The organism is Ureibacillus chungkukjangi (assembly GCF_003217295.1).
In the GTDB taxonomy this organism is placed as follows: Bacteria; Bacillota; Bacilli; order Bacillales_A; family Planococcaceae; genus Ureibacillus; species Ureibacillus chungkukjangi.
In genome coordinates, this window is record NZ_QJTJ01000002.1 from 1 (window position 1) to 57,671 (window position 57,671).

Genomic DNA, 57,671 nt, shown 5'->3' on the forward strand with positions numbered 1-57,671 from the left:
AAAACGCCAAAAATCCCTACTTTTATATTGAAAGCAGGGATTTTACTCTGTATCCAATTAAAAATTTTTAAATTAAAGCACTACACTACATTGAATAACCAAAACTCTAAATACACAGCACTTTATAAACTTTGTTCTAAATGATTAATCTTCTTTATAAAACTACATGTATTTAGGGATTTAGTTAGTAATTTAATTATTGCTGTACGCTTTTTTAATATATAATAAATAAGTGATATTTTATTGACTGAATATGCAGTTTTACGAATATCATTAAGGGTACTATTGGTTGCACATGCAGCTTGTGGTACCCTTTCATTTTAATATAATTTCCTTATGAGCAACTCCTTCTTCTTTTGATTACATTGGTAGCAATATGTAGAAGCAAAGAAAAAACGGCTTGTAACTAGGCCGTTTTTGAGAAGATATATAATAAAAATTCAGCAAAAATATCTATTTTAGAAATTCAATATTTAACTTTTTATTGAACCCATTATTATTACTAACTTGAATTATATCATTGAAAAATATATTACTCATTACACTTATAGGCATCTCATAAGGTCTATTATAATTAGCTAATTCCCAATTTTGGGTAATAGCACGATTTGCAAATTGCTCACAATTAATACATATTTTTTCATCAAACTTTTCAAAGGTTACCTTATCTTTTAATCTTTCACCAGTAAATGAAATTGCTTTTGATATAATTCCCCAAATTTGAGCAATAGAAAACTGCCTCAATAAATATTTAAAAGTAGAATGATTAGTTGTTGTAATATAGGCTTTATATCCAATCTTTTTTAGACTAAAAAAATAATATTGAAATACTTCTTGCAAAGCTAATTCATGCCATAAACTCATCTTTTCAAATACATGAAAATCCTTTTGTTCCACTAAAAACTTTGAATAATTTAATAAACTGTAAAGTGAAGATTCATAATCATATTTAGGACTGAAAACCGATGATAATATATAACTCTGTTCATTGTTATATGAGTCTCCTCTTTCATCATCTTTTATTAAAATTCCCTTCATTTTCAATTCATTTATAATAAATTCTCCGTAACCTTTATTAGGAAAAATCTTCTCAATAAAGAACTCTAAATTATATATCCTCATTCTTTGGTAATCAAAACATAATTTCAAAATCGCAGACAAAGCCACAAAATCTCTTAATGTCAAAGGATTCTTCTCTTCTCCAATAATATCGTTCTGTAGTTCTTGTTTAGCTAGCATACTTATATCTAATTTTTCATCAATTAATGAGTATCGTTTATTTTTACATTTTGGACAGTTAAGCACATGACCTTGATGATTTGTTCGACTTTCCCAAATAACGGTATAAGGTATTTCACAATTAGTACATGAAATAGTTGATATTAATTCAGGAAGTTCTTTATTAAATTTTCCAACGATTTTTGTTATATCGTACGCCCTTTTAATATCTAATATTTTGAGGTTTGAATCGTAATATTTAATTATCAACTCTTTTAACTCTTTTTGTGATAAATGGGACATATTTTTATTTTTTATTTTAAGAACCTTTAAAATCTCAAATAATTGTTTGGTTGTTATCATTGTTATCACCTTAAATTTTTAATACTTTTAATCAAATATTAACATTTTTCACTTAAGATGACTATAGTCTGTCGAAAGAAGTTATCACCTCTTAGTTAATAAGACTAGAGGTGATTAAGATGAATGTAACAGATGCGTTTGGAGTCGTATTGAAAAAATATCGAAAATTAGCAAACTTATCACAAGAACAGTTAGCTTTACAGTGTAATCTAGACCGTACATATATTGGAATGCTTGAACGAGGACAAAGACAACCTACTATTACAACGTTGTTTACAATCGCCGACACATTAAGTATTGAACCTAATAAACTTGTTAAAGAAATAGAAGCATTATTATAAAGAAACAAAACTGAATAAACTTTTTTCTTATGCTATATTAAAAACATGTATTATGAGAGGATGTTTAATCTATGGCAAAAAGTTTAGTACTCGCCGAAAAACCTTCAGTAGCACGCGATATTGCAAACGTACTGAAGTGTCATAAAAAGGGAAATGGATTTTTAGAAGGCGACAAATATATCGTAACATGGGCATTGGGTCATTTAGTTACACTCGCTGACCCAGAGAGTTATGACGAAAAATATAAAAAATGGAACTTAGAAGATTTACCGATGCTACCGGAGCGTTTAAAGTTAACAACTATAAAACAAACAAGTAAGCAATATAACGCTGTAAAATCTCAGCTGACACGTAATGATGTGAATGAAATCATTATCGCAACAGATGCAGGTCGTGAAGGTGAACTCGTAGCACGTTGGATTATCGAGCGTGCGAAAGTGAATAAGCCAATTAAACGTTTATGGATTTCATCGGTTACTGATAAAGCTATTAAAGATGGCTTCAAAAGCTTAAAACCTGGTAAAGCGTATGAAAACCTATACCAAGCAGCGGTTGCACGTAGTGAGGCAGATTGGTTTTTGGGTTTGAATTCTAGTCGTGCCCTATCTACAAAGTATAATGCACAATTAAATACAGGTCGTGTTCAAACTCCTGTTGTAGCCATGGTCGCAGCACGGGAAGATGAAATTAAGCACTTCAAACCTCAAATGTATTATGGTATTGAAGCTCAAACAAAAGAACTAAAGCTTACATGGCAGGATTCAAATGGAAATTCACGTAGCTTTAATAAAGAAAAAATTGATAAGATTGTTAACGTATTAGGTAAACAGGATGCAAAGGTCATCGATATCGAACGTAAACCGAAGAAATCTTTTGCACCAGGACTATACGACTTGACAGAATTGCAACGAGATGCCAATAAGATGTTTGGCTACTCGGCTAAAGAAACTTTAAATATAATGCAAAAACTTTACGAATCACACAAAGTGTTAACATATCCTCGTACAGATTCAAGATATTTATCTTCTGACATCGTCAGCACCCTTCCAGAGCGTTTAAGAGCATGTGGTATAGGCGAATACCGTTCATTGGCGAATAAAGTGTTAACGAAGCAAATTAAGACCTCTAAATCGTTTGTAGATGACAGTAAGGTAAGTGATCACCATGCCATTATTCCGACTGAGGAATATGTAAACTTTGCTAACTTTACCGATAAAGAGCGAAAAATTTATGATTTAGTTGTAAAGCGTTTCTTAGCAGTTCTCTTCCCTCCTCATGAGTTTGAGCAATTAACTGTACGGGCAAATATCGGTAATGAAAAATTTGTGGCACATGGTAAAACAGTATTGAATCTAGGATGGAAAGAAGTTTATTCGAATAGTTTTGATGATGATGAGTCAAATGATGATGTGAAAGATCAACTACTTCCTCGTCTTGAAAAGGGTCAAATATTACAAACGAATTTAATCGTTCAAACGTCTGGTCAAACAAAGCCACCTGCACGCTTTACAGAGGCGACTTTGTTAACAGCAATGGAAAACCCTACAAAGTACATGGATACGCAAAATAAACAGCTTTCAGATACATTAAAATCGACTGGTGGACTTGGTACGGTTGCAACACGTGCAGATATCATCGATAAATTATTTAACTCATTCTTGATCGAAAAACGTGGTAAGGATATTCATATCACTTCCAAAGGGCGTCAGCTTTTAGATTTGGTACCAAATGAATTGAAATCCCCCATTACAACAGCCGAGTGGGAACAGAAATTAGAGCTAATCGCTAAAGGTAAACTGAAAAAAGAAGTATTTATTAATGAGATGAAGCAACATACGAAGAATATTGTTACAGATATTAAAAATAGTGATAAGAAATTTAAGCACGATAACATTTCAACAAAGACGTGCCCTGATTGTGGCAAACCAATGCTTGAAGTAAACGGAAAAAAAGGAAAAATGCTCGTGTGTCAGGACCGTGAATGTGGTCATCGTAAAAACGTCGCACGTTTGACAAATGCTCGCTGCCCACAATGTAAGAAAAAACTAGAGCTCCGTGGCGAAGGTGATGGCCAAATCTTCGTATGTAAATGCGGGTATCGCGAGAAGCTATCTGCTTTTGAAGCACGTCGCAAAAAAGAAGGTGGCGGTAAAATAGATAAACGTAGTGTACAGAAGTATATGAAACAACAAGAAAAAGAGGCTGAACCAATTAATAATGCGTTTGCAGAATTATTAAAAGGCATTAAATTGGATGATTAAGAATGGAAGAACCAACAGAATTAATCTGTTGGTTCTTGTTTGTCTTTTATACAGCTCTAAGTTTGGATATTTTTATACAGCCTGTATCCTTCCAGTACTCTTATAACCTTTTTTATTTAATCTACTCTAGATAAAATCTATGTGTACTAATAGGTAAATTATTATGGATTTTTGGAGGAGCATTTAAAGTTCTAAAAATCACATTATTTTTAATATCGTTTACTTCCTCCTCAGTTAATTCGGATATTTTATAATCCTTTTTATTCAATCCATTAAAAGAAGTTGTTAATTGTAATCCGATTCTATCCCCTATAATGTATCTATCATGCATGGGTGTAACACCATCCTTCGATGTAAGAATAGCAAAATTAATAAATGGTGGAGATTGATCACTAATATTTGTCCATGCATCTTTATACATTTGTTTAAGAGAAACCCTATCAATTTCAGTGTGGGAGCAAATGACTGTTATATTCTCCTTTAAGTGGATTTGTAAGAACATATCCATTTCATTGTACGAGAAATATGGGTCATAAATCATCAAAGATTCCCTAGCATATTCATTTATCCAATTAATTATATAACTTTTTGCTTTTTGTCCTTCTCCAGGAACAAAATTATCACTAAAATCATTATTGAAAAGAGAGTATAACTTCCTAACAGTCGGATTTGAATCACTGTTTTTAATCACAAAAGTATCTAAACCAAATATAAAGTCTATAACTTCTTGGACAAGATAAAACTGATTGTTTAGAGCAGAAGTTTTGGAATGCATTGTAGTACTTCTTGTTGAATTTTCTATATACCAATCTAGTCCTAAAAAAACTAGTTCTAAATCTAAAATACCCATTTTACCGATTGTTTCCATCACTAGATGTTCGGTTTGTATATGTCCTCTTCCAGCATTAAGGGCTTTCAATGTTTTTACATAAAAAGATTTTAAAGCATTCTTAGAAATTTTCTTAGATGACTCTTTAATTTTCGATGGTGTAGTAAAGTAATTCATTGCTTGTAAAGTTCTCTTTACTTCAATAGTCTCGTGAGGTGAATCTAAATTTTTACTTAGACTCTGAGCAAATTCAGGATTGATTTGATAAGCTAACTCAATAATATTGTCAAAGTTGTTACTAGAATTAATATTATTTGAGTTTTGAATTTTAATCATATCAAAGATTTTGTTAATAATATGTTGTGCTGCATTTTTGTTCCCTATCTTTAAATAGCTATCTGCAATTAATTCTGAGCGTTCAATTTTATCTACATAATTCGATATTTTTACCAATTCCTCTTGAGCATTATCTAATATGCTCTCAGCTAGTTGTAGATTTTCTTTGAAAGTATAATTAGCAATATAGCAGTATACAAATATCCTATCAGAAATGTTAATGATACTCTTAGCATTTTCGTATAGTTCTTCCGGAGAAGGTAGACCTCGAGTTACAGTTGAATTTTTTAATACTCTGAATTTACTAAACAAAGATTTACTTAATATTATATAACCTTCGTGTTGAATATTTATTGAGTCAGGAAGTATTTCATCTAAATACCGCAAAATATCCTTATAGAAATTCAATGCTTCTATTTCTCTAATTGAATATTCTCTTCTTACTATAGAATTTTCTAATACTTGTACAAATATTTTTAATGCTACGCTTACATTAGCATCAACTTTTAATAACTTTATCAAGTTAACTATTCTTTTAGCTCTTTCAAGATTAAAAATAAGCCCTAAGTTTTCTAGATCAATTAATTCTCCAACAGGTTTTTGCGTGGCTAGATAAGTAATAGTATTTAATATACAGTTTTCTTTAATTTCTCTATAATCCAACTTCTCAAGTAACTCAAAGTAATAATTTTCATTTTTTAAATATAGTAAGGTTCCACTATCCTTTAAAATCTCGCTTAAAATTGAAAAATTATCTTCAGATATATTAAATATCTCGATATATTTTGAAATAAAGTCATCAAGATAATGATTGTGATTAATTTCAATTAGTTTTAATCCAAGTTCATTATATAAACTTACTTGTTTAAGAATTGAATTACAACGAGCGACATTTGAACAGATTGTTTTAATATAAAATTGAAATTCACTGTTCTTTTTAACCTCTGGTAACATTTTTATTAATAAAGAAATTAAATGTACATGTATAGTATCCAATCGGTCATCTAATAAAGACCTTTGCTGTTCTTCATTTTTTATTAAGTTATAGATTTCATTAGCTAGGTCAGAATCTTTTTTACTGATATTTTGGATAGTATAGTATGCAATTTTCTTTTTATTCTCGTAGAGTCCAAGATCAGCTAGGTGTTGTTTAATTCTATCGTAGATGTCTATCGAAATATCGTTAATCTCATATGAGAGTTTAAATAAAAATGAATATGAAATAATTTTGGATTGAAGTGATTTAATTTGCATTATCGAAGATTTTAATCTCAACAATTCTTGTCCGTTTAGTAAATAATTGTTATCTGCTAAGAGATGTACTAACCTAAATATTAAATAATCTTTATAACCTTTATCACTAAACAATCTGAATGTTAAAGGGATTAAGTCAATAGAAAACTGGGTTGTTTCTATTCTTGCTTTCAATATTTGTTGGAAAATTCTAAATCTGTTCTTTTCTGTATTTATTTTATTAAAGAAAATCATAGCTAATTCAAATTCTACTTTTGCTAGTTCGAAAAATATATCTTGTGAAACTGCATAATGATCCGCCGATTCCAGTAAAAGTTTGTTAAACTGACTATTAAATTTTTGCTTCACTTCATCATAGTAATCCTCATAATCTTCTTTCATGATAGTCTTTACATCTTGAATTAAATAAATAAGACCTAAACATTTAATATCCAATTCATTTATTGAATCGATAAATATTAATAAGTCTAAAAATCTATTTTGTCCTAATTCTGGATTAATACTAGACTCCAGCTTAGCAATAGCTAATTCTAGTTTAATATATTCTTTCTTTAGTCCGAAGTTTAAACTTTCTTTAACTTTTTCTATTTTAATAATTAATTCATTAATCTTCTCATAGTCACTTCTTTTTTCTAATGTTTCTACAAGAAATCTTAAATCTCTTAAAGTAAGAGAATGATCTACGTTATTTGTGAAGATTTCCAATGTGTATTCTACTGCATCAAATAATTGCTTATGTGTTTCATGATTAATACACCAATTAATTAAATAAAACATTTTAGCAGAAGGATCATTTATTAAATCTAGTTTTTCTAAAACAATTGAAAAATCCTCAACATTTGTAGTAGTTGCTACATTAATAATGTCTTTTAATTCACTATCATCAATAGATGCTGTAATTTCCTCTATGCCACTATTTTCAGCACTTTCATCACCTAATTTTAAAAATAGTTTTAATAACATATAGTCCATTAATTTTTCTTTTGAGATATCAACAGAACTTTTCTCCACTATTTTCCTTATCATATCAAGGGCTAATTGCATGTCAGCAGAAAATATATTAGTACTAATTATTACTAGTTTATCTATTAACTCTTCACTTAAATCAGAAGAGATACTAGTTTTATCTACAAAGTTGTTAATATCTTCAGTAATAGATAATGGTATTGATTCACCGTTCTTAGCTAAAGCTCTACAAATAATGGAAAGTAAAAAAGCACGATCATCTTCTAATGAACACATGTAAGTTAGTTTAATTGCTTCTTCAAACTTCCTTAAAGTACATAATATTTTAATTTCACTTTCTAAAGCTGGGGGTGTTTGCTTAATTTCTAGTAATATTCCTCCTGTTAGTATTGATTTTTGATAAGTTGCCCAATCTTCTTCATAAAAGCTCATCTTTGAAAGTAGGTCCAAATTTTTCCTTATAGTTATTGTTTCATTTAATTGTTCTAAGTTTAAGTTGATAGTTTTTAATGACATCAACTCTCTAAGTTTAGAGTAGTTATTATTTTCCACATATAATTCCGATAAAAAGGTAACTGTTTTAGAATCAGTTAAACTTTGATTTTCATAGAGTTTAATTAGAAATTGTGTTGCATAAGTCTTTCTATGAGAAAGTTTTGTTTTTAGAAAATCTGTATATATTTGAGGAATAAAAATCTCATCGCTTTTATTTCTAATAAATTCATTATTTTTTATAGCATTTAAAATTTCATAAGGCTCCACATTAAAAGCATGCGCACATTCATTTAAATTAATTTTTTCAGGTGCATAAAGTAATACTGAAAGAACATCTATCTCGAAATTATCTCCTTTATTTAGTAATTGAGACCAAAGACTTTCTATGTATTTAGAATAATTTTCTGGCAGGGAGGTGAAAAACTCGCTATGGACTAAATCTGGATCTTCACTGATTTTAATGCTCAAATCATTTATATATGCTGGTAGGCCATTACAAAACTTATGAATATCACCTATAAGTTTTGTATCGTATACATTTTCTTGTAAAATGTATTGGGTTTCAGCTAGAGAAAAGTTAAATACATTAAGTGGAATATAATCATAATTTATCTCTAAATTAGATTTAGAATTTATGCTTAAAATTAAAAATACTCCGTTAGAATCTCCAGGGGGTAATAAGTTTAATATCTCGTTTGCTACATCTTCTTGGAGTTTATCAAGCCCGTCAAATATAATATAAAAAATCTTTTTGTCTCTTTTTGCCTGCGAACATAAATCGTGATAAATCTTCGAGAATACATCTAATATTCGTTCAGTATTTAAATCGTCTAAATCTTGCATATCTATTTTATTTCGTACTTTTAGAGAACACATTCTTAATAATTGTTTACAGATATCGCTAAATATGAAATCAATTCTGTCTTTATATCTATCACCTTGAACAAAATAGACTGCAGTATGAAAGTTATACTCTTGATAGAATTGCTTAAGTATTGTAGTTTTTCCTGTAAATTTGTCACCGAGTAGAACAACCATTTTGTTTTTTTCATTTAAATTAGATTTGATACTATTAATAACACTGTCTCGTTTAAATTCATTTTTAATTTCTCTTGGTAATGTTAATGGTTCATCAATTGTTAAATTTTCTAATACTAATACTTCAGATTGCAAATCTTTCACCCCATTTTACAAATTATTACTTTTAATTATAAATATAATTAATATAATATCCATAATTTTCTTCCAACACTCTATATTTTCCCAACAAAAAATGGGCGAAATTCATACAACCTAGATAGAATCTAGATTAACAAATTTCACCCATACTATTGACAGGATACAACATAACACGCCCACAATTTAGCTGTGCATTAAAACGTGTTGTTAATGCACGCGTTGCATTTAACCCGATATACCAGTCTGCTTCTGAACGGGCCACCGCAGCATGGTAGAGATTTTCATATTGCTTACCCGGCTTTAGATTTTGGAAGCCGTCCTTAATAGCCTTGTCCGTTACAGAGGAAATCCAAAGTCGTTTAACCGGCTTCTTCACTTTTGCTTTATCGATAATCCATCGAGCAACAAGCTCCCCTTCACGACCAGCATCTGTAGCAATAATAATTTCGTTGACATCCGCTCTGTTTAGTTGTGATTTTACTGTATTAAATTGCTTACCAGATTGTTTAATGACCGTTAGCTTTAAACGGTCCGGAAGCATCGGTAAATCTTCTAAATTCCATGTTTTATATTTCACATCATAGCTTTCTGGATCAGCAAGTGTTACCAGATGCCCTAAAGCCCAGGTCACAATATATTGAGAGCCCTCTAAAAAGCCATTTCCTTTTTTATCACACTTCAATACACGTGCTATATCACGTGCTACTGATGGTTTTTCGGCGAGAACCAAACTTTTTGCCATTTTTAAAAACATCCTTTCATTCAAATCCCTTTGTTTACTATAGCATATAGCGATTAGGTTCATCATTTTATTGGGCTCTGGGACATTGCGAATGCCGTTTTTGCGAAATGAGGTTATTGGATGCAGTTCATCTGAGTTATGAAGTGCAGTTCTTGGAAAATCTGATCCCCTTATGCAGTTCATCCACCCGATGAAATGCATCCCACTCCAAATTCAATCCACTTATGCAGTTCATCCCACCTATGAACTGCATCTCACTCCAAATCCACTCTCCTCATGCACTTCATCCTCCCGATGAACTGCACCACACTCCAATTTCAATCCCCTCATGCAGTTCATCTACTCTATGAACTTCATCCCACTCCATATCCTCTCCCCTCATGCACTTCATCCCACTTATGAATCACAACTCCCATCACCCGCACTCCCCACACCATATTCAAAAAGCCCGAAATCCACAATGGGATTTCGGGCCACACTCATTTATTTAATATACTCATCACTCACAAGAATGCTTTGAATGGCTTCGGTTGGTATGATAAACTCGACTGTTCCCATATAACCTGGTGCGACATCGAATTCGTTAAATGCAATTACTAATTTATGATCGGCATTTATATAGAAGTTTTGATGTTCAGCAATTGTTTTGAACCCATCAGATACTGGTGCGTCAGGCGAATCGATAAAATACATTTTAGATGGATCGTCGTTCATTTGCTGTTCCATTTGTTCGATTAGATTGCTATTAATTACTTCAATATAGCTATTGTCTTTAAATAGACTTGGTAACGTAATTAGCATCTCATTTTGCTTATCGATTGTATCGTAGTGAATCGTTGTCATCGAAGAGCCTGCAGTTTCCTCAATAAAACGACCTACTGACAATAATTGATCGGTATCAACTTTGATCTCGTAGCCGCTAGTAACGCTTAGATGACCATCTTCGTTAAAGGCCTGCTGCTGCTCCATTTCACTCATAAATTTTGTGTAAAGCTGCTGCCCTTCCTCTAAATACTTTGCATTCATCATTTGCTCCAAAGTTTTATTTTCTAACTCTTGAACTGCCGGAACAGCGATATCTGCTTGATAGTTTCCTTCATCAACCTTGTATTCTTTTATTGTAATTACGTCAACAACACTACCGATTACTGGCACACCCTCTAACGACTTAGCTAAGGCTGGACTCAAGTTTACACTTGTTGTGAAAATAACAGTTGCCGCCGCTACTCCCGCTATCCATTTCGTTGTTGTTCTCCTAGGCTTTTTGTTTACAATCAAAGCCTTTTCTACTATCTCATCTAGCTCCTGAGGAATCGGGATATCCTTATATTGCTCTACTAATTTATCCATTTTGTTATTATCCATTTTGTTTTGCCTCCTCAAAATTAAGGTCTTCCATTTGAATTCTTAATAATTTCAAGCCTTTATAAATTCTCGTTTTAATCGTACTAATATTTAGCTCGAGGATTTCTGCTACTTCCTCTATTTTCAAATCCTCAAAATATCTAAGAACAATGACACTTCGATAATCCGGAGACAGTTCATTTATGGCTCGGTGTAAATCAATATCTTCATAATAATCACTAACCCCTTGTGAGTGTAGCTGAAGGGTTGTGTCATCAACGACCGTTAGCTTTTTTCTTTTGCGCAGAAAATCTAAAGATGTATTGACAATGATTTTATAAAACCAACTCTTTATCGCTTTATCGTCTTTCAGGGTTTTAGATAGCATTGCTTTTTGTATTGAGTCTTGGACAATATCAAGTGCATCTTCCTGATTTTGGACATAGCTATAAGCAAGCCGGTAAAAATTCTCTTTGTTCTCCATAACATACTCTGCGATTTTTTGTTCCCACGTAGGCTCCCTTTTTAACACCAAACAACTCTCCTTAATTCTTCGGTAATAACGCGCGTTATTCATAAAATAGACGCGTCAGATATGTAAAAAAGTTTGAAGTCTAAAATAAATATTTAAAATGGCTGTTCAAAAGTCCTCTACTAGACTTTGAACAGCCATTTTGCGTTCTTTTATTGAGTTAACAGTTCAAGATACTGTATAACTGGTTTAATTAGCTCTGTTGCTGTTTTTCCAACCTTACGATGGTCTTCCACAACGGAAACGGCTAAGTATCCTGAATCATTCGCATCAAAAACAGTAACCAAGCTATTTTCTACTCCACGTTCTCCTTGAGCTTTCTTTAACTCAGCTGTTCCTGTTTTAGCAGCAATATCGCCTACACCATTTAGGTCATGTGCTGTCCCTTCAGTCGAAGTAACCACTTCTACTAACATCGGTTTAAGCGTATCGATAGTTTCTTTTTTAAATACTTCCTTGGTTTTAGTTTCTGAATCGGTTATAAGCTTTGGATATGTTAGTACGCCTTCATTAGCAAGAAGCGAAAAAGTTGTCGCCATTTGTATCGGTGACATTAATAACTGCCCCTGCCCATAAGACGTATCTGCCAATAAAATCTCTGAACCGAACGTTTCATCATTTGAAATTTGGGCTGGCTCCATCGTTAATGGTAAGCCATAATTTTCTCCAAAGGTAAGCTTATTTAAGCCCTCTGTGAAAGTCTCCTCTCCCATTTCTAAAGCTTCCTGGGCGAAATAAATATTATCGGACTTTACTAGAGCCGTTCTTAAATTTACACTTGCCGTTTCTGACACCCGTGAAATTCGATAATTCCCCCAAGTATCGTCCTTTTGCCATTGTAAGCCTGCGATCTGATGGACCTCATCTACAGTTGTAGCGCCCGATTCGAGTCCAATGGCAGCAGTAATCGGCTTGAAGGTTGAACCTGGTGCGTAACGCGTCGTAATTCGGCTAATGAAGGGTTTATCTTCATCATTACTGTAGGCATCATACTGACTTTGTGAAATTCCTACAACAAATTGATTTGGGTTATACGATGGTTTACTTACGAGAGCAAGTAAATTTCCTGTTTTAGGCTCCATTACAACAGTAGAACCTGCCGCGTTTTCGAGTGCATCAAAAGCGGTTTGCTGTAGGTTTGCATCAATGGTTACTTCGATTGTTTTTCCGTCCTGCTTTTCAATCTTTTGAATGGTCGCTCTTCTATCCCCATTTGCTGTTTCTATATAGATTTCTCCACCATTTTGTCCGCGTAATTCCTTCTCAAAGGCAAGCTCTAATCCAGTACGACCAATCACATCTCCAGCTTGTAAGGTTGGATCCTTCTCGATATCCTCTGCATTCACTTCACCAACATAGCCCGTTAAATGAGCAGCAGCCTCACGTAATGGGTAAGCGCGAGTGCCTACTTGCTGATACTGAACACCCTCAATTTTTGGTGTGTCTGCTCCGTAAGGCAATGTTTTTAAAGGAACAAAATGCTCGTCCTGTACCCAGCCCTGTCCCAATTGCCCTTCGATAAATTCAACTGTAATCCCGAGCTGCTTTGCAATATTGTCAAGCTTGGTTGTTCTTGCTTCCCCTTCACCTAAATCCTTTGGAACTACCCCAGCCTGATAAGTAATTGTATTCAATGCTAATTCTGTACCATTTCGATCCACGATTTCGCCTCGACTTGCTTCATCTACTGTATAGCGAATTTTATCGTCTGAAAGCATGCTAGGGAAAATTAGCTCTGCAGTCCAGCTCACTTTATATTCCTCGCCACTTTCAACCAGCTTCGTTTTATAATGGATATCTGATATCGTTCCTAAAACCGTATCAAAGGTAGCGATATATTCCAATGTGTCTTCTTCATCGATTTCATAGTCAATCTCCATATTAGAAACGCCAATACCACCGAAAATAGCCTTGTATTTCTCTACGATGGATTCCTTTGTATAGCCAGCTTTTTCTAAGGATTCTGCAGTCACAAGCTCCGCAATTTTATCAAAGCCCTGCTCCTTTAACGCTGTGACCCATTCCTTTGCAGCCAATTCTTTTCTTTCTTGGATTTTCGCTTCATTCCATTGCTGAAAGCCAAATACCGAACCCACAGCTACCAACAAAACCGCAACAGCAGCAATTATTATTATCGTTTTTTTCTTCATATGAACCTCCCCCTTTTCCAGTTTCCCTTATTATGTATTAATAGTATAGATCAGTATGGCCATAATAAAAAAGAATTGAGTTTCTTTTAGAGTGACTCAATTACAAAATTTAATAACTTTATTTTCTACAAGGAAGCAATGAAAAAGGCAATCCAGATATACCACTCTCTGAATTGCCTTGCTTTTCTTTTTAGTTTGCTACCCTATCTGCCTCTTGAGCTGATAGGGAATATAGGATTTTTCCTAATCGTTTAATCCCCTCTTCAATGATTTCTGGTGAAGAGTTGGTATAGTTTAAGCGTAGAGTATTGACATGCGTTTTATCCGTATAGAATGGGTCACCAGGTACGAAGGCTACCTTTTCCTCCATCGCTTTATCGAAGAATTCAAGAGCTGACGTTCCTTCTTCTAACGTTACCCAAATAAACATGCCCCCATCTGGCTTTGTATACTTCACTGTGGATGGGAAGTATTTAGCGATTGCATTTAACATGGCGTTAGCCTGTGTTTCATATAGGTTTATAATTTTACTTACATGAGATTGTAAATCATTACTTGTTAGGTAATCATGAATAATCATTTGCGAGAAAATATTTGTGTGTAAGTCTGTTGCTTGTTTGACTGTATTGATATGATGCATTAGCTCCTTATTTTTCGTTATCACGAAACCAAGTCGCATACCTGGTGTCACAATTTTTGAGAACGAACCAAGAAGAACGGAATTTTCTAACCTTCCTGCACCAATATAAGGCAATTTCTCGCCATTCCAACGCAATTCACCATAAGGGTCATCCTCGATTAATACCACATCATATTTCTTTACCACTTCATAGAGTTCTTCACGTTTTTCTCGTGAATAGGTAATCCCTGTTGGGTTGTGGAAGTTTGGCACCGTATAGATAAATTTAATATTGTCATTATTAGCAAGTGTTTGCTCAAGCTGTTCAGCGTTTAAGCCATCCTCTTCTAGGGTTACCGAGTAAAATTCGGGCTCAGCCAAAGAGAATGCTTGAATAGCCCCTAAATAACCCGGTTCCTCCATAACAATGCCTTCCCCTTTATTGAGGAGAACTTGTGAAATCAGCTGTAAGGCTTGCTGAGAGCCCGTAGTGATTAAAATATCTTGAGGATCGAAGTCTAGTCCGTAATCTTTTTTATATTTGTCTGCAATATATTGTCGTAAAGGTAAATAACCTTCTGTCGTTGAGTATTGAAATAATTTTGCCCCATTTTCTGCGATGGCATGATTGATCGAGCTTTGTAATTCTTCAATTGGAAAAGAGATTGGATTTGGTAATCCTCCAGCAAACGAAATGACGTCAGGTGCATCAGTCACCTTTAAAATATTTCGGATAAATGATGATGGAGTTTTTTGGATTTTATCAGAGTACTTCATAGTAATTCCCTCTTTTTTAGATAGTCGCTGAGCCGTTTAAACCAACTAATAACCGAGCTTTAGATTTAAAATGAATCAGTGTTACACGATTTTATCAGACTATTTTAAAAATTACAAAATAAATTTTTATCTAATTTAATAAATAGTTAAATTCTCCAATTCAAAATCTAAAAATTTGCTCGAACTCCCTTCCTTTGCGTACAGTAATGAAGGAAAAATGCTAATTTTTGATTTTTAGGCAAATGACGTGAATTTGTCAGCTTTGATTATTGGGGATTTAGTTTTTTTGTTTCCTTTTTCTCTGGCAACGCTATCAACTTCGTCCGTTAAAAAAAGCCCAGCTCATATTTGAACTGGGCTCATCACTTTTTATTGGGAATCTGAATTTCCATCGTCTGAATCAGTATCATAATCAGACTCTTCTTCAGTTTCAAGCTCACTTTCCTTTAGCCATAGGTGATCTGTAACAGTTTCACCAAGAGCATTCGTGTAATCTACAACATAAACAGTTGTTTCTTCGACAGTGTCAATCGCTCCTTCTGCCCCTAACATGCCATCAATATGGTTAACATGGATAATGACATCTGCATCTTGAACCAATTCCTGATTTCCAACCGGTGTAATCTCTCCCTCTACAAACCATTTATGATTTTCTTCAAATGGATCTCCATTTGTAGGGGTATAGGAAACCGAATATACCGTTGTATCATATGCAGCTTTAATAGTTGCCATGGCGCCCTCCATGCCATCAGTATGACTTGCATTTACAACAGCATTACTTCCAACTGGGAATTTGGGGTTTTCGGATTCCTTTAAGCCTGCTGTTATATCCTCAAGGGATAGAGCTGTTTCCTCGATAGCTTCAGTTTCTTCCTCACCAGACAGCTTATCTGACCCATCAAGATTATTTGTAATATCGGCTCCAGCTTCGGCAGGCTCTTCTTCCTCTTTATCTCCCCAACCACAAGCTGATAAAAGTAAAACCGAAAGCAGCGTCATCGTAACTAATAGCAATTTACTATCCATTTCATAATCCTCCTAAATTCTCATCTCAAGACTTTCCACTAACTAAAGGATTGAACTTTCCACCGAATTCTATTCACAAAAATGGTAAGACTTTACGAACAAACAAAATTGTTCGAGAATTGTTTGTGTACCTGGCACTCGTACTATTCTGAATTGTTTCTGTACCCGGTACACAAACAATTCAAACCTAAAAACCGAGCTGCTCAGTTAGCAACTCGGTTTTTGATGGATTTATGATTTAGTTCAACTTTTTGTAGGCGTAATGCGTTTAGGACGACGGATACGGAGCTGAATGCCATGGCGGCGCCTGCTAGCCATGGTGCTAGGAGGCCAGCTGCTGCAATTGGAATGCCCAATGAGTTATAACCAAATGCCCAAAATAGGTTTTGTCTAATGTTGGTCATCGTTTTATGACTCATAATTATTGCATCAGCTATGCTATTTAAATCTCCTCGAATCAGCGTAATATCTGCAGCTTCCATCGCTACATCTGTTCCTGTTCCTATAGCCATTCCGATATCGGCAACTGCCAGGGCTGGAGCGTCATTTATTCCATCACCGACCATAGCGACTTTTTTACCTAATGCCTGCAGTTTTTTTACTTCATCTGCTTTTCCTTCAGGTAAAACCTCGGCAATAACACGTTTAATGCCTACTTGCTCTGCAATCGCATGGGCTGTTCGCTCATTGTCCCCTGTCATCATAATTACTTCTATTCCCATATCATGAAGCCGTTCAATGGCTTGTTGAGAAGTATCTTTTATAGTGTCTGCTACTGCAACCATCCCAGCATATTCACCATCAATACTAGCAATCATAGCTGTTTTACCTTCTGCTTCAAGCTTTTCCATCGTTCCTAATACATGTGAAATGTCAATTTGGTATTTATCCATTAATTTCTTAGTGCCTACCAAAATCGCCCGCTGATTGACCGTTGCTTTCACACCATACCCCGGTAAGGCTTCAAAATCACGCACTTCACGCAGTTTAATGCATTCCTGTTCTATCCCTTTAATGATGGACTCTGCAAGGGGATGCTCAGATTGCTTTTCAGCCGAGCCTATAAATGAAAGCAGCACACGAACATTCATCCCATCCGCCACAATCACATCTGTTAACACAGGCTTTCCATTTGTTACTGTCCCTGTTTTATCTACAACGACCGTATTGATATGATGAGTTTGTTCTAGGTGTTCTCCACCTTTAAAAAGAATACCTAATTCTGCAGCACGACCCGAGCCTGCCATAATAGAAGTCGGTGTTGCAAGCCCAAGTGCACAAGGACAAGCAATCACAAGTACCGCTATCATACTTTCAAGTGCCGGTCCAAATTCACCCGGCGTTATAAAAACTAACCAGATGATATACGTAATAATCGCAATCGCAATTACAATGGGAACGAAAATTCCAGATATTTTATCTGCTAAACGTTGGATTGGCGCTTTAGAGCCTTGCGCATCCTCAACCACTTTAATAATTTGCGAGAGCGCTGTATCGCGGCCTACTTTTGTCGCCTGTATTTTAATAAAACCATTTTTATTGATGGTAGAGCCAAATACAATTGAACCCGCTTCTTTATCGATCGGTAAGCTTTCACCCGTCAGCATCGACTCGTCTACTGCCGTATTTCCTTCAACAATCTCCCCATCGACAGGAATTTTTTCTCCTGGCTTTACTAAAATTGTATCGCCCTCTACAACTTCCTCTATCGGGATCTCTTTTTCGATTCCATTTCGAACAACTAATGCCGTTTTCGCCTGTAGCCCCATTAGTTTCTTAATGGCTTCAGAGGAACGACCTTTTGCTTTTGCTTCAAATAATTTACCTAGCAATATAAGTGTAATTAATACAGCACTTGTTTCAAAATAAAGCTGAGCATGGTGATGGGCACCAATTGTAATGATGGTTTGATAAACGCTATAAAAATATGCAGCTGATGTCCCCATAACAACAAGAACATCCATATTAGCACTTTGATCACGCAACGCCTTGAAGGCCCTAACATAAAACTGCCAGCCAATTATAAATTGAACAGGTGTAGCAAGAGCCATTTGCACCCATGGATTCATTAAAATATCAGGTACGTAAAGAAACGAGGTAAAGGAAAAGTGACCAACCATCGTCCATAAAAGCGGTAATGAAAGAATCGCAGAGATTATAAATTTTCTCTGCTGTTTTCGTATCGCTTCTTCACGATAATCTAACCCATTCTGTTCATTTTCTTTAAAATGTGCACCGTAGCCCAATTTTTCAACTCGGCTTATAATATCTGACATTGACACTTGATGTGGGTTAAATTCTACTACTGCATTTTCAAGTGCCAAATTGACATTTGCTAGCGTTACGCCCTCCATCTTATTCAGGCCTTTTTCAATTCGCGTCGCACAAGCTGCACAGGTCATTCCTGTTATTGCAAATTCCCTTTTATCCTTCACAACACCATAGCCTAATGCTTCGATTTTCTTTTCAAATTCCTGTTCATTTACCTTATCTGGGTGGAACTTTATCGTAGACTTTTCTAGAGCTAAATTGACGTTTGCTACTTCTACTCCGTCGAGCTTGTTTAAGCCCTTCTCTATTCGCGTCGCGCAAGCCGCACAGGTCATTCCTGTTATTTGCAAGCTTGTTTCTTTAAGCTCGTTCGTCATTATGCTTCACCTGCCTCTATACCAATACCAATTAGGGGTATATTTTTAAGCTAAAAAGAGAGTGCTTAACTTATGAGCACTCCAATGAAATTCGTTCAATTATTCAACATCGTAGCCTTGATCATCAATCGCTTCTTTGATTTGAGAAAGAGAAACCTTTTGATCATTATATGCAACGTTTACTTTACCAGCTTCTAGATTTACATCCACCTGCTCAACGCCTGCTAATGCACCAACGCTTCCCTCTACTGCTTTTACGCAATGCCCACAAGACATACCTTTAACATTTAATGTTACGTTTTCCATTTTTCATTTCTCCTTTTCCTATACGATATAGGGGTATATTTTTAATAAAAAAATATTAAGTTTTACTTTCTCATTAGTTTTTGAATTGTAACCAAAAGCTCATCTAAAACCGCTTCGTCGCCTTCAGTAATGCGATCAACTACACAGCCCTTTATATGCCCCTGTAACAGAACCTTGGCGACACTGTTTAATGCTGATTGAGTTGCAGAAAGCTGGGTAATTATATCATCACAATATACATCTCTTTCAACCATGCCTTTGATACCACGGATTTGACCTTCAATTCGATTAAGTCGATTTGTTAAGTCTTTCTTTATATGGTCTGGATGGTGACTTTTTCGGCATTCTTGCGCATCCGTCAATTCTTCACTCACTTTATCCAGTTTCATCAACTCCGTTCTCATTACAATTGTAAGGTACCCCAATAGGGTATGTCAATTATCGTTTGATAATTCAATCCATTTAATATATGCATCTTTTCATCTTACATGACTGCTTTAGCAATTTACTAACCTTCTAAGTAATTTGACCATATATTAGTCAGGATATTAATTTTTTCGCACGTTTAATATAGGAGGCAAAATGATGACAGATTTCAATCCCCAAAAGCTAAAAGTGAGATTTATCTTACCAGCAAGTCCAATTGAGCCGTTAAAGGGTAGAAAATATACCCTTACCCACTCAGATGATAATGGACAGCTAATCTTGGATATTGGAACGGATTTTAACAATGATGTGATTAATGAAAAGTTGAATGATGGATTCATTGCAGAATGGCAAACAGATTGGGAATATCGTTTAGTGGGTAGAGTTCATGTAGCCCTTGAGAATTTTACAGAGCAAGAAGCACAAAAAAGATACGAATATCTTACAAAGCTAACAAAGAATGCGCTTCATGGAATTGCTTTTGGAGATCGTTTATTTTTATCCAGCTATCCATTACTCCTTGATGCACCCATTTATATTTTATTTGAGTCTACTAATCCACAATTAAGGAAAATCTATAATTTTGGTTCACTAAAACACTATCTGAATCAGTTTCAATATGAAATTTGACGATTCACTAGTTTTATAGTCTAGTTTCTGATTCCTCCCATTGATTTTCCAGATTGTTCCGCTTAAAATTTTCTCTAAGGAAACATTTAGTATGAAAGCATGCAAAGGGGTTAGGGCCATGATGGACTTTATTTTAGAGCTTGATCCACTCCTTCAGGTAACACTGGCCACATTGTTTACTTGGGGAATGACGGCATTAGGTGCTGCTTTAGTGTTTACAACCAAAACATTTAATCAGAAATTTTTGGATAGTATGCTTGGCTTTGCAGGTGGCGTTATGATTGCCGCAAGCTTTTGGTCTCTATTATCCCCCGCTTTAGAAATGGCTGAAGGAGGAAGTTTACCTGCATGGGTTCCAGTAGCCATTGGATTTTTACTAGGTGGAGAGTTTATTTACTTAATAGATAAGCTACTTCCCCACCTTCACCCGAATGCACCATTAAACAGTGCCGAGGGAATTCATCCGAAAAAGAGAAAGAGAAGCACCTTGCTCGTACTAGCAATAACACTTCATAATATCCCTGAAGGTCTGGCAATTGGTGTTTCTTTCGGTGCCGTTGCACTCGGCTCACCATCTGCATCCCTTGCAGGAGCCATGGCTTTAGCTATCGGAATTGGTATTCAAAATATCCCTGAAGGTGCTGCGGTTTCAATGCCGTTACTAAGGGATGGGCTATCGAGGAAGAAAAGCTTTCTATTTGGTCAGTTTTCAGGAATGGTGGAGCCCATTTCAGCAATTATCGGTTTCCTGGCCGTGGCCTTTATCGAACCGTTATTGCCCTTCGCCCTTGCATTTGCAGCAGGTGCCATGATATTCGTGGTGGCCGAAGAGGTTATTCCAAGCTCTCAGGAAGAAGGAAATAAAGACTTAGCCGTAATGACTTTAATGATCGGCTTTACCTTGATGATGATTTTAGATGTGTCATTGGGTTGATGAAAAACATAAAAACGCTTGGTATTTTTATGGATACCCAAGCGTTTTTTATTTCGATGTTTTTAACTCATACCACTAAATCATTTTCAGATTTTATATTGATAGCTTCTTGTAAAAGTCTTTGAAGTACGGCCGCAAAGGTTGCAATTATACAAGATGCGAAAATACTTAATAATGCCAGCATGATAATACCTGTAATATCCTCTTTGCCATTGAATAAAACAATAGCTGTAATAATTCCAATTAAAATTAAAATTACAATCGTAATTGCACAGCGCTTTATAAAGCGTAATGCTCGAACAGAAATATTGGAAAATGCTTCGTTTTTATCAATATAGCTTAATATTTTTAAAGCTTGGTATAATGCGCCAAAAATCGGAGTGCATAATATATACACATATCCTAAAAAGAAAAATTTCAAGTAAGCTGAATCTGGGTGCTTCGCTGCATCTCTACTAGCTAAAACAGGCAGCCCAAATAGACACACAGCTAGTACCACTATGCCTATCAGAATAAGAACCGCTTTCAAGAAAATTGTGGAACTGCGTTTTTGAAGTAACATATAAGCCCTCTCCTAATTTATAATAATTGAATTTATTTTAACAAAACATTTATCGAAACACAATAAATAATTAACGTTAAATAGAATGTAATTATTGTTTTATATTTTCGAATAAAAAAAGCATTCCTCTGACAAGAAATGCTCCAAACATATTATTTACTTTTACTGAATAATTCATAAACGCCCGGTTTGACTTCAGCTAGAAGATGATATGGGTAGCTTTTTACTGAATAAAGTTTCGTTCCTTCTTCCAAGTAATTTGATTCGAAGCTTTTATAGGGATATAACTCAGGAGAAAGCTTCATTTTAACTTCACCAATTTGCTTTTCGATTTGATAGGTTTCCATCTCTACACTATTTCCTCCCAAGTATTCATCCCCATTTACATTCAGTAGAGCCTGATAAGAAGTAGTGCTCTCAACAGTTACTTGCTTTGGCTCGTTCTTATTATCTGCACACCCAGATAGCATAAAAATCACAATTGGGATATAGATTAAAAGCGAGAACTTCATGTAATTCTCTCCCCTTTGAGTTAAATGGTCATTTTATCCATTATACTAAAGCAGACGCACTAAGATCTGAATAGTTACATTAGAAGTTTTTTAGGGAAATGCTGTTGAAATTTCATCTGATGAAACAATTTTCGAGCTAAAAACACCTGAGGATGCATTTAATTCTTCCGATGAAACGCATTACGAGCTCATTCTCTCTTGCTGATGCACATCAACTGCTTCACACACCCCACTTCACCTTCATTTCCCTCCCCAAGAAGTTCTCCGCAAAATAAAAAAACGCCTCCAACCCAAATTGGAGACGCCTTTGACAACACTATTATGCTTCCTCTTCTTCGTCCATGATTTCGTCGAAGGCAGCAGATACTTTTTCGAATTCTTCATCGCTTTCGATTGCGCTAAAGTCATCATCTTCGTCTACTTTTAGGAAGAATACATCGATGTCTTCTTCTGTTTCTTCTCGAATATCCTCTACAAAACCGACTGCTACGTATTCTGTTCCTTCAAGATTGATGGAAGCAAGGACTTCTACCTCTAGCTCCTCATCGTTGTCATCCGTAATCGTAAAGATTTCTCCAACCTCGTGTTTTTCCATGTGCGTATCCTCCTTTGATTTCTTGCTTTAATTTTTCCAATGTAGGGTCAAGTCCTTCAACCTTGCTAAACAATACCCTACCCCACAGCTATTATACCTTTAAGTGCCACAAAATGTACGATATGGGCGATTGGAGCTTGGTGGCAATGAGCAAAACTTTTCTTCGGTTGCTGAATAATCAAATGGATCTTCAAGAGCCGATAACAAGCGCTCCATCACACTTAAGTCCCCATCATTTACGGCTGCATTTAGTGCCTCTTCCACCAGATGGTTACGAGGAATCACCGATGGATTACTATTTTTCATTAACTCCGTCGATTCTTCAATGGATTGATCCTGTCTTCCGCGTCTTTGCTCCCATTTCTGAAGCCATCCATCGAACTCTTCCTTGCCATGAAGCGGTGAATTCTCAAGTTTACCTATTGTTAAAGATCGGAATGTATCTGTGTAATCTGCTCTATATTTTTGCATCATGTTGAGCAATTCATCTGCTAGCTCTCTATCTTGCTCTTCTTCATTAAACAACCCTAATTTTGCGCGCATGCCTTCAAGCCAATTTTTCTCGAACATGTCCATATATTGTGAGATTTGACTTTGTGCAATTTCGATGGCTTTTTCTTCATCATCGTCAAGTAGTGGAACAAGGGTTTCAGCAAATCGTGCTAAATTCCATAAGCCCATTTTCGGTTGATTGCCATATGCATAACGCCCCTGTCTATCAATTGAGCTAAATACTGTTTCCGGGTTATAGGTATCCATGAATGCACATGGGCCAAAGTCGATGGATTCCCCGCTAATCGCCATATTATCTGTATTCATAACCCCGTGAATGAAGCCTACAAGCTGCCATTTCGCAATTAACTCAGCTTGTTTTTTAATAACCTCTTGGAGTAAATATAAATATTGATTGTCACTATTCGGGATATCTGTATAATGGCGAATGATTGTATAGCTCGCCAATGATTGCAGATCCTCGTAAGACCCCCAGTTGGCAACGAATTGGAATGTCCCCACACGAATATGACTTGAGGCAATCCGAGTTAAAATCGCACCTGGCAAATCCATTTCTCGCATAATTTTCTCACCGGTTGAAACAACGGCTAAGCTTCGTGTTGTTGGAATCCCTAATCCATGCATGGCTTCACTTATTATATATTCTCGAAGCATTGGTCCAAGTGCTGCCCGACCATCTCCACCACGGGAAAATGGTGTTCTTCCTGCACCCTTTAGCTGGATATCAAAACGCTCGTTCTCAGGTGTCATTTGCTCTCCATACAGAACTGCTCGTCCATCTCCAAGCATGGTAAAATGACCAAACTGATGTCCCGCATAGGCTTGAGCCATTGGAAATGACCCTTCTGGTGCTTTATTTCCAGCTAGAATTTGCACTCCTTCTTCCCCTTGAAGTGCCGCACTTTCTAAGCCCAGCTCTCTTGCTAGTGGCTCATTAAATATTACAATTTCCGGATTACTCACCGGATGCAAGCCAACACTTGCATAAAAGGTGTCCGAAAGTCTGGCATAGCTATTATCAAAATTCCATCCAAATTCCATAGTATCCTCTTCTCTTTTTATTGACTATTTTTAACCTCAGCTGTTGAATTATACTTTTCATTAGATTTATGCATACTTGAAAAACCTGTGATCACAAAGCAAGTAATCCATGCAATGACCGTAGTAATACCTGCAAGCGTTAAACCAAGAGCCCTCATGAAAGTATCCTCTCCTGGATAATATGGCTCAATACTCATATACCTATAGACAAATAATATCGTTAAAACGAAATAAAAACTGCTCCCGATACCTGCAATAACGATTCGCCCTCTATTTGAACCATTCCAAGCTTTATTAACAATAATCCATGACCCTATACTTAGTACTACAGCTACAAGCATTACAAAGAAATGAACATAAAGCCCAAAGTAAATCATTAATGCATTTAGAATTCCCAAGCTTCCAAAAAACAAAACTGCATTCACTAAAAGTAACATAATTCCAGCCAAATAACTTTTTTGAAACCAGCTAACCCTTTGAATACTTTTTACAAATTTATTATTTTCATTAATACTCCCCATTATTGCCTCCCGGAAGAATAATAGGAAAAAGACAAGGATTAGAGCACCTGTAAAGAAGAATATAATCAACCTAATAACCTCCCTATTAAGGATTTAAACGTATATTAAAAATGGAGGTTTCAACCAATATGCAATTTGTAATTTTTCTATTTCTCTTAAGAAACGATACCTTTTACTCATATAAAACGTTTACATAAATTAAATAATAATTTTTCACTTTTTTTATCATCTATGTGATAAGATATTGCTCGATGTTAGAAAAATACAATTCGACCAAAATAATCGGACTGAAGTTTTTCTAGGCAGATCTATCAAAAGAAAGAGGAAAATGAATGAGTGAAACACTTAAAAAACCTGTTGAAAAACTCAGTTTATTCCATTTGACTTGGCCAATTTTTTTAGAAGTTTTCTTATTTATGTTAATGGGGCTTGCCGATACCTTTATGTTAAGTGCCGTCTCAGATGATGCGGTTTCAGGGGTAGGTACAGCCAATCAATATATACACATAGCTATTTTAATTTTAGAAGTAGTCGGAAATGGTGCTGCGATTGTTGTCTCCCAGTATCTTGGCTCACGTCGATATTTTGAAGCAGCTAAAATTTCAGCACTAGCGGTTACTTTAAACCTATGCGTCGGACTTGTTATGTCGGTCGTTTTTATTTTGTCATCAAATCGATTAATGGAAATGATGAATTTACAAGGTGCAGTGCTTGAGCATGCACAAAGCTATTTAATCATTGTAGGTGGAGGAATTTTCCTTCAAGCCATCATTAATTCACTAGCAGCAATCATCCGCGTACACGGATGGACGAAGCAAACAATGTACGTTTCTTTAGGAATGAATGTATTCCACGTAGCCGCGAACTATGTATTAATTTTTGGGAACTTTGGCGCACCAGAGCTTGGTGTCCAAGGAGCTGCGATTTCTTCTGTAGTTAGCCGTTTACTTGCAATGTTCGTTTTCCTATGGCTACTATATCAAGCACTAGAGATAAAAATAAAATTCGAATACTATATCACCTTTTCCAAGGACTATGTGAAAAAAATCTTAGCAATTGGGATTCCAAGTGCCCTTGAGCAAATCCTATATCAGCTATGTCAAATTATCTTCTTATATTATGTGACATATCTAGGAGCAGAAGCCTTGGCTGCTAGACAGTATGCAAATAACATCTCTATGTTCACTTATTTGTTTGCTCTAGCAATCGGAATCGGAACTTCGATAATCACAGGTCGCTTTGTTGGCTCAGGCGAAAAAGATGCTGCTTACAAACAGCTTTGGTTTAGTGTAAAGGCTGCACTAATTGTTACCACTGTAGTGGCAACACTTGTAACAATATTCCGTGTACCTTTGATGGGCTTATTCACTGATAATCCAGAGGTCATTAAATTTGGTGTTTCTGTATTATTATTAAGCCTTCTTTTAGAAACAGGTCGAACGATTAATATTACAGTCATTAACTCGTTACGTGCTTCCGGAGATGCTAGATTCCCTGTGAAAATTGGGTTCTTGTCAATGGTATGTATGAGTGTTCCACTAGGCTATTTATTAGTTTTCGTATTTGATTTAGGCTTAGTTGGCGTGTGGCTTGCAATCACAGCAGATGAATGGACACGTGCCATTGTCATGTTATTTAGATGGAAGAGCCGTAAATGGGAGCAGCATGCGCTTGTTTCTCCACCTTCTCCTGAAGAGGATAAGATTGAAATTGAATTTAAAGAAACACCCGCTCTACCATAGTCTACAAAACAAAAATGGATCTCCTACTATTGAGGGATCCATTTTCTTTATTTATTATCCGGCAAGGTTTCACTTAATTTGCAATATTGTACAAATACATAAGCTAATTCACGTAGGCGAGTGTGGATTGACTCATCAATAATATTGTCATTTTCATCGAAATCGGAAGCATGTGTATATACGTAATTTGGAGTAACTAGGCATCGGAAGTAATCTAAGATCGGTCTTAGTTGATTTTCCACTACTAAATGATGCTGATAAGTTCCACCATTAGCTACCATCGAAACAGGTTTATAACGCATAGCCTTTGGATCAAGCATATCAAAAGCATTTTTCAATACACCAGGAATGGATGCTTGATAAATTGGTGTCGAAATAATATAGCCATCTGCTTCTTCAAATTTCTGAATCATCATTTTCATATCCTCGTTAAGAGGACTACCATCTAAAATTTGATGCTTCAAATCAGCAAAATATAAAATTTCAAGCTCTAAATCGCTATTATATTCTGTAATATATTGTTCAATTTGTCTCAAAATCGCACCCGTCTTCGTTCCAAATACAGTGCCATCAACGAGTAATATTTTCATTTTTTTATTTCCTCCACCTTTTTATTTCCATCCGTTATTTTAACAGATGCAGTTGAAGTGGAATAGGGAACCGATTTGTATTAATTAAAATTCAGTCTTTTGGCGGAATCTCTTGATGCGATACCTTCTCCATTGCCTTTTCCATCATGCGTGTTGGCGAGGTTAAACTTACGATTGTTGTCCCTACATCGAAGGATCGTTTTTTGGCATTTGCCAAAAACACCAGGTTATTCTCACTGTCCACCGCAAATAATGGAATGGTTTTATGGTCAGTATCATTTATATAATCTCCTAATGTATATTGTTCCGTTAAATGCGTTCTTCTTATTAAATACCCTTCTTCAATTAACCGATTTAACGCATGTATATCGTATTCCTCATCAAAGAGGTATTTTCCACCGATTGATTTGCTGTAACCACTTGGATCTCCAGTATGAATAGGCGTCTGGAAAATTTGTTCGCGTCCTAATTCAGGTACAAAGTGTTGGCATATCAACGCATTATAAGCATCATCTTCTGTTGCAGCTATTAAAGTCTCATAAGGAGTTAAATCAACATGATATTCCGTATTTTCGCTTAAAATATCCCCCACCTCAGTTCGTAAGCCTAATTGGCGAGCTCTATTTAATAAACCCCAAGAACGGTCGATGATTAATACCGGCTTATTAAAGCTTTGGATTGCTTCCCCAAGCACAGAACTAAATGCACTTCCTCCAGCAATCATCACACCAGCCTCTTCAGTCGCTCTAAGACCTAGCTTTCTTGCTAGCCAGCTAATAGAAAAGCCATGCGCCAATACTGTTGCAAAAACAAGAGCAAGGGTTAGAGCAGTAATGATATCCGCATCCTCAAAGCCTTCATCCCGCAGAACACCTGCAAAGAATCCAGAAACAGTAAGAGCAACAATTCCCCTTGGTGCAATCCAACCAATTAAAGTTCGTTCTTGTTTTGTTAAATCTACACCAATTGTTGATAACCAAATAGATATTGGACGAACGATAAATAGCATCGCCAATACAAATATCAGCATATTCCAGTTTAAGATATCCCGTAGCGTATCAGGTGATAACGAAGCAGTTAACATAATGAAGAGCCCAGAAATCATGATAACCGATATATTCTCTTTAAAATGCAATAGATCCCTTAAAGATGTAAGGTGCATATTGGCCATGACAATCCCCATCGCTGTAACTGCAAGTAATCCAGTTTCATGCATTATGGTGTCAGATAACACAAATACCAGAAGTACACTCATCAATACTATGGGTGATTTTAAAAACTCAGGAATGTAACCATGCTCTAATAACCTGCCCAGTACAAATCCAATTACTACTCCTAGGATGGCAGATAGAATCGATGCACCAAAGAACAATAACAGGGAATTTCCAGTGATCTTATCACTTGTCCATAGCACTACCTGCAATGCAAATAAAGCAACCAGTGCACCAAATGGGTCTACAACAATTCCTTCCCATTTTAGAATAGTTGCTGGCCGTTCCTTTAACTTTGCCTGCCGCAGTAATGGCATAATTACGGTAGGTCCTGTCACGATAAAAATACCACCAACGATAAAAGCAACATCTAGTGAAATGCCAGCTAAATAGTGAGCTGCAAAGGATCCACCAATCCAGGCTAATAAGGAACCAATTGTGGATATCCTAAAGATGGCACGTCTGGAATCCTTCATTTCTCGGATATCTAAGCTTAAGCTTCCTTCAAATAGAATAATCGCAACCGCCAAAGAAACAATCGGATTAAACAGTTCACCAAAGCTCTCTTTTGGATTAAACAAGCCCAGGAATGGCCCAACGATTAATCCAACCACCGACATTACTACTATGCCCGGAAGTCTAAAACGCCAAGCAAACCATTGTGATATTATTCCGAGTCCGACAATAGCAACCATCTGAAATAGTATTGAATCAAGCATTGTACTTCCCCTTTTAAAACAATTTAGTAATAACAAAAACAGTATTTAACATGTCCCGAAATTGGATAGTCAACTCATTTTTGATTAGAATACTTAAAAAGCCTTAGTTGTATTTAAGCTAAAAAAGTCCTCCGCATAAATGTAGTATTTGCGGAGGACGTGCTTTCATTCCCTACTTAAGTTTGTTTTTTATTGTTGGCTTTCATTTTTCACTTGCATTGCCTGGAGCTTATTCCGGTTAAACACCACTTCATCATCGATTGGGTCCAACTCTTCTTCTTTGAATTTATCCCAGTTAAAAAGTTCTTCTCGTGATACTGGCGGTTCTTCTTTTTTTACAGGCATTTTTAAGCCCGCAAGCTGGGCAGAATCATAAATCGTAACAGGGGCTTTTTTACCAAATAAAGCAATCACCTTCATAGCCATGGCAAGCTGTACTGCCTCTATGGAACGGTATTTTTTCATGGGTCCAATTAGCAAAGGATTAACGCCCTTTAACACCAACTCTCCCATCTTCTCGCCAAATCGAAACTCTTTGCGCTCCCCTACTAATAAAGACGGTCTTACAATCGACAGCTGAGGAAGCTCTAAAGCCATTAATTCCTTTTCAAGCTTGCCTTTTACTTGGTTATAGTAAACTTTCGATTTTTCGTTTGCCCCCATTGCTGAAATGATGATGAAATGCATAGCGCACTTTTTAGCCAACGAAGCTATCTGCAATGGATATTCTACATCTACTTTTTCAAATTCAGCTTTCGACCCTGCCTTTTTACGTGTCGTCCCAAGACAGCAAAAGATTTCATGGGCAAACTCAATATCCTTTTCCTCTAACTCATTAAAAGAGCGAATCTTTACAGTTAGCTTTGGATGATCAAACTCTAGTTTTCTACGAGCGATAACAGTTACAGATACGTATTCCTCACTATTACATAGTACGTTTACTAGGTTTGAACCTACTAATCCGGTTCCACCCACCACAATTGCAGAACGCATTCCCATTTTTTCTTTCACTTCCTATCATCTTTGTCCATAAACTAGCATAAACTTGAAAATCTAGTAACCTCTTAAGCGAAAACTCTATAGTTTAATTTTCACACATACTTTCTAATTTTTCACCATAATTTAATTAATAGCTGGGAAAGGATGGGATTTTATGCAGAATGAACTAAGTGTACCTTCATTAAAAAAGAAAATAGTCTTTATCGTTGAGCATAGTACAGTAAAGGGATTTTATCCACTTGAACGTGTAGCAACAGTAGCAAAGCTTTTAAAGGATGAAGAGAGTGTCTATATTTTTTTAAAACAGGATGGACAAGAAGCTATCGAGATTTTCACGGACGAGCAGCTTTCTCCTATTCTATTTGATAATTATACTGAGCTAAAAACACAGATTCGTAGTCTTGAACCTGATTTAATCGTTCAGGAGGGCAAGGATTCATTAGTTGAGCAAATTGAGCAACTAAGACCCTTCTGCAAAACAATCGTTCATTTTGATGACTTTGGCGAAGGCGCCCTATTAGCCGATTGCAATATTGTTGCTCTTTTTGAGGAGGTAAGGGAAAATACTGCTCAAAATATTTTATCAGGAAGCTTTGCCTTTGCTGTTAAGGAATCTCTTAAAACCATTGCCAACGAACGCGTTTCAAACGAACTGTCTAGCCCACCACATATAGTTGTTTCCTATGAGGATGGGGACGAAAATAATTTAACTTATCGAACACTGCGCCATTTAACCCAATTACAAATCCCTTTACGCGTGACGGTTGCGATTGACCGGGAGTACAAGCATTCGGTTGAGGATTTGCAGATGATGGTGCTAAGCCGCCGTAATACAAGGATTTTAAAGGATGACCATGCACTAGAAAAGCTTTTACCTGAAGCCGATATTGTCATTTGTAATGCAAACTATACCCCATATAAAGTGGCGACTGTTGGTATTCCTTGCATTACAGCTGCACAAAACGAACGTGAGCTAAACAATGCTTTCCCTAGAGAGCATAATGGTTTTATTCACCTCGGTTTAGGTCGCAAAATGAAACAATCCAATATTCAGAATGCCGTTATGGAAATGTTGCTACATGAAGCAAGGCGTGAACGTGCGGTACGCAAGCAATTTGAGCTTGAGCTACAAGATAATAATGACGTGATTAAATCACTTCTTCTAGACTTTGCTTATGAGCGCCATAATATGGTGTCATTGTAGGCTACCTAGGGCTACAAGCACTTTGGACGAGCTCGATTCGTCTGAAGTGCTTTTTCTTATGTCCAATGTGGAATTTTAGTAAAAGCTGGATTTTCATTATTAATGAAAAATTACGTCCTACTATGATACAATGTTCATAAGTTTTTGTACTTATAGAATAAGGATAAGGAGCGACTATCATGACTACAAAATCAGAGCTTCAACAACAAATTGCAGAGTTAAAAATGGACTATATCAATCTTCAGGGTGATATCGAAAAGCTTGAAAGCACAGGTCATGCTGATTCAGTTACAAAAGCAGAAGAGCGCCTTTCCAACATGGAAAAACAACTTGCCCAACTGAACAAACAGCTCGCGGAGTTGTCGTAGCCCGCGAGTTTTTTTGCGGGATTAGACGGTTACAAATTTGGCACTAACTTAAATTAATTATCGGAGGAATTTGGTATGGCAATATTAACAGTTGAAAATTTAGGTCATTCCTTTGGTGATCGCACCCTTTTTAAGGATGTTTCGTTCCGCCTAGTTGAAGGCGATCATATAGGCTTAGTTGGTGCAAATGGTGTAGGAAAATCTACATTAATGGGTATCATTACTGGTCAAACAATTCATGATGAAGGTCGTGTAGAATGGCTGCCAGGCACTCACTATGGCTACTTGGACCAGCACACAGTTTTAACAGCAGGCCGCACAATGCGTGATGCATTACGCGATGCCTTCCTTCCTCTTTATAAAAAAGAAGAAGAGTTAAATGAAATCGCAAATAAAATGGGTGAAGCAACACCCGAAGAGCTAGAAGAATTACTAGAGCAAATGGCTGAAGTACAAGATGCCTTAGATGCTGGGGATTTTTATTCTTTAGATATCAAAATTGAAGAGGTAGCACGCGGTCTTGGATTAGATGCAATCGGCCTAGAGCGAGATGTAGCTGCACTTTCTGGTGGTCAGCGTACGAAGGTTTTACTTGCTAAGCTATTATTAGAAAAGCCAAAAGTATTGTTACTGGATGAGCCTACGAACTATTTAGATGAAGAGCATGTAACTTGGTTAAAAAACTATCTTAAAAACTATCCACATGCCTTTTTACTAATTTCCCATGATACAGAGTTTATGAATGAAACAGTGGATGTTATCTTCCAGCTTGAGTTCTCTAAACTAACACGTTACACAGCAACTTATGAGAAGTTTTTAGAGCTAGCTGAAATCAATAAACGTCAGCATATCGACGCATATGAAAAACAGCAGGAATTTATCAAAAAACAAGAGGACTTCATTGCAAAAAACAAAGCACGTTACTCAACAACTGGTCGTGCGAAATCTCGTGCAAAGCAGCTTGACCGTTTAGAACGAATCGATCGTCCTGAATCAGCTGTAAAACCTGAGTTCAGCTTTAAAGAAGCCCGCACACCAAGTCGCTATGTGGTAGAAGCAGAAAATCTAGTAATCGGGTATGATAAGGAAAAACCATTACTTCCCCCACTTACATTTATGATTGAACGCGGAGAAAAAATAGCTCTTGTCGGCATGAACGGTGTGGGTAAATCCACACTTCTTAAGACAATGCTCGGAAAAGTAAGACCACTAGACGGTAAAGTAATCCTTGGTGACTATTTAGAGCCTTCTTACTTCGAACAAGAGGTAAAAGCCGATAAAATCACGCCAATCGATGACGTCTGGAACGCCTTCCCTTCTATGGAACAGGCACAGGTTCGCGCAGCTTTAGCACGTGCAGGTCTGAAAACAGATCACATCACACGTCCATTAAACTCTCTATCAGGTGGCGAGCAAGCAAAAGTTCGTCTATGTAAACTGATGATGGACGAAACAAACTGGCTAATCTTTGACGAGCCAACAAACCACTTAGACGTAGACGCAAAAGCAGAACTAAAGCGTGCCATGCAGGATTTCAAAGGCACAATCGTCCTTGTATCCCATGAGCCAGAATTCTACGATGGCCTAGCAACAAAAGTATGGAACGTACAGGACTGGTTTACAACAGGAGAAACAGATTTATAGGATTGTAGTTAGTTAGTGGATTGAGCCTGAAATTTGGGCTCAGTCCGTTTTTTGTGTTTGGTGGATTGGGGTATAGAGTTAAATGCAGTGTGTATTAGTAAAAATATGATATTTTGTATAAATAGATTTTGAGACTAAAACATGCTGAAAAAATTAATTTGGCAGTTTTTGAATTTGAGTCAAAAAGTTGTTGGGAGTTAGTGAAGATTTGATATTTTAATTTGATTGTTTCCCTAGCTTCTGGATTTATTGGACAACTTTTGAATTTTATTGGACACTTTTTATTTTTTATTGGACACTTTTTATTTTTTATTGGACATTTGCTTTATATTGGGAGGAATCTTATACTTTCTGTTCCGATTGGCACCAACTGTTTCTAATTTTAGACCTGTTAACAACCTATATGCGGTTTTCTTTGATTCAATCCTAGTAAACTCACAGAATTCACTTTTTGAAATCTCCTCCCCCCACAGCAACCGATAATCATACAGCGCTTCATAAAAAGCCCTGTCATCCTTATTCCCACACCGCGGGCAAAACCAGCTACCATAACGATATTCCATGCGCGAGCGATGGTGGCAGTGTCTGCACAAGACACCAACTCTCAATTTACTTTTATCGTATTTAGGCCTCCATGAATCTAGCTTCCTGCGGGCAATGAATTTATCTGCTATAAACAGCAACTGCTCCTCCGTAATAACTGGTTGCTGGAACTGTGAATACAGCTGATCCAGCTTATATCGTAAACCGGTTATCTGAAAAACTAGCACATCGCGAGCATTCACTTTCCCAATGATAGAATTCGCATTACAAAAGACCACTCCGCACACAACGGGCAACGCTACACCTAGCTCGTGCAGGAACCCGCTGACAAATCTACCATGTCGCCTCACCTGATCGACCGGATTTGTAAATCCTTCTGCCCTTCCATCGACTCTTGTTCGAATGCATTGACTGGTTTCATCAATAATATCAATGCCACCAGAGAGATTCTTTGCCTCCAGCCAAGGATAAAATTCCGACATATAAACAAAGCATCCACTTAGTGCGTAAACCCAGTTTCATTTTCAAATTTTAGCCCGTTCAACAAGAAATAATGCCCCTGTATCTGAAAATCCAGCCATTCTCGATCTAATCGCTGTTCCCCGTAAAATCCAGACTTTTCGAGCCCTAATTTCTCTCCAAAATAATCCGCTTCATCTAAATGTAATCTCCTCAACAATGCCTCTAATAACAGAATTGACTCTGGAACCTGCCTTTCCCACTTAACCACTGCACTTTTGCTGCTCGACCGATCAACTTCCACTCACTTCACCTCACATCTTTCAATCTCCCCCTTGTATTTTACTAATCTCCTCAAACTCTATCAAAATACGAAAAACTACTTTTTCATAGGGTTTTTCATTCAAACTCATATTTTCAAATCACATTTACTTTTGAATAAATGCAAAAAAATGAAACTTTTCTTCTTGAAAGACGTATATATTTATAGGAAAACGGTTATTAATTTAATGTAATAAGCTTACTTAACGAAAGCAAAATCGCTATTGACTTACAATTAACTTACTAGTAAGATATTAATATAAGCAAAACATCTTACCAGTAAATATTTAAAACTTTAAAATATATGAAAGCGGGGAGATTTTATGACAGTTACAATTTACACACAATCTAGCTGTTCTTCTTCACGAAAAGCTATTAAATGGTTAAAAGAAAACGAAATCAATTTCAATGAGAAACGCATTACATCTCAACCTTTAACATTAGCAGAATTTAAAAATATTTTAAGAATGACTGAAGATGGTACTGACGAAATCATTGCTACAAACTCAAATGACTTTAAAAACTTAAACATCGACATTGATCAATTATCAATTCAAGATCTATATAACTTAATTCAACAATACCCACGTATGCTGCGTAGTCCGATTTTACTTGATGAAAAACGTATTCAAGTTGGCTACAACGAAATGGATATTCGTCGTTTTATCCCACGAAAAGTTCGTGCTTACGAGTTAAATGCTATGCAACAAGTCGCAGCACAAGGTTAAACAAATCGGCCTGCGAAAGTGAATTTCGTATAAGTACAAGACCTGCGAAATGAATTATGTAAGTGGAGCTGAACATTATGGATAACCAACGGCATGAATCCCTTTCCTCTCTTTTTGAAGTCGTATCTTCACTAGAGCGTAAATGGGCTAATGAGTGGAACCAACAAAATATTTTAGGATTTTCTAAATCTCATATATTACTTTTAGATTTATTGGCGAAAGAGGGTCCAAAACGCCCTTCTGCGATTGCTGAACGCTTAAAAGTGACGACGGGTGGAGTTACTGTTTTAACAACAAAGCTTATTAATGGCGGCTTTATTGAAAAAACGCAGAGTAACGCTGACCGTCGAGCTTCCCAAATCGCTATTACTATCGAAGGCGAAAAGATATTAAAGGAATCTCGAGCGCAAGTATCAACAATGGTTAACACTATGTTTGGCATGCTCTCAAATGACGAAATTAAAACATTACATACCATTTTTGAAAAGTGTCTTGTGAATGGTAGTGGACTAAATAAATAAAGAGAAGATGAATGAAGGCACGAGAAAAACGCCCCATTCAAAACGGCGAGCAGGATGCAATTTTAACGCATCCTGCTTTTTTAGTGCCCACAAAAAAAGACTCCCCATAAAGGAAAGTCTTTCTTTTATGCCATCACAACATCCTGCAGGGATGAGTCAGCAATTAATATTTCTTTTAATCTAGCTTTAGCACGGAATAAACGTGATTTCACTGTTCCGATTGATACCTTCATTAACGTTGAAATTTCAGCTAGTGAATATTGATCAACATAGAAATACCATAATGTTTTTTGATAGATTCCGTCTAATTCCTGCATTTTCTCTTGAACGATTTTCGTTACAACCTCTTTTTCTACTTTTTCTTCAGTAGAAATTTCATTATTGGGAACCAAATCTAAAATCGGTACGTCTAATGTTTCAGGTTGACTCATCATGTACTTGCTTCTTCTTACATTTTTGCGATAGCGGTCGCGGAATGTATTCATTGTAATTGTAGTAAGCCATGCTTTCACGTGGTCAACCTTCTCTACCTGCTCTTCATTACGTACAACTTTAACCCAAACCTCTTGCATTAAATCCTCAGCTTCAGCTGTGTTGCGAGTTAATTTTAAACATAAATGATATATGTAACGATTATATTCCTCGTAAATTCCATTTAAACAACTAATCATAGTTTGTTTCCTCCAATATCGTACTACCTTCTGTATACATTTTCCCAAAAAATTGTATTACACTCTATCGGATTTGCTTTCAATTACATTACATTCCTGTAAGCTTCAAATCTATCCCTTGTAATTTTCGTAAATTGTGTGGGAATTGTGTTTGAATTGTTTGTGTACCTGGCACACGAACTATTCTGAATTGTTCTCGAATTGTTTGTGTACCTGGCACCCAAACTATTCTGAATTGTTTTGGGACCAGGCACGCGTATGCTATACTATTTCTATTATCTAAATAATTTTGGAAATGAGGGTTTATGTTGAGTCAATCACAAATTTTAGATGCTTATTTTACAGAAAACCGAGAAAAGCATTTGGAGGAACTTAGTGAGTTTCTTCGTATTCCAAGTATCAGTTCCCTTTCTGAGCACAAACAAGACATTCAAACAGCAGCAGAGTGGTTAGCGGACAAGCTTCGCGCGCTAAACATTGAAAACGTATCAGTAGATCAAACTGCAGGTCACCCAGTTGTTTATGGTGAATGGCTGCATGCAGAAGGCAAACCAACGATATTATTTTATGGTCACTATGATGTACAACCAGTGGATCCCCTTCACTTATGGGAATCTGAACCTTTCAATCCTGTAATTCGCGACAATAAATTATTTGCTCGTGGTGCTTCTGATGACAAAGGTCAAGTTTACATGCATTTAAAAATGCTTGAAGCATTGTTTGCAACAGAGGGTACCCTTCCAGTAAACGTGAAATTCATCTACGAGGGCGAAGAAGAAATCGGTAGCCCTAACCTACCTGCTTATGTAGAAGAACATAAAGAAAAGCTTGCAGCAGATTTAATCTTAATCTCTGATACTGGTCTTTATGCTCCTGGTAAACCAGCTGTATGCTATGGCTTACGTGGACTTACTGGTGTTCAAATTGATGTGCGTGGTGCAAAGGGTGATCTTCACTCTGGCCTTTATGGTGGCGGTGTTCAGAATGCTATCCATGCATTAGCTGATATTTTAGCTTCATTCCGTGATGAGCATGGAACAATCCAAGTAGAAGGCTTCTATGATAATGTTCGTCCCTTATCTGAAGAAGAGCGCCAAGCATATCGTGAGCTAAATTTTGATGAAGCAGCATTAAAGCAAGAAGTTGGTGTAACTGAATTATTCGGTGAAGAAGGCTACTCTTATTTAGAACAAACGTGGGCTCGTCCAACATTAGAAATTAACGGTGTATTTGGTGGGTTCTCTGGCGAAGGTATTAAAACCGTTTTACCTGCTGAAGCTGGAGCAAAAATCACTTGCCGTCTAGTACCAGACCAAGATCCAAATGAAATTGTTCAATTGCTTAAGGCCCATATTGAAAAGCATAAGCCAAAGGGCGTTGAAGTTACTGTATCTGAATTTGACAAAGGTGCTCCTTTCTTAACACCATTTGATCATCCATTAATCCAAGCAGCTGGTCGTTCTTATGAGCGCGTTTATAATGTACCAACTGCCTTCACACGTGGTGGTGGCTCAATTCCTATCGTAGCTGCATTTGACGAAATTCTGGCATTACCTGTCGTGTTAATGGGATTCGGCCTAAATAGCGAAAACTTCCATGCACCAAATGAGCATTTCCACTTAGAAAACTTCGACAAAGGACTTCGCGTACTAGGCGATTACTTACATGAGGTTTCCAATTTGAAATTCTAATACTACCCAAACCTAAAAGTTCATCTTTGAGCTTTTAGGTTTTTTTATTGCCAATTTTATATAAATCAAAAGTATAAAATATTTCTTTTTTGTAACAAAAAGGAATTTTCTAAATATTTGTAGAATTAATTTAATATATACAATTTATATGCTAATTTCTAGCAACATGTATCTTTTCAAACAGGAGTGTGATTTGTATGGAGAATAAATGGAGTCTGGTAGTCTTAATGCAGCCCGTAGTAGGTCTGTTGCTTGTGTTGATTGGAGTTTATACGTTCGCTGTTGGGAGCCCAAATCTACTACCATGGGCGTATATGATAATGTGTCCCCTCTTTTTAGCTATGGGACAATACGAGTTAAAAAGAGAAAATAAGAAAAATAATAGTATCTTCTATTACTCTTTGGCCGCTGTTTCATTTTTATTTGGTGTCTATTCATTTATCGCCTTCTAATTGAATATTCAAATATGCTTTTAGCCGATGATCCATTTCATCGGTTTTTTCATTTTTAAGCAAAAAAAACAGCACTACGCGACAAGCACAGTGCTGTTTCAATTTTAACCTTTAGAAAGCGTTATATATAAACATAGGGGAGGTTATATATCTTGTCGAACAAGCTTTTATAAAGGTTCATATGAGCTTACTTACCACTTTTTTACTAAAGAGCGATTTTCAAAAAAGGCTTAATTGACCTCTTTTTGATGTTTTTATCATATCATCTTCTACTAGCGATTGTGGATACGATATCACTATATGTCACATTTTTATCACAATATCGTTCACAATTTCGATATATTTTGTTATATAACAACCTATCCACCCAATACATTCTCCCCTACAAATCTATATTAAACAGCCACTCTACCTGCACAAACTATCCCAATCCTGATATGCAACAGAATATCCACAATACAATTTTTATTAAAGTCTGCTGGTAAATTTCTCGGTCACCTATCAGCATAAAGTTATCCACAAAATAGCAATACCTATTTGTTTTCAACCATTTTCTATATCCACATATCCACTGTTTCATCGATTTTTGTCCACATTATCCACAAATAATTAGAATTTTAAGAATTATCTTAAAAAGTTATCCACAAATCCTTTGAAGACGCAAAAAGGCGCCCTAGAAAGGACACCTTTTCACCTTATTGAAGTATCATACCCACACTTGAATAGATAATTACTGTAGCAAATACGGCCATCATATAAATTAAAGAGTACGCAAACATTTTATTCGCCCATTTTTTCTCGTCCATTTGGCGATAGCCCACGATACTTATCCAAAGCCAAATCCCACCTAGGATAAGTGAAGAAAGTGTTAGACCCCAGCTTAAAGGAACAAATAAGAAGCTTGTTAGCATCATAATAACTAAGTAAATATTTGTTTGTAAATACGTTCTTCTCATACTCTTTTTAACTGGAAGCATCGGAATATTCGCTGCTGCATAGTCATCTTTTTTACGAATGGCAATTGCATAGAAATGTGGCATTTGCCAGATGACCATGATGATAAATAATGCCCACGCTGCCGGATACCAAATATCTGGTGCAACTGTTGCCCAACCGATTAACGGTGGCATAGCCCCGGAGATACTTCCCACTTCTGTATTCCAAATCGTTCTTCTTTTAGTCCACATTGTGTATGGAATTACGTAAAAGAACACACCAAGGAATCCAAGAAATGCAGCAAGCCAAGTTGTTAAAGAAAGAATCGCCAGCCCAGCAATTAGTAGAATAATACCAACAATCAAAATCGTACGTGTATTTAACGCACCTGTTACAGTAGGTCGAGATTGTGTACGTTTCATGATTGCATCTATATCGCGATCATATAGGTTATTAAAGATACCCGAGGCACCGATTATGAAAGCTGAACCTACAACAGCAAATATGATGTGTGGTATATGGTCAATAAAATTTAGTTTATACGTATATAAAGCGAGCATAAGTGCAGCAATCATGGGAATTAAATTAGATTTAATAATCCCTGTCTTAACCGTCTTAGCCCAGAGATCAAGATAGTTTTGCATAGTATGTCTTTTCCCCTCATTATTAGGCATCCTTCTGGAGAAGCACTATATTCTATCATACCACTGAACTATCTATTTCAACAATGACATAGCTTTATTTAATATGAAAATTCAATGACAGATTAACAAAATATCATGTAGAATTACCTATTAATTTCCTATAGTTCTAATTAAATCAAAAAATAAAAAGGTGTCCGTTACGGAAGCACCTTCTCCTCTTGATTTTCTTTTGCTTGTCTCTGATCGATGTAAGAGCAAGCTATCTTCAATAATGGTAAAACAAATAAAAAGACAAATAGGAGTCTAAAAATTTGAAATACCGTTACAGCTGAAACATCAGCCCCGATTGCCGTAGCAATTAAGCTCATTTGATCGAGTCCACCTGCTGCTGTACTTAAGAAGCTTGTGGATAAAGAATAACCTAGAAAATGGACCAATAAAATACCCTGCAAAAAGGTAATACCAATTAATAACAAAGCACTTCCTATTCCTAATAGGATAACTCTGTTTCCCAGTCTAAGCATTTTCGGTTTGAGTAAAAGACCGATATAAGCTCCCATAAATAATTGTGCAATATGTAACAAAATTTCCGGTACATGAGGTGTTTCCACAGAAAATAAAGTAAGTATGATGATAAACAAAATTGGTGTAAGAAAATATGGAACCGGTAATTTAATCCTTCTCCCTATCCACACCGTTGCCCAAGAGGCCAGTAGTAATATGACAACTGGAAGCCATTGTATTTCTAAAAGGTTTTCTCCACTCCCCGATTGAACAACATGGCCTGATAAAATAAAAGGAATCACCATCACGATACTTATTACTCGAACCACATGAAAATATGTAACTACCGCTAAGTTGATATCCTTTTCCTCTTCAGCAAACACCACAATTTGCCCTAAACCACCTGGAACGGTAGCGGTTAGTGCCGTCTTCAAGGAAACCTTACCGAATTTTTGTACACCCAATGCCATCCCAATACTTATGATTACTAGAACAATATTTATAAGAAACATAAGAAAAATCAGCCAGCCCATTCCAGAGAAAACATTTAACTGAAAGGTTTGACCAATGGAAACGCCAATTACAACTAATCCAATATTACGAAAATGGACCGGCCAAAAAAGCTCATACTTAATAAAAAATTGGCTTAGTAGGACCGCAAATAATGGACCTAGCATCCAAGGAACCGGCAGCCCCAGCACATCAAATAACCCTGCACCAATCACGCTAATTATTAAAACTAAAATAATCGATTTTATATGCAACGAGGAACCCTCATTTCTATTTCGTGTTCCTAAATAGATTACCATAAATTAAATTAATTTGAGCTAGCTATTTAATTAATTTTCTTAGCAAAGCAAATAATACGATTCACTTCTTGGAAACCCAACTTTAAATGAACAGCTAAGCTTTCTTCATTATGTAATTCACAATCACTTGCAAATTCCGTACATTCTTTACTTTTTGACCATTGCTCACAATACTCTACAAGTTGCTTGGCATAGCCCTTCTTGCGGTAATCTGACATTACAAATAGCCCCTCTAAATAACCAACTACATTTGAATTTGTTCCCTCTACATAATCTGTTCGAAGCTGGCATTGGGCAAAGCCTATTGCCGAACCCTGCTCATACGCAATGAAAACTGCGGTACGTTCAGAAGCTAGCAATTCTTCCATTTCTAGCAGGAGATTTTCAATTGTATTATCTGGCCACAGTAATAGAGCTAATTCCGAAGCTGTTCGTACTTCATTTAAAGTCGCTTGCTGGATCATCAACCGTTCCCCTCCCTCTCAGTCACTTTAATGCAAATTATCCATTAACTACCAATTGAATGCAATTATAAAAACCGATTTCCTTACTATAGGAAACCGGCTATATAGAAGGATGATTCAGTTGTGTTCTGACCCTTCTTAGCATGTACAAAAGACCAAGAATTATGCTCGTTTTACTTTTGATAATTCAAAAGCCAGCCTACGCCAAATTGGTCAACCAAATTGGCATGTAATGCACTCCAAAAGGTTTCTTGAAGCTCGACTGTTACCATTCCCGATACACTTAAATCATTATAAATTCTCGTAATTTCCTCTTCACTTTCACATTCGAGGCTAACTCGCACATTATCACCCTGCTTTGTTTTTCCAAAGTCATCGGAAAAGTGGATAATACTATCGCCTACAACAAGTTCAGCGTGCAAGCACTTGCCATCCTCTGTCTGTTGAACATTTCTAATATCACCATCTAATATATTCCGATAATATTCTATAATTTCAAGACAATTTTCTACAAATATATAGGGGTTGGCACTTCTCAATGTAATTCCTCCAGCTCTTTTCTTTAATCCATTTTCGTTATTATCTCCAAAAGGCTATAAGAACATAATCGGCTTTCTTTAGCGAATAACTGTCAGTAATTCCTTCATCTCGTTGATAACGAAGTCAGCTTGATTTAACTCCTCTTGTTGAGCAAAATCAAAATTCACCCCTATTGAGACTAATCCATTTTCTTTTGCCGCCATAATATCAGACAATCGATCTCCTACTACCCAAGCGCTCGACAATTCATTTTCTTCTATTACACTCTTTACTAATTCCGATTTGTTACCTGATGCTATCGATTGAATGCTATAAATTTTTTCAAACAATTGATTCAATTCATATGTATCAATAATCGCCTGTAAATACTCCCACTCCCCATTGCTCGCTACAAAAAGTGGATATTGGATACTTAGTGATTGGAGTGTTTCTGCTACATTCGGATATAGCGCGCCTTTGCATAGAGTAATCATCTCAATTAGCTTTTTCTGAAATAGCTCGTTACTTTTTTCTCTAACTTCTTCAGAATGATTCGGACAAAGCGTTTCCCATACAACCGGTAACGGCACGCCCATAATTTCTCGGTATTTGCTAATAGGCGTCTCGCCAAACCATAGCTCATTCTCTCTTAAAGCATCGAAAGTAGCAGCCAATGCTGGTTCTAATATCATATTTGTCTGAAATAAAGTTCCATCCATATCAAAAATTATTGCTTGTTTCATATTTTACCTCCTCTTTACTTACGATTGATTATCATTACGCCTCTTTCATTATCTTACTTATATTTGAATTAAAGGAAATTTTCTTCAAAAAATTATATTTCAGATAATTTTATATATTTATAATAGTTGAAAAATACTAAATATATCATTTTCTTAACATACTCAAAAATATTTTTTTGTTATTATAGTAACATTCTTATTTTACTATATCGGGAGGAGATTTTATGAAATTATCTATTAAATGGCGAGTACTTGCTATAGTGTTAATCATTATTGTTTTAGGCTTAGGGACTCTAGGAACAGTCAGCTCTCTTTTAATCACTTCGAAAACAGAGGATAACGTGATAGAACAGAGTAAGGTAGTAGTAAATGGCCTTTCAGATAATATCTCAACATTTTTATCTACTTACGAGAAAAGTATATTAAAATTAGCTGCATCACCAGATATACAAAATTTTTATTTAAATTCATCTACATATAATGATGAAGCGGATCAGCTATACCGCTTCGATTTAGCAGAATACTTATCCATTTACGATGCTTCCTCAGGCATTTACTTTACTGATGGTGAATACACAATTATTGAACCACATTTTGATGGGATTAATGATTTAGATATAAAATCTCGTCCTTGGTATACAAATGCAATTCAAAATCCAGATCAGTTTGTATGGTCATCTCCTTACCTGGATAGCGTTACTGGTGAATATGCAATAACAGGATCACTAGCGGTAAAAGATGGCAGCACGGTCATTGGAGTTTTAGGCGTAGATATTTTATTAGCAGAGCTTACAGATATGCTCTCTTCTACTGATTTAGGCTATGAAGGATATCCAGTTGTTTTAGACAGTAACGGCGTAGCCATTGTTCATCCTTCCCAAATGGGTGAAGACCTTAGTAAAGATCGATTTGTACAAGCAATGCAGGCTGATGATAAAAGCATCAACAATATAACATCAACCATCAACAATGAGGAATCAGTTATTGTTTATAAAAAGGTTCCAGACTTAAATTGGACAGTATCTGCTGTGTACCAGGTTGATAATTTACACGGTTTAGCTAAGGATATCCAGCAAGTAATAGCTTTAATAGCAATTGCGATTATTGCAGTAACATTCATCGTTTTATATCTATTTATCACAAGCGTTTTAAAGCCTATTAATAAACTCGGTGTCTTAATGGAAGAGGTTTCTCAAGGTGATTTATCTGTTAATATCAAGGTGAAATCTCAGGATGAAATCGGCAAGCTTGCAGAGCATTTCAACTCAATGCTTTCGAATATGAAAAATATCATTACTGTTGTTCAAGATTCATCCAATAATGTAGAGCAACGTTCCCACCATTTAAGTGCACTTGCAGAAGAAACAAGTGCTGCAAGTATCGAAGTTTCCAATGCTGTGAATGATATTGCCATTGGTGCAACCACTTCATCTGAAAATGCAGATATGGTCACAGAAACTACAGGACAGCTTGGTGAAAGAATCAATGACATGAAGGTTCAAACCGCATCGTTACACGACATTACAATCGAGACTGATAAGTTAAATGTCATGGGGCATGAGAAAATGAATAATTTGTTAGGCTCCTTCACTCATTCAAAGCATGAATTAATGAATATGGCAGACGCAATTAGTGGGCTTGAACTCAAAGTAGGCGCAATTGATACTGTGATGAACACAATCTCTGAAATTTCAGCTCAAACAAATTTACTTGCACTAAACGCTAGTATAGAAGCCGCACGGGCAGGTGAGCATGGAAAAGGCTTCGCGGTAGTTGCAGATGAAGTTAGAAAGCTTGCCGAACAATCAGCAAAAGCAACAGAGCAAGTAAAAACAACTATTCAGGAATTACAATCAGAGTCACAGCAAGTCACAAATCAAATGACAGAGATGCAAAATACATTCCAAAATCAAGGTATTGTGGTTGAAGATACGAGCTCCCTATTCACAAATCTTTCAACCTTGATCGAGAACATGGAGAGTACTTTTAAAAATGTAATCTCTCAAATCGAAGGAATTGTAATTTATAAAGATCAAGTAGTTCAAACAATAGAAGAAATGTCCCTAACTGCACAATCTACAGCAGCAGCCTGCGAAGAAGTCAGTGCATCAAGCGATGAACAGCTGACAGCAATTCAATCTGTAGCTGAAGCATCAGAAGAACTAAATAATTTGAGTACAGAATTAGCGATTGCAATTAGTAAATTCAAGATTTAAGATTTTTTATTGAAAGTGGTCCCAAAGGATTTTAGTATCCTTTGGGACACTTTAATATCATTTATCCCCTTCTTCTCACCATCGTCATAAATTCTGCTCTATCAGTTTGGAATTCATGTTCTTCTATAAATCCTAGTTTTCGATATAAATGAATAGCTCTTTTATTGAATTTAGCAACAGTTAAACGTATAGGCGCGTTTTGGAAATCTTGTTCAATTAGTTTAATTATTAATAGGCAAAACTCAGCTCCTCTACCCTCTCCTACAAGCATTGGATTCATGCCAAGCCCCATATCTACTAATCTTTCTTCATAAGCTCCCATTGCATGTCCAGCTGGAACCTGTGCTGATTTCCCAGTACAAAAAAATCCAAATAATTCATTTTCTGTATCTACTAAAGCATAGTATGAACTATTAAGTAATTCTTCAAGTGCTTCTTTGGAGTACTCATTATTATAAAAATCATATGGAGGTTTATATTTCCAATTTAGTATTTGAATAGCGAATTGATTATTCATGTTGTACACTTTCAGTTTCATATTTACACTCACCCCACTATTCTTTTCGCTAAATATATTGAAAAACCTTTATATGAATCAATGATTACTTTTTAAGCGAGGCATAATAATCAATTTATTTTAGAGGACTTTTATATTTCTTATAGAATTCAACTATCTTTAAAGACATGTATTTTAGGAGGGATTTCAATGATTGCGAATTTAATTGGCCATAGCGTTACATTAAGAGAAATGTTAGAAACTGATTGGATGGATGTACATGCCTATGCTTCACTTCCAACAGTTAGCAGGTTTCAGCCTTGGGGGCCAAATTCTGAGGATGATTCATTAGAGTTCGTTCAACAGGTGGTTTCTGATAGTAATGAGGTTCCTAGATCACGATTTGTTTTCGCAGTCATCGTAGAGAATAAACTAATCGGCTCTGGAGAAATCAATATTCAGGATTTCATTGATAGAAAAGGAGAAATTGGATACGTTGTACATCCAGATTATTGGGGATTAGGTTACGCTACAGAGGTGGCAAAAATGCTGATTGAATTTGGCTTTACTCAGTTAAACCTGCATCGAATTTCTGCCACCTGTGACCCTCGAAATATTGGCTCCGTCAAGGTTTTAGAAAAGATTGGTATGGTGAGAGAAGGAACAATTCGCGACGACTTTCTAATTCACAATGGCTGGCGAGACTCTCACCTCTACGGAATATTGGAGCATGAATGGTTAGAACAAATAACTTCCAAAAAATAAATCAGTTATATTGAACCTTGTCCCAGCTTACCTCAACCATGAGGTGAGTTTTTTTATTGTCTATAACCCATCACAAGTAAAAGACCAATTAGAAATTAGTCCTTCTTTATGTATAATAGGATTCCCATTTAAATTATGACATGCATTAGTTGCGTCCATAATTTCTTTATGCGTTAAATACATATCAATCGATAATCCAATTGCAATCAAAATAGCAAGAGAGGAAATAATAATTACAGCCTGTCTTTTCAAGTTAAAGCTCACTTTATCCTTACACTCCTTATTTAAAAGCGACAGTATTAATATATGAATAATGCAAATAGTAAATGATAATTTACCGCATTATATTCTGATTACTTTTATTAATATACGAAAAAGAAGTGTAAATGTTTCTTTTTTTTCTGAAAAATATACCTTTTATGCTGTCTTATCCAAGAGAGGGAACAATATTTTGCTGGTGAAGCCGTTATATTTAGCAAAGGATTGTAAATAATTAAATGGCAGTACGATAGTGAATTTTCAAAAGGAGGATTTCAGAATGAATGCACAAAGAGCTCAAGAAATTTCAGAATCACCAGTCATTGCAAAGGTCCTGTATAACGGAGAAAAGGTCTATATTCAACATGTAGATGCTGATGCTGGAACAGCAAGAATCTATCCCCTCGATGATCCTCAAAAAGAACAAGAGGTCTCATTATCAAATTTAACGGAACATTAATAATTAAAAATAGTTTAAGCGACAACTTGTTTGACTTCAAATAAAAAATAGAAATTTATTTAAATCCACCTTCTTTATTACCATTTAATGCTTTTCTAAGTAGTTTTTATTTATAGAATAAATCCACTTTCCAAGAGCAAATTATTATCTAGGAGGTGAATCCATGGGTAACAAAAACAGCAAGGAAACAATAAACACGAGAACCCACAACCCTTTTGAAACCTACGCGCATTTGCATAGGAATACTACAAGCCACCAAGATAACCCAGAAGATAATACTGCTGAAATAGCAGAAGAATTCGACTCAAAGGTTAAAAACAAAAATAACGCAACAAATCACGATAAAAATATGCAATCGAATAAAAGATAAACTAAAACCATACAATATTGGAGGAATATACAATGGCTAAGAAAAATAAAAACAACTTTAACAACAATGCTAATAACAATAATAACCAAAACAATTCCAATAATAACAACCAAGAATTCGCTCAAGAATTAGATGTACAGGAAATCAAAAATAACAACAAAAAGGCAAAAAAGAACAGAAATAAATAGTAATTAAAGTTTATAAATGCATTTGAAGTATTTACAGATACTTTAAGTGCATTTATTTGTAAATTAATCCTCTTTAAAAATATCCCTAATAAATCTCTCTCGATTTTCTAAAAAGTACCTTGTAATCTGGTAATGACTAGTTTGTTCGTACTCAACCTCTTGTATAGTTTCTTCATCAAAACTATAGATAGTGGCATTAGGATACCCTAAAAGAATTGGAGAATGTGTGGCAATAATAAATTGACTATCCCCGTCATGTACTAAATCATTTATAATTCTTAAAAATGCAAGCTGTCTCTGAGGAGATAAGGCTGCTTCTGGCTCATCCAATATATAAATAGCATTGCCATTAAAACGATTGGAGAATAAAGACATGAAAGATTCACCGTGAGATTGCTCGTGCAAGGACTTGCCTCCATATGCATTAAATGCTTTTACATCATCTATATGGGATGCAAAATTATAAAAAGATTCTGCTCTCATAAAGAAGCCATTTGACATTTTTGGCCACCATGAAAGACTAATAAATTTACCTAATGCAGATTCGGAACGGTGGACATCGTAATAATTATTCCTTCCTCCACCAGCAGTATTAAATCCACATTTTTCAGCAATAGCTTCCAGGAGCGTTGATTTACCGGAACCATTTTCGCCAACAAAAAATGTTACTGGACCTTGAAACTCTAGATAGTCTAGTTCCTTTATTCCCGGAATCGAAAATGGGTATTCAGTAAAAGAAGGAATTAATTCTCGTTGGAGCTCAATTCTCTTTAACATTCTTCATCACCCGCTTACAAATAATAACTCATAATAATAAGTTCACCTTTTTTGCCCATTCTACGTTCCCCTTCATCAACGTACCCACTTTTCTTGTACAAGCTTTGCGCCACATCATTTTGTACATTCACCGCTAATACGATTTCGTTAATATTATCAAAATACTGTTTTACAAAAGATGGCAGTTCCTTTAATGCTTGCTTTGCATAGCCTTTGCCTAAATAGCGATGATCCGTTGAAAATGTTCTTAATAAAATGGCATTAGCATTATCAGAATATGGCTTTACACCAGCATTTTTATGTAGATTGAAGAAAGTAACAAGCTTCCCCTCCTCTAACGCTAATACTGCGTAACGATCTATGTCTTCGCTAGCCAGTTCAATACTTTCCGTCGGTATTCCCGTATAGCGAAGCTGTTCTTCAGTTAATTGATATTGTTTGATTGCTTTTTCATATTGACCTTCATAAAAACAGAGCTCCAAGATCCACACCTCCAATAGAACGTTTGTTCTTATTTTATAATTATTCACTCGCATTTTCAACCATATTTTACAAAATATCCTTATTTCCTTTCATTACTACGATTAAATTTATAGCTATATAATAAATCCCTCTCTACAAATCCAGCTTTAAAATAAACATGATTTGCTTTGTCATTTTTAGCTTCAACACATAATTTCATCTCGTTTATTTCACTGAAATTAAATATTTCTGTTACAACTTCCTTCAACAGCAGCGTGCCATATCCTTGATTTTGAGCAGCTGGTGCAATCGCAAAATAGTGTAAGTCTGCCTCATTCATGTCCAAATCCACCTCGTAATAGGCATACCCAAGCATTTCTCCTGCTTCAGACTTGAGGATTTTTAATATATGCTCTTCATTTAATCGGCTTGCAATGGTTTGAGCGCTATAATATGTATTCGGAAAAGCTGCTGATTGCAGAGCTTCAAAAGCTTGAAAATCGTTTTGGATAAAGTCTGTACTCTTTCTATTTTGAAGCGTTACAAAATTGTCTCTCTCCAATTCTAAAATAAGGTGCTCTCCCGTTTTAGTTGCTTGGATCATATTCATAAAATCCTGTTGCTTTATATTTTCTTTATTTAAAAAGAAATAAAAAATCCTAACTTTTGGGTACTCCTGCATAAGCCGCTCCCAAAGTTGATTTTGTGCAGTCAAGGCAGCATTTATATTAAATGGCCCCCAGACCTCTGCTGTGTCCTCATCTATATCCAACCCAATAGCAGCCTCAATTTCCCCATAGCTATTCCTAGCAACCAGAAACGAGATTTTGCCATCATCCCCTACAAAATCTTCTTGTAAGGTTTCGTAGATTTCATCGGCTTGAAGTCCACAATAACCAATATGAAAGGCTTTTTGATTATTTAATTCAGCTAAAAAGTGCGCTAACTCTTTAAAATCTTGCGAAATTCCGATAGTACCTGTCATAAAATACACCTCACATTTCTTTTTCCTTCTAACTTAAAATTCGTTATCCCTGAATTTAATCCTTTAAAAAAAGAAAAAAGCGTCTCCTTTTACAGAAACGCTTTACTATACGTATTAGTGAATATCTTTTTTTCTAAAGTTTCCGCCCTTTACTTCTGCTACATCATAAACTGTAACAAATGCACCTGGGTCGATTTCTTGTATAATTGCTTTCATTTTACTTTCCTCTAATCGGTTGATGACACAAGTGATTTCCTTGAACATTTCATGTGAATAACCACCATAAACATCATTATAGGTTGCACTGCGTCCTAATCGATCACGAATGGTTTCGACCATTACCTCAGGATCAGCTGTAATAATTTTAAAGGTTTTTGACCCACTTAAGCCTTCTTCAACAATATGGATTACCTTCGAAGCGATGAAATATGCAATCCCTGAAAGAATAGCTCCTTGTAAACCAAATACCGTCGAAACAACGATGAAGACAAAGAGGTTTAAAAATAAAATCAAGTCACTTGTCCCAAATGGCAATTTTTTAGATAGTAATACAGCTAACATATCAATACCATCCAACGCACCACCATTACGTAAGGCAAGACCCATTCCAAACCCAAGGATTATCCCACCAACAACAGTGATTAACAGCGTATCTCCTTCGATAATGGCTGGTATATGGTGCATCCACACTGTACCTACCGCTAAAGACACAATTCCCACTACTGAATATATGGCAAAGCTTTTACCGATTTGCTTATAGCCTAGCCATACAAAAGGAATATTAAGGATAGCAATCAAAACCCCTAGAGGTAAATCGAAAAGCTGCGACCCGACGATACTTAAACCGGTCACTCCTCCATCCGATACATTATTTGGAATCAATACAGCCTCTAAACCGTATGCCGCAATTAATCCACCAAGGATAATCATGATTGTTTTCCCGATAATTTTAGCTATATTTGGCTTTCTCTTTAAAACCCTGTTCATCTTTTCTCCTACTTTCAAACTCACTTATAAGTATGTATTTATGTCTTACTTCCTATTTAATTATAAGTTAGCTTGTCCAAAACTCAAAACACCTGCTCTAAGAATTTTATATGCAAATAATTTTTCATTAAATATTTTATTTAAGCTCCTACTAGCAATGCCGTTAATTCCTCCACAGATTCAACAATTTGTGTGGGTTCACTTCCCTTAAGCTCTTCAATAGAGCCGTAGCCATACTTTACTCCAATCGAGTCAATTCCGGTTTCCTTTGCCCCTATCACATCGTACTTTCTGTCTCCAATCATTACGAATTCATCCTTAGATAACTCTTGATAACCTTCCAAAATATACTGAATGATTTCTCCCTTTGCCGATCTTGTACCATCAAAGTTACTACCAACAATTTTGTCAAAGTACTCGTCCAGCTGAAAATACTTTATGATTTGCTCCGCAAAAGCAGTGACCTTCGAGGTTGCGACAACCAAAATATACTGCTGCTCTTTTAATGCTTTTAATAACGGTACAATCCCATCATATAATACATTTTCATAAATCCCTTTATCCTTAAATCGCTCTCGATAATGGTTTACAGCTAATAGAGTTTGCTCTTCTGTGAAACTATAAAACTCAGCAAATGAAACATGTAAAGGAGGCCCTATAAAGCAAGTCAGCTTATCAAGGTTCGGTTCCTGGATATCCATTTTACTAAGTGCATATTGAACCGACTTTGTAATCCCAACGACTGGATCTGTTAAGGTACCATCTAAGTCAAATAATATTACTTTATATTTTCCCATTAAAATCATCTCCTTTATTTGTAATATGTTTTATTTCTATCTGCCCCCAAGTTGCTTTCCAGTTCTTTTTAGCAACACGCTCTTCGTAAATAAATGCACGATTTTTATTTTCTAAAATAAATGGAGTTGGTCGAACTATCATGTTAACAATATCTTGAAGTCCACAAGGTGCAGTTAAAATTAGATTATCTTCTGAATCCAGCTTCACTCCTAAAGCAGTTACAGTTTCAGGAAACTTGGAAATTGCATCTGTAGATGATTGATAGGGTTCACAATTATTGCGAAGATGCATCCTTGCTTCATTTTTCACAGACCAAGGAGTACTGGGCGAATATGATTTCAATGCTTCTTCATAAGCCTTTTCTTTTACCTCATCAAGATTGGATGGGTCAAAATAAATCACATCCACATCTTCAATCTCTGTTCTAACATTGAAGCCATGTAATGTCTCCCAAATCTTAGATCTTACAAAACCGGCACATATCCACCAATCCGGTAAATTTAGTGCTCTAGCAGTTTTTAAGATTCCCATCATCCACAAGTCTTCTTGAATATTGGCTAATATTTTTTCTTCATCCAACAAACACTTACGCCTCCACATGCTAAAAAAACTGCCGATTGGGGTAGCTGCAGCTTAGTTTTTCTTTGCCTTAATAACGATAAAGGAAGGTCGTCGTTCCTCGTCAATCAATTTTGGTCTTAGCTCTATTCCACCTGGAATTGATGTAGGCTCTATAATTTTTTCTAGAGTTAAACCTTTTTCAATCAACGTATTAATGAGAGTAGAAACAGTTCGATGGTACTTTACCACTCCATTTACATACCAATACCCTTCCCGCTTACCTTCTTGTTTATAATGATCGATAGCCCAGTGAAGCTTGTTCCCTTCACTGTCCCTTACCCAGTTCGATATTTCTTCTTTTCGGGCTGTTACTATTGGATGCTCGGTGGAAAAGACAAATTCTCCATTAGTGATTAGCAGGCTCTTAATTTTATCTATTAGCTTCGGGTAATCTTCAATATAATGAATGGCTAGGGAGCTTACGATGATATCAAAGGTTTGGTTATGTAAGTCTAGTTCTTCTATCGGAGAGCAGAGATAGTCGATTTTTTTATGAGGATTCTCCTTTATAGCCTTTTCAATCATATTTTTAGAAATATCCACAGCAACCACCTTAGCTGCCCCTTTTTCTACACAATACTTTGCAAAAGCACCAGCACCACACCCTAAGTCTAGAACCCTTTTCCCTTCTATTGCTGTCAGAAGTGATTTTATGGCAGGCTGCTCCACAAAATCATTGGCCGTAACACCACTATCTCTTAAAGCCGTATACTGTTCAAAAAAGACTTGGTTATCATAAATGTTTTGCTTCAAATTATCTCCTCCAATTTCCTATCGATAATTACCATGTAGTGGGGTAAACAAATCTTCTTCAGAATTTCGAACCATTGAAAAGTTATCCACATTATAATGCCCATGCAAAATTCGATTGTGATGCTGAATGATTTGTTGACCAGATAATGTATCTGAATCTGAAGTAGAATGTGCGTCGCCTACCAGTGTGACATCAAACCCATTGACCGTTGCACTCCTTACAGCCGTATCAATGCAATACTCTGTTTTACAGCCCATCATGACAAGATGCTCAACTTTATGTTCTTTTAGATAATCCTTTAAAGGAGTCCCATAAAACGAATTGGTTGCTGCTTTATTAAAAGTAACCGCACTCGCTGGTACATTAATTTCATCGTGTACCTGGAAGCCTGGTCCCTCACCCTTGGATACATCTACATCCCTAATAAAAACTATCGAAATCTCTTTTTCTACTGCTTTTTGAATAACCATGTTTATATTTTTTACTAGGCTTTCTTTTTCAATGACCCCTTTTTCAACCTCGTCTCCATCAATTAGTGCCTGCTGTGCATCGATAACTAATAATGCTTGGTTCAAACCATTCGCCTCCTCTTTGGTAAATTTCATCCTCTTTGTATTCTTTTGTCTTCCTTATAATTCCTTCCTCAGTTGACTATTTATTTTTTTGAAATCTCACCTTTCGCAAAAGCCACTTACTTCCCTATTCGATAAAAAAAGAACGATTACCTTTTAATAAAAGTAATCGCTCCATTTTATTTAATTCTTGTTATTGGCCAAAAACGAACAATACGCTTTTTAGCATAATGTAAAATCGGCTTTTCGTTCTGCGGCTCGATGCCAATACTCGATAATAAAGTATTTTGCTGGAATTCAGCTTCGGCTTTTTCAATTAGCCAAGGCTCATGTAAAATGTCTGCTCTTAATGGAACACCTTTTTTACTCACGTTATATAAGCAGTATCTTTCCAATAACCATTCCTCTAAAGAGCCTCGGTTTGTCGGAGAAGCTTCCGATACTGACCTATAATTGCAACTTAGCTCTAAACCTGCTTTCTCTTCACTTTCAAAGACGATTAAATTCTTATCCCGTTTCATGTTCATATCCATTTGCAGATATGGAAGCTGAAAAAATGCTTTTGCAGAAAAAGCAGCCAGATGCTTTGCAGCGGTTAACCGAAAAAAGTAAACGCCAGGCTTTCCATTCATCGTTACATAAGTTCGAATGTTAAAGCCAGGATACGTAGATAGCCCTGGAACAGGAGGCACACCCCTTAAATGCATAGAGCTTGTTAAGTATGGCACGATGCTAACCCACCCGGTTTGGTAAAACGTATCCACCGTCAACTCACTTGGAACTATTTTTTCTAAAGCCTCACGCGGCACAGGATAATGAGCAAATAAAATATCCTTCCAGGTCTGCTTCATAATCCATGGCAAGTTTGTAGTTAGCTTTTGCCTCTCATTTAAATTGCTATTTTCAACAAACGTTCGCTCTTTCATTTCCTTAGAGTCACCGCCTTTAGTTAATGTCGATAAATCCTAGTATTAACTAAACTCCTGGTACCCAACCCGGTCTATTTATAATCATTTTCCATAATTGATCTGGAATCACTAATTCCTCTTGCTTTTCTTTATCAAGCTTTGTTGCAATTTCATCTTCTTTTCCCTCTGCAACTTTTTGCACCCAATCAGGATCAATTAGCAATTCTCGTCCTAAAGCTAGTAGAGGGATTCCTGTTTCAAAGGCTTTACGAGCATCCTCTGCGCTGTATATTGAACCAACACCAATAAGTGGTACACGATTATTTATTTTCTCAAGTAAATATGCAATGCGTGTTTTTGTTAAATCATCCACACCTCTATGAGCCGTCGAGAAGAAATCACCTAACGAAACATGTAAATAATCTAATTCTTTATCAGCCAAAGCATCTACTAATTCCAGCGTATCCGCCATTGTAATTCCTTTTTCCTCTGGCTCTTCCGGTGAAAAGCGGTGACCAACGATGAAGGAAGAATCTCCATACTTTTCTACAACGCTCTTCACCTTATCAACAACTGCTAATGGGAATGCCATACGTTTTTCCAAAGTACCGCCAAAACGGTCCTCGCGACGGTTCGAGTGACCAGAGAAGAATTGCTGAATTAGATATCCATTGGCACCATGAACTTCAACCCCATCATACCCGGCTTCAATTGCACGGCGAGTTGCTTCTCCATAAGCATTGATAATCTCTTCAATTTCGCCTTCGGTTAAAGGTCTTGGTGTCTTTCCTGGCACACCATTTTGTTCTGCCGGAATATCACTTGCACTTACGATTTCACCATTTGGTACTAATTCAGGTGGCGACATTTTCCCGCCATGGTAAATTTGTAAAACAGCCTTAGCTCCTTGCTCTTTAATAGCGTCGGCTACACGTTTCAAGTCTGGAATAAATTTATCATTGTAGGCTGCAAATTGCCCATGGAAGCCCTGCCCGTTCGCAGTTACGTGTGTACAAGCAGTAATCACTAAGCTCACTCCATTTGAGCGACGAGAATAGTACTTAATTTCAGCATCTGTCACCGTACCATCCACATTCGAAGACCAGTGAGTCATCGGAGCCATCACAATACGATTTTTCAATTCTATTCCATTAGGTAAAGTAAATGGTGCAAACAAATCTTTATATTTTTCATTCATGTTTATATTCCTCCCCATCTTCTTTTGAGAGAGTCTTTTAAATATCACAGGATTTCTCTACTTAATAACGATGCCCATGACACTTGAGATATAGACCCTAGTTATATACTAAACCTACAAACTACATTTTATTAAGTGATATGCTCTTTAAAAATACGCTACCTAATTTTTAGGTAATTTGACCCTATAAATCCCCAAATTCCTTTAGAGATAATTATATGAATATAGATTTGTATTACAATTTCAAATTTTTAGAGAAGATTTTACATAAAAACATCCTGGGCAAGATATCACTTTTACACTATTTTTTAACATAAAATTCTATATTATCTCAAATTTTTACCTCCGCATCATACAAGTCCAATGCACTAGACACTCTATTTAAATATTCTATATAAACTTAAGACCTATAGAATATAGACTATAGCAAAATTTGGTGTATATAATAGAAAAAAGTCGAAATTTAGGGTGAAATCAGTTGAACGATATCGTTATTACAGGCTATGGCATTAAAGCACCTGGTGTTTTAGATAAAATAAGTTTTTTAAATGTACTAGAAAAAGGGATTTGTACTCAAAGCATATTAAAAAATGTAGACCCGTCTCAAAGCGATTTCGTTGCAGGTATTATTGAGGAAAGCTTTTTGGAGATTAGTCAAAGAAATTATCAACGCTACCCCCGTTCTGTCAGAATTGCAATTGCAGCAGCATTGGATGCAAGTAAAATGGCAAATCTAAATTATTTCGAGCCCTCTCGAGTAGCTGTAATAATGGGCACAGCCGCTGGAGCGATTCTTGAAATTGAACACTACTCTGCTGATGCATTTGATTATAAAAAATTCCCCATACAAGGGGTTTCAATAGTTGATACTCATACACTTTCAGCTTCAGTAGCTGAAGCAATCGGTCTAAATGGACCTACCTTTACATTAACTACAGGCTGTACTGCAAGTTTAGATGCCGTCTCGTTTGGAAAACTTCTTCTTGAGAGTGGGAGTGTTGATGCTTGTATAGTTGGTGGATCGGACGCTCCATTAGGCCAATGGACCATCAATGGCTTTAATAAAATTAGAGCCCTTTCAACTGATTCAACTATTGAAAGTGCTGGAATTCCATTCTCTACAGAACATCGTGGATTTGTTTTAGCTGAAGGTGCTGGGGTAATTACCATGGAAAGAAGAGAATCAGCAACTATACGAAATCAGAAAATTTACGGCAAGATTGAAAAAGTCGTTTCAAGAAATGAAGGACAAAG

Annotated in this window: 56 protein-coding genes and 1 pseudogene (1 of these 57 running past the window's edge); 18 read left to right on the plus strand and 39 right to left on the minus strand. The window is 36.1% G+C overall.

The features are described 5' to 3' along the window. Positions 1 to 453: 453 nt before the first annotated feature. Positions 454 to 1,581 (minus strand): hypothetical protein, encoded by a 1,128-nt coding sequence (locus BJ095_RS01725; protein WP_107935940.1) that lies wholly within the window; start codon positions 1,579 to 1,581, stop codon positions 454 to 456. Between the two features lie 119 nt (positions 1,582 to 1,700). Between BJ095_RS01725 and BJ095_RS01730 the strand changes: the two genes are divergently transcribed. Both BJ095_RS01730 and BJ095_RS01735 read left to right on the plus strand, forming a co-directional pair. Next, positions 1,701 to 1,922 (plus strand): helix-turn-helix domain-containing protein, encoded by a 222-nt coding sequence (locus BJ095_RS01730; RefSeq protein WP_107935943.1) that lies wholly within the window; start codon positions 1,701 to 1,703, stop codon positions 1,920 to 1,922. Between the two features lie 71 nt (positions 1,923 to 1,993). Beyond that, positions 1,994 to 4,183: a DNA topoisomerase III gene (locus BJ095_RS01735; protein WP_107935945.1), complete on the plus strand. Its 2,190-nt coding sequence runs from the start codon at positions 1,994 to 1,996 to the stop codon at positions 4,181 to 4,183. Positions 4,184 to 4,304: 121 nt separating this feature from the next. On the opposite strand, the gene BJ095_RS01740 is transcribed toward BJ095_RS01735, so the two are convergent. The 10 genes and pseudogenes from BJ095_RS01740 to BJ095_RS01785 all read right to left on the minus strand — a co-directional run bounded on the left by BJ095_RS01740 (position 4,305) and on the right by BJ095_RS01785 (position 19,775). After that, entirely contained in the window at positions 4,305 to 9,236 is a 4,932-nt protein-coding gene (locus BJ095_RS01740) for an ATP-binding protein (RefSeq protein WP_107935948.1), read from the minus strand. Positions 9,237 to 9,411: 175 nt separating this feature from the next. Continuing rightward, positions 9,412 to 9,984 (minus strand): annotated as a pseudogene (locus BJ095_RS01745) (toprim domain-containing protein); the annotation flags it as partial. Positions 9,985 to 10,467: 483 nt separating this feature from the next. Beyond that, positions 10,468 to 11,349 (minus strand): RsiV family protein, encoded by an 882-nt coding sequence (locus BJ095_RS01750; protein WP_107935950.1) that lies wholly within the window; start codon positions 11,347 to 11,349, stop codon positions 10,468 to 10,470. Beyond that, positions 11,342 to 11,860 (minus strand): RNA polymerase sigma factor, encoded by a 519-nt coding sequence (locus tag BJ095_RS01755; protein ID WP_268968840.1) that lies wholly within the window; start codon positions 11,858 to 11,860, stop codon positions 11,342 to 11,344. The genes BJ095_RS01750 and BJ095_RS01755 overlap by 8 nt, the downstream gene beginning before the upstream one ends. A gap of 152 nt (positions 11,861 to 12,012) precedes the next feature. Next, entirely contained in the window at positions 12,013 to 14,010 is a 1,998-nt protein-coding gene (gene pbp4 / locus BJ095_RS01760; RefSeq protein ID WP_107935952.1) for a penicillin-binding protein PBP4(5), read from the minus strand. A 190-nt stretch (positions 14,011 to 14,200) separates the two neighbouring features. Further along, positions 14,201 to 15,406, minus strand: a complete 1,206-nt coding sequence (locus BJ095_RS01765) for an aminotransferase-like domain-containing protein (protein WP_107935954.1) — start codon at positions 15,404 to 15,406, stop codon at positions 14,201 to 14,203. A 369-nt stretch (positions 15,407 to 15,775) separates the two neighbouring features. Next, positions 15,776 to 16,432: a YdhK family protein gene (locus tag BJ095_RS01770; protein WP_107935956.1), complete on the minus strand. Its 657-nt coding sequence runs from the start codon at positions 16,430 to 16,432 to the stop codon at positions 15,776 to 15,778. A gap of 203 nt (positions 16,433 to 16,635) precedes the next feature. Continuing rightward, positions 16,636 to 19,080, minus strand: a complete 2,445-nt coding sequence (locus BJ095_RS01775) for a heavy metal translocating P-type ATPase (protein WP_107935958.1) — start codon at positions 19,078 to 19,080, stop codon at positions 16,636 to 16,638. A gap of 99 nt (positions 19,081 to 19,179) precedes the next feature. After that, positions 19,180 to 19,386: a copper chaperone CopZ gene (copZ, locus tag BJ095_RS01780; RefSeq protein WP_107935960.1), complete on the minus strand. Its 207-nt coding sequence runs from the start codon at positions 19,384 to 19,386 to the stop codon at positions 19,180 to 19,182. Between the two features lie 62 nt (positions 19,387 to 19,448). Then, positions 19,449 to 19,775, minus strand: a complete 327-nt coding sequence (locus BJ095_RS01785) for a metal-sensitive transcriptional regulator (protein ID WP_107935962.1) — start codon at positions 19,773 to 19,775, stop codon at positions 19,449 to 19,451. 196 nt (positions 19,776 to 19,971) lie between these two features. Between BJ095_RS01785 and BJ095_RS01790 the strand changes: the two genes are divergently transcribed. Both BJ095_RS01790 and BJ095_RS01795 read left to right on the plus strand, forming a co-directional pair. Next, positions 19,972 to 20,442, plus strand: a complete 471-nt coding sequence (locus tag BJ095_RS01790) for a staygreen family protein (protein ID WP_181417928.1) — start codon at positions 19,972 to 19,974, stop codon at positions 20,440 to 20,442. A 118-nt stretch (positions 20,443 to 20,560) separates the two neighbouring features. Next, on the plus strand, positions 20,561 to 21,376 hold the full coding sequence (locus tag BJ095_RS01795) for a ZIP family metal transporter (RefSeq protein WP_107935965.1): 816 nt from the start codon (positions 20,561 to 20,563) through the stop codon (positions 21,374 to 21,376). 67 nt (positions 21,377 to 21,443) lie between these two features. On the opposite strand, the gene BJ095_RS01800 is transcribed toward BJ095_RS01795, so the two are convergent. The 5 genes from BJ095_RS01800 to BJ095_RS01820 all read right to left on the minus strand — a co-directional run bounded on the left by BJ095_RS01800 (position 21,444) and on the right by BJ095_RS01820 (position 25,120). After that, positions 21,444 to 21,938 (minus strand): DUF2975 domain-containing protein, encoded by a 495-nt coding sequence (locus BJ095_RS01800; RefSeq protein ID WP_107935967.1) that lies wholly within the window; start codon positions 21,936 to 21,938, stop codon positions 21,444 to 21,446. A 152-nt stretch (positions 21,939 to 22,090) separates the two neighbouring features. Further along, positions 22,091 to 22,450, minus strand: coding sequence for a hypothetical protein (locus tag BJ095_RS01805; RefSeq protein ID WP_107935969.1), 360 nt, complete (start codon positions 22,448 to 22,450; stop codon positions 22,091 to 22,093). Between the two features lie 319 nt (positions 22,451 to 22,769). Then, entirely contained in the window at positions 22,770 to 23,045 is a 276-nt protein-coding gene (locus BJ095_RS01810) for a DUF1292 domain-containing protein (protein WP_107935971.1), read from the minus strand. A 99-nt stretch (positions 23,046 to 23,144) separates the two neighbouring features. Continuing rightward, positions 23,145 to 24,620, minus strand: coding sequence for a protein adenylyltransferase SelO (locus tag BJ095_RS01815; RefSeq protein WP_404427961.1), 1,476 nt, complete (start codon positions 24,618 to 24,620; stop codon positions 23,145 to 23,147). Next, the gene (locus BJ095_RS01820) at positions 24,617 to 25,120 is read right to left on the minus strand and encodes a hypothetical protein (protein ID WP_146223187.1); all 504 of its coding nucleotides are present in this window, start codon (positions 25,118 to 25,120) and stop codon (positions 24,617 to 24,619) included. Before BJ095_RS01820 ends, BJ095_RS01815 begins: the two co-directional genes overlap by 4 nt. A 332-nt stretch (positions 25,121 to 25,452) precedes the next feature. Here BJ095_RS01820 and BJ095_RS01825 point away from each other — a divergent pair, with 332 nt between their 5' ends. Next, entirely contained in the window at positions 25,453 to 26,862 is a 1,410-nt protein-coding gene (locus BJ095_RS01825) for an MATE family efflux transporter (RefSeq protein WP_107935977.1), read from the plus strand. A 47-nt stretch (positions 26,863 to 26,909) separates the two neighbouring features. Here the strand turns inward: BJ095_RS01825 and BJ095_RS01830 are convergent, their stop codons facing one another. From BJ095_RS01830 to BJ095_RS01840, 3 genes are all read right to left on the minus strand, one after another. After that, positions 26,910 to 27,452, minus strand: coding sequence for an NADPH-dependent FMN reductase (locus tag BJ095_RS01830; RefSeq protein ID WP_107935979.1), 543 nt, complete (start codon positions 27,450 to 27,452; stop codon positions 26,910 to 26,912). Positions 27,453 to 27,543: 91 nt separating this feature from the next. Next, positions 27,544 to 29,382 (minus strand): cation:proton antiporter, encoded by a 1,839-nt coding sequence (locus BJ095_RS01835; RefSeq protein ID WP_107935981.1) that lies wholly within the window; start codon positions 29,380 to 29,382, stop codon positions 27,544 to 27,546. 189 nt (positions 29,383 to 29,571) lie between these two features. Continuing rightward, entirely contained in the window at positions 29,572 to 30,393 is an 822-nt protein-coding gene (locus tag BJ095_RS01840) for an NAD-dependent epimerase/dehydratase family protein (protein ID WP_235867546.1), read from the minus strand. A gap of 142 nt (positions 30,394 to 30,535) precedes the next feature. On the opposite strand from BJ095_RS01840, the gene BJ095_RS01845 reads away from it, so the two are divergent. The 3 genes from BJ095_RS01845 (at position 30,536) to BJ095_RS01855 (ending at position 33,597) form a co-directional block, all read left to right on the plus strand. Next, positions 30,536 to 31,585 (plus strand): PseG/SpsG family protein, encoded by a 1,050-nt coding sequence (locus tag BJ095_RS01845; protein ID WP_107935985.1) that lies wholly within the window; start codon positions 30,536 to 30,538, stop codon positions 31,583 to 31,585. Positions 31,586 to 31,764: 179 nt separating this feature from the next. Beyond that, complete coding sequence (locus tag BJ095_RS01850) at positions 31,765 to 31,953, plus strand: SE1832 family protein (RefSeq protein WP_107935987.1); 189 nt, start codon at positions 31,765 to 31,767, stop codon at positions 31,951 to 31,953. 75 nt (positions 31,954 to 32,028) lie between these two features. Continuing rightward, positions 32,029 to 33,597 carry an ABC-F family ATP-binding cassette domain-containing protein gene (locus BJ095_RS01855; protein ID WP_107935990.1) on the plus strand — a complete coding sequence of 523 codons (1,569 nt, stop codon included), beginning with the start codon at positions 32,029 to 32,031 and terminating at the stop codon, positions 33,595 to 33,597. Positions 33,598 to 33,899: 302 nt separating this feature from the next. Here the strand turns inward: BJ095_RS01855 and BJ095_RS01860 are convergent, their stop codons facing one another. Together BJ095_RS01860 and BJ095_RS01865 are read right to left on the minus strand one after the other, a co-directional pair. Continuing rightward, positions 33,900 to 34,622 (minus strand): nuclease-related domain-containing protein, encoded by a 723-nt coding sequence (locus tag BJ095_RS01860; protein WP_107935992.1) that lies wholly within the window; start codon positions 34,620 to 34,622, stop codon positions 33,900 to 33,902. A gap of 17 nt (positions 34,623 to 34,639) precedes the next feature. Beyond that, positions 34,640 to 34,903, minus strand: coding sequence for a hypothetical protein (locus BJ095_RS01865; RefSeq protein ID WP_107935994.1), 264 nt, complete (start codon positions 34,901 to 34,903; stop codon positions 34,640 to 34,642). Between the two features lie 340 nt (positions 34,904 to 35,243). Between BJ095_RS01865 and spx the strand changes: the two genes are divergently transcribed. Both spx and BJ095_RS01875 read left to right on the plus strand, forming a co-directional pair. Next, positions 35,244 to 35,648 carry a transcriptional regulator Spx gene (gene spx / locus BJ095_RS01870; RefSeq protein ID WP_107935996.1) on the plus strand — a complete coding sequence of 135 codons (405 nt, stop codon included), beginning with the start codon at positions 35,244 to 35,246 and terminating at the stop codon, positions 35,646 to 35,648. A 77-nt stretch (positions 35,649 to 35,725) separates the two neighbouring features. After that, on the plus strand, positions 35,726 to 36,169 hold the full coding sequence (locus BJ095_RS01875) for a MarR family winged helix-turn-helix transcriptional regulator (RefSeq protein ID WP_107935998.1): 444 nt from the start codon (positions 35,726 to 35,728) through the stop codon (positions 36,167 to 36,169). A 125-nt stretch (positions 36,170 to 36,294) separates the two neighbouring features. Here BJ095_RS01875 and BJ095_RS01880 read toward each other — a convergent pair whose 3' ends face one another. Next, positions 36,295 to 36,840, minus strand: a complete 546-nt coding sequence (locus BJ095_RS01880; protein ID WP_107936000.1) for an RNA polymerase sigma factor — start codon at positions 36,838 to 36,840, stop codon at positions 36,295 to 36,297. 308 nt (positions 36,841 to 37,148) lie between these two features. Here BJ095_RS01880 and BJ095_RS01885 point away from each other — a divergent pair, with 308 nt between their 5' ends. Together BJ095_RS01885 and BJ095_RS01890 are read left to right on the plus strand one after the other, a co-directional pair. Next, positions 37,149 to 38,531 carry a dipeptidase gene (locus BJ095_RS01885; protein WP_107936002.1) on the plus strand — a complete coding sequence of 461 codons (1,383 nt, stop codon included), beginning with the start codon at positions 37,149 to 37,151 and terminating at the stop codon, positions 38,529 to 38,531. 197 nt (positions 38,532 to 38,728) lie between these two features. Further along, on the plus strand, positions 38,729 to 38,983 hold the full coding sequence (locus tag BJ095_RS01890) for a hypothetical protein (RefSeq protein ID WP_107936004.1): 255 nt from the start codon (positions 38,729 to 38,731) through the stop codon (positions 38,981 to 38,983). 695 nt (positions 38,984 to 39,678) lie between these two features. Here BJ095_RS01890 and cyoE read toward each other — a convergent pair. The 5 genes from cyoE to BJ095_RS01915 form a co-directional block, all read right to left on the minus strand. After that, positions 39,679 to 40,563 (minus strand): heme o synthase, encoded by an 885-nt coding sequence (cyoE, locus tag BJ095_RS01895; RefSeq protein ID WP_107936006.1) that lies wholly within the window; start codon positions 40,561 to 40,563, stop codon positions 39,679 to 39,681. Between the two features lie 197 nt (positions 40,564 to 40,760). Continuing rightward, the gene (locus tag BJ095_RS01900) at positions 40,761 to 41,831 is read right to left on the minus strand and encodes an AbrB family transcriptional regulator (protein ID WP_235867547.1); all 1,071 of its coding nucleotides are present in this window, start codon (positions 41,829 to 41,831) and stop codon (positions 40,761 to 40,763) included. A 71-nt stretch (positions 41,832 to 41,902) separates the two neighbouring features. After that, the gene (aac(6'), locus tag BJ095_RS01905; protein ID WP_107936008.1) at positions 41,903 to 42,340 is read right to left on the minus strand and encodes an aminoglycoside 6'-N-acetyltransferase; all 438 of its coding nucleotides are present in this window, start codon (positions 42,338 to 42,340) and stop codon (positions 41,903 to 41,905) included. Positions 42,341 to 42,513: 173 nt separating this feature from the next. Beyond that, entirely contained in the window at positions 42,514 to 42,879 is a 366-nt protein-coding gene (locus BJ095_RS01910; protein WP_107936010.1) for a VOC family protein, read from the minus strand. 78 nt (positions 42,880 to 42,957) lie between these two features. Then, positions 42,958 to 43,602, minus strand: coding sequence for an HAD hydrolase-like protein (locus BJ095_RS01915; protein WP_107936012.1), 645 nt, complete (start codon positions 43,600 to 43,602; stop codon positions 42,958 to 42,960). A gap of 224 nt (positions 43,603 to 43,826) precedes the next feature. Between BJ095_RS01915 and BJ095_RS01920 the strand changes: the two genes are divergently transcribed. Further along, a complete protein-coding gene (locus BJ095_RS01920) occupies positions 43,827 to 45,818 on the plus strand; it encodes a methyl-accepting chemotaxis protein (RefSeq protein WP_107936014.1) in 1,992 nt (663 codons plus the stop codon). Between the two features lie 61 nt (positions 45,819 to 45,879). On the opposite strand, the gene BJ095_RS01925 is transcribed toward BJ095_RS01920, so the two are convergent. Continuing rightward, entirely contained in the window at positions 45,880 to 46,356 is a 477-nt protein-coding gene (locus BJ095_RS01925; RefSeq protein ID WP_107936016.1) for a GNAT family N-acetyltransferase, read from the minus strand. 168 nt (positions 46,357 to 46,524) lie between these two features. On the opposite strand from BJ095_RS01925, the gene BJ095_RS01930 reads away from it, so the two are divergent. Then, positions 46,525 to 47,079 carry a GNAT family N-acetyltransferase gene (locus BJ095_RS01930; protein WP_107936018.1) on the plus strand — a complete coding sequence of 185 codons (555 nt, stop codon included), beginning with the start codon at positions 46,525 to 46,527 and terminating at the stop codon, positions 47,077 to 47,079. A 60-nt stretch (positions 47,080 to 47,139) separates the two neighbouring features. Here BJ095_RS01930 and BJ095_RS01935 read toward each other — a convergent pair whose 3' ends face one another. Further along, positions 47,140 to 47,343 carry a hypothetical protein gene (locus BJ095_RS01935; RefSeq protein WP_107936020.1) on the minus strand — a complete coding sequence of 68 codons (204 nt, stop codon included), beginning with the start codon at positions 47,341 to 47,343 and terminating at the stop codon, positions 47,140 to 47,142. A gap of 274 nt (positions 47,344 to 47,617) precedes the next feature. Here BJ095_RS01935 and BJ095_RS01940 point away from each other — a divergent pair, with 274 nt between their 5' ends. From BJ095_RS01940 to BJ095_RS18900, 3 genes are all read left to right on the plus strand, one after another. Then, positions 47,618 to 47,797, plus strand: coding sequence for a small acid-soluble spore protein H (locus BJ095_RS01940; protein ID WP_107936022.1), 180 nt, complete (start codon positions 47,618 to 47,620; stop codon positions 47,795 to 47,797). 163 nt (positions 47,798 to 47,960) lie between these two features. Further along, positions 47,961 to 48,167 carry a hypothetical protein gene (locus BJ095_RS01945; protein ID WP_107936024.1) on the plus strand — a complete coding sequence of 69 codons (207 nt, stop codon included), beginning with the start codon at positions 47,961 to 47,963 and terminating at the stop codon, positions 48,165 to 48,167. 32 nt (positions 48,168 to 48,199) lie between these two features. Next, positions 48,200 to 48,355 carry a hypothetical protein gene (locus BJ095_RS18900; protein WP_181417929.1) on the plus strand — a complete coding sequence of 52 codons (156 nt, stop codon included), beginning with the start codon at positions 48,200 to 48,202 and terminating at the stop codon, positions 48,353 to 48,355. Positions 48,356 to 48,418: 63 nt separating this feature from the next. Here the strand turns inward: BJ095_RS18900 and BJ095_RS01950 are convergent, their stop codons facing one another. From BJ095_RS01950 to BJ095_RS01995, 10 genes are all read right to left on the minus strand, one after another. Continuing rightward, positions 48,419 to 49,132 carry an AAA family ATPase gene (locus tag BJ095_RS01950; protein WP_107936025.1) on the minus strand — a complete coding sequence of 238 codons (714 nt, stop codon included), beginning with the start codon at positions 49,130 to 49,132 and terminating at the stop codon, positions 48,419 to 48,421. Between the two features lie 14 nt (positions 49,133 to 49,146). Continuing rightward, entirely contained in the window at positions 49,147 to 49,614 is a 468-nt protein-coding gene (locus tag BJ095_RS01955) for a GNAT family N-acetyltransferase (protein WP_235867548.1), read from the minus strand. Between the two features lie 80 nt (positions 49,615 to 49,694). Then, positions 49,695 to 50,579, minus strand: a complete 885-nt coding sequence (locus tag BJ095_RS01960; RefSeq protein ID WP_107936027.1) for a GNAT family N-acetyltransferase — start codon at positions 50,577 to 50,579, stop codon at positions 49,695 to 49,697. A gap of 114 nt (positions 50,580 to 50,693) precedes the next feature. Further along, entirely contained in the window at positions 50,694 to 51,566 is an 873-nt protein-coding gene (locus tag BJ095_RS01965; protein ID WP_107936028.1) for a YitT family protein, read from the minus strand. 140 nt (positions 51,567 to 51,706) lie between these two features. Beyond that, positions 51,707 to 52,363 (minus strand): HAD family hydrolase, encoded by a 657-nt coding sequence (locus BJ095_RS01970; RefSeq protein WP_107936029.1) that lies wholly within the window; start codon positions 52,361 to 52,363, stop codon positions 51,707 to 51,709. Beyond that, a complete protein-coding gene (locus tag BJ095_RS01975; RefSeq protein WP_235867549.1) occupies positions 52,350 to 52,946 on the minus strand; it encodes a nucleotidyltransferase family protein in 597 nt (198 codons plus the stop codon). The genes BJ095_RS01970 and BJ095_RS01975 overlap by 14 nt, the downstream gene beginning before the upstream one ends. Positions 52,947 to 52,997: 51 nt before the next feature. Next, complete coding sequence (locus BJ095_RS01980; RefSeq protein WP_107936033.1) at positions 52,998 to 53,738, minus strand: class I SAM-dependent methyltransferase; 741 nt, start codon at positions 53,736 to 53,738, stop codon at positions 52,998 to 53,000. An 18-nt stretch (positions 53,739 to 53,756) separates the two neighbouring features. Then, complete coding sequence (locus BJ095_RS01985; protein WP_107936035.1) at positions 53,757 to 54,314, minus strand: cysteine hydrolase family protein; 558 nt, start codon at positions 54,312 to 54,314, stop codon at positions 53,757 to 53,759. 176 nt (positions 54,315 to 54,490) lie between these two features. After that, positions 54,491 to 55,237, minus strand: a complete 747-nt coding sequence (locus BJ095_RS01990) for a YqjF family protein (RefSeq protein WP_107936037.1) — start codon at positions 55,235 to 55,237, stop codon at positions 54,491 to 54,493. 49 nt (positions 55,238 to 55,286) lie between these two features. Beyond that, positions 55,287 to 56,417, minus strand: a complete 1,131-nt coding sequence (locus tag BJ095_RS01995) for an NADH-dependent flavin oxidoreductase (RefSeq protein WP_107936039.1) — start codon at positions 56,415 to 56,417, stop codon at positions 55,287 to 55,289. 478 nt (positions 56,418 to 56,895) lie between these two features. Between BJ095_RS01995 and BJ095_RS02000 the strand changes: the two genes are divergently transcribed. Then, positions 56,896 to 57,671, plus strand: the 5' portion of a protein-coding gene (locus BJ095_RS02000) for a beta-ketoacyl synthase N-terminal-like domain-containing protein (protein WP_107936041.1). Its footprint extends 403 nt past the window's final position; only the first 776 of its 1,179 coding nucleotides appear in the window; the start codon lies at positions 56,896 to 56,898; the stop codon falls past the right edge of the window.

Excerpts from the sequence above, each read along its gene's own strand:
- BJ095_RS01725 (WP_107935940.1), bottom strand. The coding sequence starts at position 1,581 with ATGATAACAACCAAACAATTATTTGAGATTTTAAAGGTTCTTAAAATA.
- BJ095_RS01730 (WP_107935943.1), top strand. The coding sequence starts at position 1,701 with ATGAATGTAACAGATGCGTTTGGAGTCGTATTGAAAAAATATCGAAAA.
- BJ095_RS01735 (WP_107935945.1), top strand. The coding sequence starts at position 1,994 with ATGGCAAAAAGTTTAGTACTCGCCGAAAAACCTTCAGTAGCACGCGAT.
- BJ095_RS01750 (WP_107935950.1), bottom strand. The coding sequence starts at position 11,349 with ATGGATAATAACAAAATGGATAAATTAGTAGAGCAATATAAGGATATC.
- pbp4 (WP_107935952.1), bottom strand. The coding sequence starts at position 14,010 with ATGAAGAAAAAAACGATAATAATAATTGCTGCTGTTGCGGTTTTGTTG.
- BJ095_RS01765 (WP_107935954.1), bottom strand. The coding sequence starts at position 15,406 with ATGAAGTACTCTGATAAAATCCAAAAAACTCCATCATCATTTATCCGA.
- BJ095_RS01770 (WP_107935956.1), bottom strand. The coding sequence starts at position 16,432 with ATGGATAGTAAATTGCTATTAGTTACGATGACGCTGCTTTCGGTTTTA.
- BJ095_RS01775 (WP_107935958.1), bottom strand. The coding sequence starts at position 19,080 with ATGACGAACGAGCTTAAAGAAACAAGCTTGCAAATAACAGGAATGACC.
- copZ (WP_107935960.1), bottom strand. The coding sequence starts at position 19,386 with ATGGAAAACGTAACATTAAATGTTAAAGGTATGTCTTGTGGGCATTGC.
- BJ095_RS01785 (WP_107935962.1), bottom strand. The coding sequence starts at position 19,775 with ATGAAACTGGATAAAGTGAGTGAAGAATTGACGGATGCGCAAGAATGC.
- BJ095_RS01790 (WP_181417928.1), top strand. The coding sequence starts at position 19,972 with ATGACAGATTTCAATCCCCAAAAGCTAAAAGTGAGATTTATCTTACCA.
- BJ095_RS01795 (WP_107935965.1), top strand. The coding sequence starts at position 20,561 with ATGATGGACTTTATTTTAGAGCTTGATCCACTCCTTCAGGTAACACTG.
- BJ095_RS01800 (WP_107935967.1), bottom strand. The coding sequence starts at position 21,938 with ATGTTACTTCAAAAACGCAGTTCCACAATTTTCTTGAAAGCGGTTCTT.
- BJ095_RS01805 (WP_107935969.1), bottom strand. The coding sequence starts at position 22,450 with ATGAAGTTCTCGCTTTTAATCTATATCCCAATTGTGATTTTTATGCTA.
- BJ095_RS01810 (WP_107935971.1), bottom strand. The coding sequence starts at position 23,045 with ATGGAAAAACACGAGGTTGGAGAAATCTTTACGATTACGGATGACAAC.
- BJ095_RS01820 (WP_146223187.1), bottom strand. The coding sequence starts at position 25,120 with ATGGGGAGTATTAATGAAAATAATAAATTTGTAAAAAGTATTCAAAGG.
- BJ095_RS01825 (WP_107935977.1), top strand. The coding sequence starts at position 25,453 with ATGAGTGAAACACTTAAAAAACCTGTTGAAAAACTCAGTTTATTCCAT.
- BJ095_RS01830 (WP_107935979.1), bottom strand. The coding sequence starts at position 27,452 with ATGAAAATATTACTCGTTGATGGCACTGTATTTGGAACGAAGACGGGT.
- BJ095_RS01835 (WP_107935981.1), bottom strand. The coding sequence starts at position 29,382 with ATGCTTGATTCAATACTATTTCAGATGGTTGCTATTGTCGGACTCGGA.
- BJ095_RS01845 (WP_107935985.1), top strand. The coding sequence starts at position 30,536 with ATGCAGAATGAACTAAGTGTACCTTCATTAAAAAAGAAAATAGTCTTT.
- BJ095_RS01850 (WP_107935987.1), top strand. The coding sequence starts at position 31,765 with ATGACTACAAAATCAGAGCTTCAACAACAAATTGCAGAGTTAAAAATG.
- BJ095_RS01855 (WP_107935990.1), top strand. The coding sequence starts at position 32,029 with ATGGCAATATTAACAGTTGAAAATTTAGGTCATTCCTTTGGTGATCGC.
- BJ095_RS01860 (WP_107935992.1), bottom strand. The coding sequence starts at position 34,622 with ATGTCGGAATTTTATCCTTGGCTGGAGGCAAAGAATCTCTCTGGTGGC.
- spx (WP_107935996.1), top strand. The coding sequence starts at position 35,244 with ATGACAGTTACAATTTACACACAATCTAGCTGTTCTTCTTCACGAAAA.
- BJ095_RS01875 (WP_107935998.1), top strand. The coding sequence starts at position 35,726 with ATGGATAACCAACGGCATGAATCCCTTTCCTCTCTTTTTGAAGTCGTA.
- BJ095_RS01880 (WP_107936000.1), bottom strand. The coding sequence starts at position 36,840 with ATGATTAGTTGTTTAAATGGAATTTACGAGGAATATAATCGTTACATA.
- BJ095_RS01890 (WP_107936004.1), top strand. The coding sequence starts at position 38,729 with ATGGAGAATAAATGGAGTCTGGTAGTCTTAATGCAGCCCGTAGTAGGT.
- cyoE (WP_107936006.1), bottom strand. The coding sequence starts at position 40,563 with ATGCAAAACTATCTTGATCTCTGGGCTAAGACGGTTAAGACAGGGATT.
- BJ095_RS01915 (WP_107936012.1), bottom strand. The coding sequence starts at position 43,602 with ATGAAACAAGCAATAATTTTTGATATGGATGGAACTTTATTTCAGACA.
- BJ095_RS01920 (WP_107936014.1), top strand. The coding sequence starts at position 43,827 with ATGAAATTATCTATTAAATGGCGAGTACTTGCTATAGTGTTAATCATT.
- BJ095_RS01925 (WP_107936016.1), bottom strand. The coding sequence starts at position 46,356 with ATGAAACTGAAAGTGTACAACATGAATAATCAATTCGCTATTCAAATA.
- BJ095_RS01930 (WP_107936018.1), top strand. The coding sequence starts at position 46,525 with ATGATTGCGAATTTAATTGGCCATAGCGTTACATTAAGAGAAATGTTA.
- BJ095_RS01940 (WP_107936022.1), top strand. The coding sequence starts at position 47,618 with ATGAATGCACAAAGAGCTCAAGAAATTTCAGAATCACCAGTCATTGCA.
- BJ095_RS01945 (WP_107936024.1), top strand. The coding sequence starts at position 47,961 with ATGGGTAACAAAAACAGCAAGGAAACAATAAACACGAGAACCCACAAC.
- BJ095_RS18900 (WP_181417929.1), top strand. The coding sequence starts at position 48,200 with ATGGCTAAGAAAAATAAAAACAACTTTAACAACAATGCTAATAACAAT.
- BJ095_RS01950 (WP_107936025.1), bottom strand. The coding sequence starts at position 49,132 with ATGTTAAAGAGAATTGAGCTCCAACGAGAATTAATTCCTTCTTTTACT.
- BJ095_RS01960 (WP_107936027.1), bottom strand. The coding sequence starts at position 50,579 with ATGACAGGTACTATCGGAATTTCGCAAGATTTTAAAGAGTTAGCGCAC.
- BJ095_RS01965 (WP_107936028.1), bottom strand. The coding sequence starts at position 51,566 with ATGAACAGGGTTTTAAAGAGAAAGCCAAATATAGCTAAAATTATCGGG.
- BJ095_RS01970 (WP_107936029.1), bottom strand. The coding sequence starts at position 52,363 with ATGGGAAAATATAAAGTAATATTATTTGACTTAGATGGTACCTTAACA.
- BJ095_RS01990 (WP_107936037.1), bottom strand. The coding sequence starts at position 55,237 with ATGAAAGAGCGAACGTTTGTTGAAAATAGCAATTTAAATGAGAGGCAA.
- BJ095_RS01995 (WP_107936039.1), bottom strand. The coding sequence starts at position 56,417 with ATGAATGAAAAATATAAAGATTTGTTTGCACCATTTACTTTACCTAAT.